Origin of the sequence: Haloterrigena sp. H1 (assembly GCF_005938085.1) — an archaeon.
In the GTDB taxonomy this organism is placed as follows: domain Archaea; phylum Halobacteriota; class Halobacteria; order Halobacteriales; family Natrialbaceae; genus Natrinema.
Window position 1 is genome coordinate 113,301 of record NZ_SMZK01000003.1, and the last position, 55,990, is coordinate 169,290.

Below are 55,990 nucleotides of genomic sequence, written 5' to 3' on the forward strand. Positions count from 1 at the left end.
GGCCGCCGCGAACCTCGTGACCGGAGAGGGAGCCGGCGGGACGCCCGCCGTGGTCGTCCGCGACTGGGCGTTTGGCGACCACGACGGGAGCGACGAACTGTTTCGCGCCGTCGAGGAGGATTTCGTTCGGCAGGCGCTGCGAGAATGGAGCTTTGACGACACATGACAGACACCACTGACTCGAGCGACGACGTACCGACCGCAAACGACGACCCGACGTGGGCCATCGAACTCACGCCCGAACACCCGCCGGATCGGATCGCCGACCTCGCGACGCTGGCCGAAAAAGAGGGGTTCGACATCGCCTTTGCGAGCAGCCACTACTTCAACCGCGACCCGTTCGTGGTGTGCTCGCGGATGGCCGACGCCACCGACGAGCTCCGGCTGGGGCCGGGCGTGGTCAATCCCTACGAGACCCACCCCGTGAAACTCGCAGCGCAGGTGGCGACGATCGACGAGGTCAGCGACGGTCGCGCGGTCTTCGGCGTCGGTGCCGGGGACCGCTCTTCGCTGTCGAACCTGGGGATCGACCGCGACAGGCCGCTCCGGCGCGTCCTCGAGACGTTCGATCTCGCGCGCGACCTCTGGGCCGGCGAGACGGTCACCCACGACGGAACCTTCAGCGCGACCGACGCCTCGCTGAATCTCGAGCCCCCATCCGGGCAGATCCCGACCTACGTCGGCGCACAGGGGCCGCACATGCTCCGGATGAGCGCGAAACACGCTGACGGCGCGCTGGTCAACGCCTCGCATCCGAAAGACCTCGAGTGGGCCGCGGGCCAACTCCAAAAAGGGCTGGCAGAGCGGCCGGACGACTACGGCGACTTCGAGGCGCTCGCGTTCGCGAGCGTCAGCGTCGCCGGCAGCGAGGACGAGGCACGCGAGGTGGCCCGCCCGCCCGTCGCCTTCATCGTCGGTGGGGCCGCAGAACCGGTCCTCGAGCGCCACGACATCGACCGCGAGGCCGCCACTGCCGTGAGCAAGGCACTCGAGCAAGGAGAGCTTACCGAGGCATTCGGTCACGTCACCCCGGCAATGATCGACGCCTTCTGTATCGCGGGGACGACGGAAACGGTCGCCGACCGGTTCGCAGCGGCGCTCGAGCACGTCGACGGCATCGTCGTGGGCTCGCCGCTTGGGCCGGAGCTCGAGGATGCAATCGAACGGGCGAGCGAGGCGCTCGCTCGTGCGACTCAGTGACGGAACAATTGCAAAAACGAAACCACGGGATCAGCCTTAGCTCGCGGTGAAGAGGTTGCCAACGGCACCGAGCGTCAGCAGGCCGAAGACGGCCATCGAGAACGCGACGATGAGCCCGCCGACGAGGACGAGCAGGGGCGCGAGGCCATCGCCCATCGCCACGTCGCTAAAGAGGCTAATCATATCACTGATGTTTTCCACGATAATGTTCATCGGTGTGATGGTGTCCATATTCGGGGGTTGTTATCGATGGTACTTGGCCGTGCCGGTCCCGCGCCGACGGAGCGATTATACCGGCGGCGGACCTACCCCGACGCGTGACCGACGACGCGACGCTCTCCGAGTTTACGTCCATCGACGACGCAGCAGCGGACTCGAGTACCGACGCCGGTGCCCCCGCATCGGAGACGGACCCCGCGACGGAGACGGCCACCCAGTCGACGTACGCCTGGGGCGAGTACACCTGCGCCCAGTGTGAGCAGGCGACCGACCGCGTCTGGCGCGACGACGGCAACCTCGTCTGTCCCAACTGCAAAGCGTGGTAAGGTCGGCTGAGACCGGCAATAGCGTCCATCTCGAGGCGACCTTGCGAGTGTGCTCCCGAAGTTTTATGTCTTCGTCGGGGCTTTGTTCACCTGCAATGGCGAAAGGTACGGTCGCATTCTTCAACGACACTGGCGGCTACGGATTCATCGAGACTGACGACGCGGACGAGGACGTGTTCTTCCACATGGAGGACATCGGCGGTCCTGACTTAGAAGAGGGTCAGGAGCTGGAGTTCGACATCGAGGAGGCCGAGAAGGGGCCACGCGCGACCAACGTCGAGCGGCTCTAGGCAGGTCCGATAGGAGGTATCGTTTTCCGACCGCAACGTACGTAGCGGCAGCGCTTGCGTGAGCACGTTCGTGAAACACTGACGGTTCGAGCGACTGCTATCGGCGGCCGCGTATTCTCCTATAGGTGTCATTCATGCATCACAAAACATATGGGCCGAAGCGATGGATAGCGTCGTAATGGCCGAGTCCCCGCCAAGCCCCTCCAGAGTATGACTGATACGAATTCGACAGGAAATGCAAGTACCGAGCCAGCGGCTGACGGCGACGCCGTTCAGACCGGAACAGTCGAACGGCTCTGTGCTGACATCGAAGCGAACGTCTCTCGCGTCATCGTCGGCCACGAGGACGTCATCGAACACGTCGTCACCGCCCTGCTGGGCCGTGGTCACGTCTTACTCGACGACGTCCCCGGCGTCGGCAAGACCATGCTCGCGCGGTCGATCGCTCGCTCGGTCGACTGTTCGTTCAGCCGCATCCAGTTTACGCCCGATCTCCTCCCGACCGATGTCACCGGCGTGAACGTCTTCAACCAGCAAACCCGCGAGTTCGAGTTCCAGCCCGGTCCCGTCTTCGGCAACATCGTGCTCGGCGACGAGATCAACCGCGCGCCGCCGAAGACCCAGGCAGCGTTGCTCGAGGCGATGGAAGAACAACAGGTCACCACTGACGGCCAGACGCGGACGCTACCGACGCCGTTTACCGTGATCGCGACCCAGAACGCCGTCGAGCCGAACCGGACCTACGACCTGCCCTTCGCCGAGGTCGATCGCTTCATGAAGAAACTCCGACTGGGGTATCCCGAGCCCGACGAGGAGGCCGACCTGCTCGGCCGGACCGTCGGCGACCACCCCATCGAGTCGCTTGAGCCGGTGACCGACCGTGAGACGCTCGTTGCCGCCCGCGAAACCGTCTCGAGAGTGCAGGTCGCACAGCCGGTTCGAGAGTACGTGACGCGACTCGCCGCGTACACCCGCGAGCACGCCCACATCGGCGTCAGCCCCCGCGGAACGATCTCGCTGTTGCGCGCAGCACAAGCGCGTGCCGCCGCAACCGGCCGGGCGTACGTGTTCCCCGACGACGTCCAGACCGAGGCCCCCGTCGTCATGAGCCATCGGATCAAAACGGCCGACCGTGATCGTGACGGGGACGCGATCGTCGCCGACGCGCTCGAGCGCGTCCCCATCGAATGAGACTGACACGCCGTGGCTGGACCGTCGTCGCAACCGCTGGTGGAGCCGTCGCACTGAGCTGGCAGTTCGGCCCCCGGGCGCTGAACGCGGTTGTCGTCCCGCTGGTCGTCGTCTTGCTTGCCGGCCTCGTCACGGTCAGTCGTGCAGAGCGGCCACGCGTCACCCGCCAGCCCATCGCCGAGGGATTCGTCGGCGAGCACCGGACGGTCGCGGTCACGATCGAAACCGATGGCCCGCTCGCCGCAACCGTCAGCGACGCCGTCGGTGAGGGGCTCTCGGCGGCCACGCGACCCGTCGCCGCGATCACGCTCGAGGGCGAGCAGACGATCACGTACGACGTCGAACTCGCGCACCGAGGCCGCCACCGAGTCGGCCCGCTCGAGATCGCCGTCAGCGACGTCGTCGGCCTCGTCGAGCGTCGCTTCGAGTACGCCGACCGAACGTCAGTCCTCACCTATCCGCGGGTCCACGAGCTCGGTCGGGGGGCCGTCGACGACCTGCAGGCGCTGGCCGGCGTCACTGAGCGCCGCGAGCACGAGACGTTCGACCACCTCCGAGAGTACAACCGCGGGGACCCGCTGCGCGATGTTCACTGGAAGAGCGCAGCCAAACACCCCGACGACGGCTTGCTCGTCAGGGAGTACGGCGATGACGAGGGATCTGGTACTGTCACCGTCGCCGCCGAGTGTGTCGCTGGCCATGACGACGAGTTAGCGGCGGCCGCTGCCACCGTCGTGACCGTCCTGCTCGAGCGAGGGCTGTTGGTCGGACTCGTCGTTCCAGACGGGAAAGAGCCGCCGAAAACGGGCGGGGAGCACCATCGGACGCTCCTCGGCCTGCTTGCCGTCGTCGACGCCGGCGAACTCGACGAACGGACACGACGGGCCGCCGACGTGCTGGTTCGAACCGACGCGGACGGAACGACGATCGTCGGCGACGACCGCGAACTGCCTTTCGATGCAGGTGGCGCTGTCGACCACCCGGTGGTGACGACATGAGCACGGACGCGTCCGGACGAGCAGGCGAGCGACCGATCTCGCTCGAGACGGACCGAGTCGCCGACGCTGGGGCTGCCCGCTCGATCGCACTGCTCTGTGTGCTGGTCCTGACAGCGTCGTACGTGAGCGTCCTCTACGGGATCACGCAGGTCGTTGGCGGCAGTCGGGCACTGTTTGCGGTCGTCGTGGTGATGCTCGTCGGGGCGACGGTACTTGCACGACTGATTCGGCCGTGGACCGCAGCCGCTCTCGCGCTGGCGGCGGCTGGGGTCGGCTTCGCCTACTATCTCACGTCGGCCGGTGTCGATCCGAGCGTCGTCATTATGGCGGCCGACACGATCGTCTCGGATACCGTCGCGCTCGCGACCGGACTGCCTATTCTTCAGATGGTACAAGCGGGCATCTGGACGCTGGGGTTTGCACCTGCCCCCGTCTTCCTCTCGTGGTATCTCGCCATGCGAGGCCGGTACGGACTCGGTGTCGTTCCCGGCGGGGCCGCGCTCGGGTTTCTCGTGCTGACCGGCGACGCGGGCACGCTCGTCACCGTGGTCGGCACCCTCGCTGCCATCGGTGCCGTCGCCGCCGGCGAACTCGAGCACCGCGGTGGGTCACTCCGGCAGGCGGACCTGCTCGCGGCGCTGTTCGCGCTCGCCGTCGTCCTCTCGCTTTCGGTCACGGTCGTTCCCGGCCAGCCGGCAGCGCCGACCCACCTCTCCCAGGGCGAGCCCGGCACGCTCGAGGCGACGCTCGATACCGCGCCCCAGCGGTCGGGGATCGCCGGGGAGGTCGATCTCTCGCCGGCGGTCCGGTTTACCGTCGAGTCGGACCAGCGGTCGTACTGGCGGACCGGCGTCTACGATCGGTTCACTGGCGACGGGTGGGTCCGCACCGGTCGGAGCAGCCGGTACGACGGCCACCTCGCGTCGCCGCCGAGCGACGTCGGGACGATCGAACAGACCATCACCCCCGAGACGGAACTGGGCGTCATGCCCGTCGCGCCACAGCCGATCGCCCTCGAGGGCGACGTGACGCGGCGGACGACTGTCTCGCAACACGGCCAGCCGCGACCGGACGCGCCGCTGTCGGCGGGCGAGCGCTACACCGTCGTGAGTAGCGTCGTCGATTCCGACCCGGCAGCGCTTCGGACTGCCGGAACGGACTATCCCGACAGCGTCACCGACCGGTACCTCCAGCTACCCGAAAGCACCTCGAGCGAGTTCCAAGCGCGGACCGCCGAGATCACGGCCGACGCCGAGAATCCGTACGAAACCGCGGTCGCGATCGAACGCCACCTCGAGTCGTCGAAGGAGTACTCGCTGTCGGTCTCCAAGCCCGACGGCAACGTCGCCGAAGAATTCACGACGGAGATGGAGGCGGGCTACTGCGTCTACTTCGCGACGGCGATGACCCAGATGCTCCGCGCAGAAGGGGTCCCGGCCCGCTACGTCACCGGCTACACGAGCGGCGAGCAGGTCGACGACGATACCTACGTCGTCCGCGGGCTCGACGCCCACGCCTGGGTCGAGGTCTACTTCCCCGAGCATGGGTGGGTCCAGTTCGATCCGACGCCAAGCGACAGCCGCGATGCGGTCCACACCGACCGGCTCGAGCAAGCCCGCGACGCCGGCATCGAGAACGTAGACACGGACGAAACCGACGACGAACCGTCCGACCCCACTGGTGACGAGTCAATCGACCACTCGGAACCCGAATCCAACGAAACGCCCGGCCCCGACGACCCGAACGAATCGACACCGGCGGCGCAGGGCAACGAAACGAACGAGACGCCGTCCGACCCCGCCACCGGCACGGGCGGCAGCGACTCGGCGAACGACGGCTCGCTCGTCACGATCACGCGCGAAACGGCGGCGCTCGGACTCGTGGCGCTCGTCGGTCTCGCCGCAGGCGCGCGCCGAACCAACGCGGCGACGCGGCTCCGTCGTGTCCTCGGTATCTACTGGCACGGTCGCCGACGGGACCCCGATCGAGACGCCGAGCACGCCTTCACCCGTCTCGAGCGGCTGCTCGCCCGGCAGTATCGTCCGCGGCGGCGGTCGGAGTCGGCTCGCGCGTACCTGCACGCACTGTCGATAGCAGCCGACGCAGGCGACGCGACGCCGATCGACACGCGAACCGAACGCGTCGTCGACTACTACGAACGAGCGACCTACGGGACCGGCGTCAGTCGGACGGAAGCCGACGAGGCGATCGCGATCGTCGACGACCTCGCTCGAGCCCAGCTTCCGGTGCTCGGTCGGCTTCGATGAGACGGCTGCTACTGACGGACAGACCGACGTGACGCCGGTCGCACAGTAGTACGAGAATCGAGACCGTCGCAGCCAGTGACTGTGAGAGCCCCACCTGACTCAAAAGAGACCCACGCGAGAGCATGCGGGTCCCGATAGTGTTTAATATGCCCGTTTCATAGCAACGAACGTAATGTCGGAAGTCTGCTCGACGTGCGGGCTGCCCGAGGAACTTTGCGTCTGCGAGGACGTAGCCAAGGGACAACAGCAACTCAACATCCGCATTGACGAGCGCAGATACGGGAAAGAGGTAACGATCGTCGAAGGATTCGATCCGAAGGACGTCGATCTGGATAGTCTCTCGTCGGATCTCAAATCGAAGTTCGCCTGTGGCGGCACCGTCGAGGACGACCAGATCGAACTGCAGGGGAACCACACCGGCCGCATCGAGGAGTTCCTTCGGGACCGCGGCTTCAACGTCGCCTAATGCCCGCGATGCTCTGAGACGACTTCCGAGCCCACGACCGCGTCGCAGTTTTCCTATCGTTTTTTACGTCGCTCTCGAACAGTCGCGTCGGCGGCGTTCGAGGCGAAACCCTGCCAGAGAACTGCACGTGGACGATTAGAACGGCGACTCACGCGTTGTCGACTCCGCGTCGTCCCCATCCTCGCGGATAAGGCCGAACTTCATGCCGTACTTATCGAGGCCACCAGCCATACTCTCGACGCGTGCATCGGCAGTCCCCTCGTAAGAGCCGATGAGCTGTGCAGCCTGGACGCTCGATTTGCCGTGCGGACAGACGGTGACGATGTGGTCGGCGTCCTCGAGTTCGTCGACCCGGCTCGTGAGTTCGTAAAACGGGATGTTCTCGCTGCCGGGAATGTGACTGTGCTCGAACGCTTGCTCGTCACGAATGTCGACGATACGAACGTCGGCGTCGTCCTCGAGCAGGTCGTGGACCTCGTCAGTGGAGATTTCGCCGTCCATTATCAGCGTGTTAGACGCGCGGACCTAAGTCAGTAAAGGTTTCAGCAGCCGACCGCGGCAATCCAACGACGAGCGAGAAAACCGATAGCGCCTACAGCAGACCGTCTTCTTTCGCGAGCAACAACCCTTCCAACGTCGCGTCGTTCGCTGGCTGCTCGCGGGCACGCTCAAGAGCCTCGTCGACCGGAACGGTCTTCACCTCCAGAAACTCGTTGTTGTCGAGTTCCCGCTCGCCCGGTTCGAGTCCGTCAGCGTAGACGATCGCACGATCGTGGCGCAAGACGCCGGTCGCGACCGCATACTCTTCGAGGAGCGCGGTACTCGTGGGCCGAAAGCCGGTCTCCTCTTCGAGTTCACGCGTCGCCGCCTGCGTGTAGGACTCGCCGTCCTCGACGATTCCCGCCGGGAGCTCGAGATGGGTTTCGCGGATCGTCGGACGGTACTGTTCGACGAACAGGATGCGATCGACGGTGTCACGTCCATCTCCACCGTCGTCCGTGTCCGCGAGGACTCCACCGTCGATCCGCGCGACGACGACGACTGCAGGCGGCAGGTCCGCCCAGTAGTATCGTTTCTCGCTCCCATCGGGCTGTTCGAGGCGGTCGTACCCGCCGTCGTACCAGCCGGTTTCGTACTCCGTTCGCTCCTCGAGTAACTCCCAGTCGTCCGGTACGGTCATCGGCAAACGATAGGGGCTCGAGCGGATAAGATGTGTGGTCGTGTCATCAACGGCGGTTCCGTCACACTGTTAGACGAGGTCCCGATACAGCCGTCCGAACGCCTGTCGGCGGAGCGTCGCGACCGCTGCTGCTTCCTCGTTCTGGAACGTCGCTGCGACGGCTTCATCGTTCGGCCCCACATGCCAGACGACGTGATTGACGGCCTCGTGACCGACCGTCGTCACTTCGCCGTCGTAGGTTTCGCGCCAGTCCTCGAACTCCGCACGGGTACCGACGTAGACCTCGAGTAAGCTCGCGAAAAGCGCGTCGCGTGCGGTTTCGACGACATCGCCAGTGACGCGCTCGTCGTACTCCTCGCGGTCGAACGCCATCGCCTTCGCGACCTCGCGGACGACCGTCTGAGCTGCGGGACCGACGGCGTCGTACGTCGCTCGCGCGTCCTCGTCCGACTCGAAGGCAAACGTCCCCTCGGTGTGCATATCAGTCCAGTCGGACGAGTGGTAGTTACGCGTTTTCGTTCTCGTCGCCGTTGCTCTCGCGTTCCGTCTGCATCTCGCGGGTCAATTCGGCGGCCTCCTCGAGGACGCCCTGGGTCTCGGCGGTCATCGACCCACGGCCGGGCTGGCGGCTCTGGCGTGCGATTCCCTCCTCGAGCGAGTCGGGGCGGCCGTGATCGTGACCGCTCGCCTCGAACTCGGGCGTGTCGATTTCCTGGGCGTGTGGGCGAACGCGTTCGCCGAGTTCCTCCGGCGTGCAGTCGCTCCAGTCGGGCGCGTGCTCTGCGAGCCACTCGCGGTGGTCCTCGCGACCGAGCGATGCGGTGATCGCGAGGTGGTTCGCGAGGTGTACTGCGTCTGCCTCCTCGGTGTCACAGACCGGACAGGCGTATCCCATACTCACTCGTACGACTCCGGACGCTAAAACGTCCCGCAACCCGCTATCCCAGTTCCCGGATCATCACGGTCGCATCCTCGCCGTTGGCATAATAGCTAGAAACTCGCCGAAGCGGCTCGAAGCCGAACTCCCGGTACAGCCGTTTCGCCCCGTCGTTCGACCGCCGCACCTCGAGTTTGACCGTGTCAGCACCGTGGGCCGCGAGCACGCCGAGCGCTCGGGAGAGCAACGTGGAGGCGACGCCCGTCCGACGGTGGTCAGGGTGGACGGCGATGTCTTTGATATGTCCGAGCGCGCGGCCGATCTGCTGTGTGACGTCGGCGACGACGTATCCGGCGATCCTTCCGTCGATTTCGGCGACGAGAAAGCCAGGCTCGCCGAGGAACCGCTCGAAAGCGTCGTACGGCCAAGCCTGCGAGAAGGAGGCGTTCTCGATGCGAACGATTGCAAGGAGATCCACACGCTCCGCGGGCCTGATCGACACCGCCTCGCCGTCCTCGGGTGCGGGGGTCGTCACACGCGAAGCTAACACACCGAACAGTAAAAGCCGTGCGCGTCGCGGCAGGACCGTTCGCGGGCCTGGATTCTCCGAGGGGTCGGTGAAAACGGTCCCGCCCCTACTCGTCGGCTTGCTACTCGTCGTCGTTCTCGTCGATTTCGATCGCCAGCTCCTCGTCTTGGGTGCCGCCGTACTGGGACTGTTCGTCCTTGGAACCGATGTCGTCAGTTACCGGAATTACTCAGCGGGGATCGCGTCCATCTCGAACGTCTCGGTGAGTTCTTTCAGTTCGTCGAGGGCGTCTTGCTCCTCACGAAGGTTCTGCTCGAGCAGATCGGCCGCCTCGTCCATCCCGAGTTGATCCGCGAGCGGGATCAGGTTCCCGTAGGCAGCGATCTCGTAATGTTCGGTCTTCTCGGCGGCCGCCATGTTGTGATAGTCCATCACCTCCTGGGACGGATCCATCGACGTGAACTCCTCGTGCTCTTCGATAAGTCCCTCGATACCCTCACACTCCTCTTTTTCGGGTGGCTCGCCGAACATCTCGAAGACCTCCTCGAGCCGGTCGATGTGACCGTGGGTCTCCTCGCGGTGCTCTGAAAACGCCTGCGCGATCTCGTCGTGGTCGGTGTGTTCCTCGAGTTCGTCGAGTGCGTCGAGCAACTGATGCTCGGCGTGGTAGATGTCTTCGAGATTGTGCTCGAACAACTCCTGAATCGTCTCCATGCTCATGTGTGACCAGTCGACCGTTCGCCGGCCGGGTGAAAAAGACGAGAGCCTGCGAGGTCAAGCGACTATGACGCCGTTTCGGTCCACCAGTAGCTCCGTTCCAGCCGGGATTCGAGGGTGCTCCGACGATCAGTGCTCAGCACGGAGTCGTGTGGGTCTTAATCAGTGTCGCGCGGCCGCGCGCCAACCCGACGAATCGCCGCATCGGAGTCGTTCGAGCAGTATCCGGTTCGAATTCGGACCCAACTAGCGTCAGAGACGCTTTTCAGCCCCATCGGTCGTGGTATTCAGCCACACGATCCGCCGCAACGAGTGCCCCATCTAGCGGACGATGTTGCCACATCCGGGCTGGTAGCGAGCGCCTGCTTACTCGAAGCAACTGCGTGCCGTGAAGGGTCACACGCCACGAACGGCGACGGTCATCGTCGCGTTCCGACAGCGGTCAGAGAATGTACACACTGAGACGACCGAAACAGCGCGACACGGCTATCTCGAGCGGCGACACAATTCCGGGCAGCATCGCGTTCTGGGCTGTCTACGTGGCTCGAACGACCAGTTGACCGCTAGCCACTCTTTTTCGTCTCAAAAGGAGGCCTCACGGTAGATTCTGGTTCTCGCGTCGGTCTGCTCGCCTGCGAAACCGGATCGATACGCTGGAGGTCGAACGCGTCACTTGTCGGAGATAGCGGCATAATAGACCCATAAGACAGAGCACGGGTATCTCTTGCAGCCGAAACGATACTTATGCTGGCGGGGTTCGAAGCGCCGTTGATGACTGACGTAGCTGAATGCAACCCAGAGCCGGTCGAACAAGAACCGACAGAACGCGATGACGCGCACCTCGCCGACATCGAAGAGGGGGCCGGCTGTACGGAAATCTGGGAGCACCTCGCCGAGAAGCGCGAGGAGTAACATCTCTCTCGTCCAGACAATGAGCTTTTTGATGCGAGCCACCTATCCAGGTTTATGACCGATAATCGACCCGGTGATGATTCGCACCACCGCGGCGACAACGGTCGATCGATTCCGACGGACCGTGAATCACCCGTCGGCGCACCAGTTATCCGGGGCGACGAATCGGTCACCGGAACCCGCGCCCGAGAAGCCGTTCAGTTCGACCCCGACGACCCCGACAGTCTCGCTGACGCAGCCGAAACCGTCCGCCAGTTCGCTGCTGGCAAAACTGCTGACGACCACCTCTATATGCTCCGCGGCGCGGCCGCCTGTGCCGCCCTCGTCCGTGGCGAAGGGTCGTACAAGGTTGCCGCCGAACGTGTCGGTGGTGAGACAACCGTCTCGTTCATCCGCAAGTGGGCTCGCGTCCACGACCTTCCGCGGTCGGTCCGCAAACAGGTCGCGCTCGGCCGGATCGCACCGACCGCTGCCAAACACATCGCTCGTGTCGGCGGCGAAGCACGACTGTTGCTCGCATGGGCGACCCTCGATGGAGAACTCACCGTCCGTGATGTCCGCAGTATCGCCAGTCAGGTCAACGACGGCATACCGATCGAACAGGCGCTCGTCGAACACGACGTCGTACTCGGCGAACTGGAACTCACCCTCTCGCCGACGACCTACCGCGACCTTCGGCGACGTGCGTCTATCGAAGGCGTTGATCCGGGCCAGCTCGTCACGGAGGCACTCGATCACTACTTCGAATGACGGGCTCGGCGCCGACCGAGAAAGAAACGTTTAACCGGTCCTCCCCAAAAGAGAGAACTACAGGGCCGGTAGCTCAGTCTGGCAGAGCGTCTGGCTTTTAACCAGACGGTCGCGTGTTCAAATCGCGCCCGGCCCGCTTTTGCGACGAACACTTTTGTGAGGAGCAAAGCGACCACCATGATTTGAACGCAGGGAGAGCACCGTCTCGCGAACGGAGTAAGCGAGGAAGCGATCAACCGTGTGTTCAAATCGCGCCCGGCCCCTTTCCTATCGCGACCAAACTCGCAAGCACTCGGTAACGAAACCAGTCACACAGCCCCGGTCTCAACGTCAGGCCGTTGTGCAGACTCTTGAGTCGATTGTCGCGCTGCTGTGCTCGAGTACGGACAAATACATCGCATGAAAGGCCATATCAACCGATTCGGTCGGTTCGGGGAACTCATCAGTGCCGTCGTACACGGGACACATTCGGTTGGCGGGGATCTTCTCAAGAGCGATACATAGCGCCTCGAAATTGGAGAGGCATTTCTACGATCTAATAGTCTTGGACTTCCGGATAACGTGTGAGAGCCAAGGGCCGGATTTGAACCGGCGATGGGCGGCTCTGCAGGCCGCTGCGTTCGGCCGGACTCTGCCACCTTGGCGCATCTTATTCTTGTTACTGCGTTCGTTTAAGCGTAGCGGTACGGAACAGCCCGTGTCTGAAATTGTGCCGTGAATATACGCAGAAAACCCCACATAGCCGCTGCTCCAGCAGCGGCTGTGTAGGGTTAAAGTATGAATGGAGGCGGCGAAACGAGTTTCCCAGAGGGTCGCCCACTCCAGTACTCACCGTAACGCAGGCGGGCTTATCTTCCGTGTTCGGGATGGGTACGGGAGGAACCCCGCCGCTGTGGCCGCCGTAACGCCGACCAGCGGAATCGAACCGCCGTCATTCCAATATCGGTGGTGTGTCCAAGACCGTAGTATACGTGTAGTCCAGTTTGCGTCCGGACCCGTTCGCGCGTCACGGATCCAATGCGATTGTAGTATGAGTGTGTGGCTTGGCCGGTTAGTGCTCGCGGACTCAACACCTCGTTGCCTTGGTGCGTACATCCCGAGTCTATCGATCTCGTCTTCTACGAGTGGCCTCGGTGGTATCTCTTTTTCAGGTGGGTTTCGAGCTTAGATGCGTTCAGCTCTTACCCCGTGGTGCGTCGCTGCCCGGCACGTGCCCTTTCGGACAGCCGGTACACGAGTGGCACCCATTCGTAGTTCCTCTCGTACTATACGAACGTTCCCGTCAGATACCGTAACACCCCCAATAGATAGCAGCCGACCTGTCTCACGACGGTCTAAACCCAGCTCACGACCTCCTTTAATAGGCGAACAACCTCACCCTTGCCCGCTTCTGCACGGGCAGGATGGAGGGAACCGACATCGAGGTAGCAAGCCACCCGGTCGATATGTGCTCTTGCGGGTGACGACTCTGTTATCCCTAAGGTAGCTTTTCTGTCAGCAATTGGCCGCATCAAGCAGCCTAATTGGTTCGCTAGACCACGCTTTCGCGTCAGCGTCCGTCGTTGTGCCGGACACTGTCAGACTTCCGTATGCTCTTGCGCTCTTCCCCGCGTCTCTGACACGGGTGAGGAAATCTTGGGGCGCGCCCGATATCTTTTCAGGCGCGTACCGCCCCAGTCAAACTGCCCGGCTACCAGTGTCCTCCGCCAGGAGTGAGAGTCGCAGTCACCATCGGGTAGTATTTCAATGCTGGCTCGGTGGCCCGCTAGCGCGGGTACCTGTGTAACGCCTCCTACCTATGCTGCACAATGGCGACCACGTCTCAGTGACAGCCTGCAGTAAAGCTCTATAGGGTCTTCGCTTCCCCTTGGGGGTCTCCAGACTCCGCACTGGAACGTACAGTTCACCGGGCCCAACGTTGGGACAGTGGCGCTCTCGTTGATCCATTCATGCAAGCCGCTACTGAAGCGGCAAGGTACTACGCTACCTTAAGAGGGTCATAGTTACCCCCGCCGTTAACAGGTCCTTCGTCCCCTTGTACGGGGTGTTCAGATACCTGCACTGGGCAGGATTCAGTGACCGTACGAGTCCTTACGGATTTGCGGTCACCTATGTTGTTACTAGACAGTCGGAGCGCCCGAGTCACTGCGACCTGCCCCATTGCGGGGCAGGCATCCCTTATTGCGAACGTACGGGACTAACTTGCCGAATTCCCTAACGTCGGTTGCTCCCGACAGACCTTGGCTTTCGCCGCCACGAGTACCTGTGTCGGATCTCGGTACGGACAGTGTGCTTGCCTTTTCACGGGCTCTAGGTTGACCTGACTTGCGCTATCCTGCCATTCGGTCGCTTCGTGCCATTACGGCTTCCACGAACTTCGACAGTTCGACTGGGCGAAAGCCCAGCTCAGGCGGCCCCAAAGCGTTGGCTTTGAGTGCACACTGGCATAGGAATATTAACCTATTTCCCTGTTGTCAGCTTCGACTTACGGGCTGACTTAGGACCGGCTAACCCTCAGCTGATCAGCATTGCTGAGGAACCCTTACTCGTTCGGCCGTCGGGGTTCTAACCCGACTAACGCTGCTACTATGACCAGGATTTTCGTTACTGAACGGTCCACACGAAATCTCTTCCGTGCTTCCACCCGAACAGAACGCCAACCTACGGGATCACCTTGTGACAGGTGCCGCTAGGTCTCGGTGGTGGATTTGAGCCCCGATCATTTTGGGCGCCTCAAACCTCGGCCGGTAAGCTGTTACGCTTTTCTTAGAGGGTAGCTGCTTCTAAGCTCACCTCCCGGCTGTCTAGGGCTTGAGACCACCTTCGATCGCACTTAATCCACACTTGGGGACCTTAACCCAGCTCTGGGTTGTCTCCCTCACGGTACACAGGCTTACCCCGTGCACCGGACTCCCTGCGTCAAACGGCGTTCGTAGGTTCGGAGTTGGACAGGGGGGCGCACTCCTCTCGGAGTGCGGTCCCCCAATCCGTCGCTCTACCCCACGAACTACCTCGGCAGAGGTGATGCTTCGACATCTTTCGGTTGGAACCAGCTGTTTCCGGACTCGATGGGCCTTTCACCCCTAGACGTAGATCACGAGAGGGTATTGTAGGACACCAACTCTAACAGGCCTCCACGTGCCTTTCGGCACGCTTCACCTTGTCCACGCCTAGATCGTCCGGTTTCGGGTCGTGCCCGTTTGACTCCCCGCGCTTGAACACGGTGGTCCTGGTGCAAAGCACTGCGACCATATCGGTTTCCCTGCGCCTTCCTCGATAATCGAGTTAGACTCGTCAAACAGGCACACTCCCTGGTTCGTTTTTCAAAACGTACGACAGAACACCGGCTTCCCAAACTGCTTACTACAGGTTCGCACCTGATTCATTATGTCCGGGACCTTGTGTGCCCTGTCGCTCCATCGCCAACTGATTTCACGCCCTATTGCACCTCCCTTCGTGGGGTGCTTTTCAGCGTTCGCTCACGCTACTTGTTCGCTATCGGTCTTGAGGAGTGTTTAGTCTTCGCGGTCGATGCCCGCGATCTTCACGAGGGATATCCAACCCCCGATACTCTGGAGCTGACTCGTTCCGTACTTGTCGACAATACGGGACTGTCACCCTGTTTCGTGCTCTATTCCAAGAGACTTCGTGTCGACGTTCAAGAAGTGATCGTCAGTCCGAACACCACATTGCCTGACGGCTTCGGTTTGGACTGTATCGCGTTCATTCGCCATTACTAACGACATCGCGTTTGCTTTCTTTTCCTGTCGATACTAAGATGTTTCAATTCTCGACGTTCCCCATTGCGCGAAGCAATTGCGGTGGGGATTCCCATTCGGAGATCCTATGTTCTTTGCCTCCGTGCGGCTCCCATAGGCTTATCGCAGCTTGGCACGTCCTTCTTCAGCTCTCAAGCCGAGCGATCCACCAGCTGGCACAGTAGCCACGTTCATCGGATCGGCGTTGCGACAAAGTCGCAACATCGTGACCCGGGAACGGGTCCAGTGGACGCCTGGACTACACGTACACACGGTCTCATCTGCACGCCAGTAGACAGCTGGCCTGCATTAACCCTTCCCAGCCACACTTACGCGGGCTGGTGCATCGGTTCGGTCGTACTCAATCGAAGTTCCGTCTCCCACTTAAGGGCACGGTTTCGTCGATCAAGTACGAAGCATGGACCCACAGGGATTCGAACCCTGGGCATCCTCCTTGCAAAGGAGGCACTCTCCCACTGAGCTATGGGCCCACGTCCACCCACAATCGGGTGGACAGAGATTGTGTTAGCCTTGGTAGTTCTAAGGTGCCCGATCGGCCACTCGGTGGTCGATCGAACGTGCGGAATACCGCTAAGGTGGGCCAGGCGCGACGGCCTGGTCCCGGTCTGTGGAGGTGATCCAGCCGCAGATTCCCCTACGGCTACCTTGTTACGACTTAAGCCCCCTTGCGGAGCCCAGATTCGACCTCGGAATCGAGGCCTCATCCGGACCCCACTCGGGTGCTTTGACGGGCGGTGTGTGCAAGGAGCAGGGACGTATTCACCGCGCCCTTCTGAGGCGCGATTACTACCGAATCCAGCTTCATGAGGGCGAGTTTCAGCCCTCAATCCGAACTACGACCACGTTTCGGAGATTAGCGTCCCCTTTCGGGGTTGCATCCCACTGTCGTGGCCATTGTAGCCCGCGTGTCGCCCAGCACATTCGGGGCATACTGACCTACCGTTGCCCGTTCCTTCCTCCAGTTTGGCACTGGCAGTCCTCCTAATGTACCCAACCACCACAAGGGTGTTGCTGGCAATTAGGAGTGCGGGTCTCGCTCGTTGCCTGACTTAACAGGACGCCTCACGGTACGAGCTGACGGCGGCCATGCACCTCCTCTCAATGGCTCCAGTAAGGTCATCAACCTGACGTTCACTGCACATTGTCGATGCTGGTGAGATGTCCGGCGTTGAGTCCAATTAAACCGCAGGCTCCTCCGGTTGTAGTGCTCCCCCGCCAATTCCTTTAAGTTTCATCCTTGCGGACGTACTTCCCAGGCGGTCTGCTTCACGGCTTCCCTACGGCACACCACAGGCTCGTAGCCTGTGGCACACCTAGCAGACATCGTTTACAGCTCGGACTACCCGGGTATCTAATCCGGTTCGTGACCCGAGCTTTCGTCCCTCACCGTCGGATCCGTCTTTCCAGAGCGCTTTCGCCACCGGTGGTCCGTCCAGGATTACGGGATTTCACTCCTACCCCAGACGTACCCTCTGGATCTTCCGGTCCCAAGCCACACAGTTTCCACCGGACGCCCGCGCGTTGAGCGCGCGGATTTCCCGATAGACTTGCGTGGCCAGCTACGGACGCTTTAGGCCCAATAAGAGCGGTCATCACTCGTGCTGCCGGTATTACCGCGGCGGCTGGCACCGGTCTTGCCCAGCACTTATTCGTGTACCTCCTTACGGTACACAAAAGCGAGGACTATATGCCCTCGCACCTGGAGTCCCCTTATCGCACTTTCGTGCAGTGTAAAGGTTTCGCGCCTGCTGCGCCCCGTAGGGCCCGGTATCTTGTCTCAGATACCGTCTCCGGGCTCTTGCTCTCACAACCCGTACCGATTATGGGCACGGTGGGCCGTTACCCCACCGTCTACCTAATCGGCCGCAGCCACATCCTATGGCGCCGGAGCGTTTCTGACTCTCGCCACTTCCAGGCTGAGAGTCGTATTCCGGATTAGCCTCAGTTTCCCGAGGTTGTCCGGATCCATAGGGTAGTTTGGCCACGTGTTACTGAGCTATCTGCTACGAGTCTCAACTCGTGCAACTAGCATGGCTAAATCGGACTCCAATAGCAATGACCTCCGGCAGGATCAACCGGAATGAAATGCTCTTCCCCAGCGAAGCTGGGGGAGTTGGCGGTGAATGTAAATACACTCACACATGGGTCCACACGTTCGGTGACCGCTGATCGAACGACCGATCGGGCGTCACCGAACTACCAAGGCTAACATCAGATCCCATCTGTACGGCGGACCGCAGGGGTGGAATCCTCATTTCCTTCGGACGTATTCATAGGCCATCAGGGGTACATAACCCCTTCGGACCCGAACCGTCCGAGACGAGATGACGGACCGAGTTGAACGGCCCGTCGCTCACGCGTTCTTCGCGTTTACACCCAAACACCCTTGTACATATAAGGGCGTCGGATCGCATCCACGCCGGAAATCGCAGCCGGCGTGGGTGTGTGCGATCACAACTGAATGCCCAGACATATATAAGGCCTCCGAACCGTCACGATCGGAAACCGATCGTGACAGCCGAGGTCCTGAGGGCGGGTGTAATCCTCCCTCCGTGCCGGGAACCGGCCGGAGGGAACGTGGCGGCGTGCGCCACGTCGTTCGCATTCATATCGAGTGCCGGGTGTATATATAAGGCCGTCGGACGAGATCAGTATCGGAATCCAGTACCATGCCATGTCTGTCCACGAATGTGCCACAGCAGAGAGTTCCAGAAGAGAGCCGAGCCTCAACGACTCGAGTCGGCGAGCAAAACTGTCACGCGGGCGGAGGTCGGCCGGTCATCCCACCCTCGTAGGAACGGTCGGGCCGGATGATACCCGCGTGGTCGTACTCGAGTACGCACGCGCAAGAAGGTGTCGCGTCGAGGGCCGACGAATGGGGGACGCATCGATGCCGATAAACCACACGCGTTGTAAGGGGGAGATGAATGGTCCGGGACCCGTTCGCTTCGGAGTCGACACCGTCCGCAGCGGAGATCTGCGCTGCGCTGGACGATCCCGACTGCCGTGAGATTATTCAAAAGCTCGAGGAACCCATGACGGCGTCAGAGTTAACGAAGCGATGTGAGATCCCACAATCGACGCTGTACCGGAAGCTAGAGCTGTTAACCGAGGCGACGCTGCTCGAGGAGTCGACCGAAATTCGACAGGACGGCCATCACGCGAGCAAGTACTCGATTGCGTTCGACGAAATTTCGCTCGGGTTGGACGATGATCAGTCGCTGTCGGTTCAGATCGAGCGGCCGGCACGGACGGCAGACGAGCGGCTCGCGGACCTGTGGTCGGAGGTGCGAAAAGAAACATGAATCCACTTCCTGCCGGGCCGGTAGAGATGACACTCGCACTCGCGGTCGTCAAGACGCTCCTGCTCATCGTCGGCAGCGTGATCACGTATTTTTCGTTCAAGGCGTACCGACGGACCAGACAGCGAGCGCTCGGCTATCTCACGGCCGGGTTCGGCCTCGTGACGCTCGGGTTCGTCCTTGCCGGGATGTTATACGAGTTGCTCGGCGTGCACCTCGTGACGGGGATTCTGCTCGAAAGCCTGCTCGTGTTGGCCGGGTTCGTGGTGATCGCGTATTCGCTGTACGTCCAGTAACGGCGAGTCAATTGGTTACCGGTTCAGCGTGTGGATCGCGTGTCCGAGCGCGTTTTCGGCTGCTTCCATCACCGACTCCGCGAGCGTCGGATGGGCGTGGACCGTCGCGGCGACGTCCTCAAGGGTCGCACCGAGTTCGACTGCAAGCCCGAGTTCGGCGATCAGTTCCGATGCTTCGGGGCCCACGATCGAGGCACCTAGGACGTAGCCGTCTGCCTCGTCGGCAACGATTTTAACGAATCCCTCGGAGTCGCCGGTCGTCAGCGCGCGGCCGCTGGCCCGGAAAGGGAACTGGCCGGTGACAGTCTCGAAGCCAGCGTCCTCGGCTTGGGTTTCGGTCATGCCAACGGTCGCAATTTCGGGATCAGTAAAGACGACAGCTGGGATCGCCTGGTGATCGAGGGCCGCAGGCTCGCCGGCGATCACTTCGGCAGCGACTTTCCCCTCCGCACTCCCTTTGTGTGCGAGCATCGGCTCGCCGGCGACGTCGCCGACGGCGAAGATCTGATCGACGGTCGTGCGTGCGCGCGAGTCGGTTTCAATGAAGCCGCGATTGTCCGTCTCGACGCCGGCGTCTTCGAGGGCGAGCGTGTCCGAGACTGGCTGACGCCCGACGGCCACCAGCACGTGGTCGGTATCGAGCGTGAGGCGTTCGCCCGCGGCCTGTTCCGAACCACCGTCCGTGGTGGCCTGGTCGGCCGGCTCGGCGATAACGCGGATTCCGTCTCCATCGCGGTCGTGCCACTCCGAAGCGGTGTACCCGAATTCGAAATCGATCCCCAGATCGTTCGCCCGCTGTTTGACTGGGCGTTTGAGATCGTCGTCGTACCCGGGAAGAATCGAATCGAGCATTTCGATGACAGTCACGTCGGTCCCCAGCTTGGCGAAGACGCCGGCCAGTTCCATCCCAATATAGCCGGCCCCGACGACGACCAGCGAGTCGGGGACCGACTCGAGTTCGAGGGCCTGTCTCGAGTTCAAGACCGGCTCGTCCGCGTACTCGAAGTTCGGAATCTGGATCGGTCGCGAGCCGGTCGCGATGATCGCGTGTTCGAACTCGAGCGTTTCCGAGCCTTGACCCTCGCCGCTGTGGGAGACGCGAACGGTTCGATCGTCGACGAAGCGGGCGGTTCCCTCAAGCAGTGTTACCTGATTAGCTTTACAGAGTTTCTCGACGCCGCTCGTGAGTTGGTCGACGACGCCGTCTTTCCACTCGATCATTCCGGCGAGGTCGATCGCGGGATCGGCGTGGATCCCCATTTCCTCGGCGGTGGCGGCCTCGTGAGCGATATCAGTGGCGGTGATCAACGCTTTCGAGGGAATGCACCCGTAGTTCAGACAGGTACCACCGTAGGCGTCTTTCTCGACGAGCGTCACATCGAGATCGAGCTGTCCGGCGCGAATCGCGGCCACGTAGCCGGCAGGGCCTGCGCCGATAACCAGTACATCTGTGCCAGTAGTAACGTCTCCAACGACCATGGTGCGGATGAACGGGCTGGAGGATAGTGTAGATGTCCCTTGTCAACAGGCAAAACGGAGCAGGATCGCACCGCCGGCGCCATACCACGGATTGAAGAAGTAGCATCACGGATCCGAACGGTCGACAAGGACTGTGTCCCCGCCGAGTGTCGTCGCACCGAGTGAGAATTCCCGCATCGTTACACTGCTATTGATTCCCAGAAACGTATCACCGCCAAGCCGGAGTCCAGAGTCGAGTTCGACGACGTCTGCGTCGACGTGGGCTGGCTTCCACGACGCAACGATCGATTCCACTGTGGTTCGATCGTCGTCGGTTTCCAGCGGGGCACAGAACACGACGAACGACTGTGACTCTGCAGGGAGCGGATACTGGCGACGAACTGACTCATTGCTAATACAGTCTAGATCGTCATCAAGAAGAAAGAACAGTTGGAGATCCACTGACGGTCCCGGTATCACCGTCAGCCGTCGCTGGTGACGCTGATACGTGTATTTTTACTTTTTATGTATAATCAAGATAATGTTTGCTGGCAACCGGTGGAGTCGACCGAAAAACGATCTCATAGCACGCCGAACCCGAACTCCGCCATGTCGAAGACGGGACCCCACAGCAGGTCGATCGTGCCGCCGACCGAGGAGTTCTGACCGGTCAACCGTCATGGCCGAAGCGGCCGACCTACCCGAGCACGGCTGTCGTCTCGTTCGGTGACGCGGTTGCGATCACGGTCCCGCCGACGCCGGTGTCCGGCGTCACCCTCGAGACATCGAACCCGGTCTCGATCGTCGTTGACCAGTGGTTTCGTCCCGACTCAACGTCGATCGCGTGGAGGCGAGTCGGGTCGGTTCCGCCGTATATCGATGCGTACAGTGTCCCATCGATCACCCCGCCGTCGCCGTACCGGTCGTCCGTGACCTCGAACCGCCACTGCTCGGTCCCGGTGTCCCGGTCCAGTGCGACCAGCGCCGCCGTTGACTCCGCCCGAACCCAGAGCACGATCAATCCGTCCGCGACCGTGACCGGGGTCCGGTCGTCCCCCTCTTTAAACGTCCACGTAACGGAACCCTCCTCGAGGTTGAAGCCCCGGTATTCGTCCCCTGGAACGAGGCCGAACGTCGGGGTGTACGTGTAGATCATGTTCCCTTCCCACGTCCATACCGTCTCACCGGTTTCCGGATCGAGACCAACCGTTTCGCGCCCGTTAGAGGCGTAACAGACGATCGTCGATTCGGCCGGGTAGAGCCGCTGGTAACTCCCTCCGACGTGCCACCGCTTCTCGCCGTTCCGGGGATCGACTGCGAGGATGCCTCCCGAACCATACGCATAGTAGCTGTTCTCGTCACGCTCGAGGCCAGCGATGGACGTGCCGGAGTGTCGCCAGGAAACGTCGCCGTCGTCGCGTGTGAGCCCGAGGAATTCCCGCTCGGCGGCAATGATCGTTCGCGCTTCGGTACTCTCGATTGCCAGAACGTCGGAGATGTCGTACTCCCACGCGCTCGATGGCGGTGTATGGCGGAATGACGTGACGCAACCGGCGGTCGTCGTAATCGCCCCGGCTGCCATCGCTTCGAGCGCTTCGCGGCGTCGCATGCGCTTCCTATCAGCTGCCAGTACTTAATTCAATTGCGATGAGAAACGATTACACGTTCGCGAGGTGGAGTCGCGTTCAAGCCCCGGGATCGGGATCATAGCACGCCGAACCCGAACTCCGCCATGCCGAAGACGGGTCCCCACAGCAGATCGAGTGCGACGCCGACGACGACGGCGGGCAGGAAGTTGTAGATCGTGGCGACGACGGCGGCTCTGGCATCGACAGCAAGCAACGGAAACAGCGCGTCGCCGTCCTGAGCGATCGCGTTTGCAGTCAACGCCGAAAAGGGTAATCCGCCCTCGGCGTAAACGCTCGCGAGCAGGATCTGCGGGCCACAGCCGGGGATCAAACCCACGGCCGCGCCGCCGATCGGGGCCAGCACGCCCGCCGCTGCGGCGAGAGTGGCGACGTTCACGCCCGTCAGCAGTACGGCGTACTCGTAGACCAGGAAGGCCACGAGCACCCAGACGGTGACGAAGCTGGTTTCCATCGCCGCATGAGTGAGCGTGTCGTAGACCGAGGTAAAGGAGTCTCGAGCCCGCGCGATCTCCCCTTCACCGACGTAGTGGCGGCCGATCAGGTAGAGGTACAGCGACAACACGGCACCGGCGATGCCGACGACCGTGAACAGGCCGTCGAAGCCGACGCCGACCTCGAGTGCGACCTCGGGGCCACCCCGAAGCAGGTAGATCGTCCCGAGGACCAGCCCCGCGATGGCGGCTCCCCACCACGCGACGTGTGCGAGATGCGAGAGTGGGGTGAGAATGCGAGAGCGACGATCCGGCCCTGTCTCGTGGGCGTGAGTTGGAGCGGGTCCGCAGTAGTCGTGGGCCGGATTCGGTGTGACACCGCCGTTGACGGCGGTACCGCCGTCGGGTCGTGCAGCAGGCGAGAGTCGCGCGACGGCGGCGTCGACCCGCGAGACGCCGAGGCCGACGGAGTCGACGAGATACCCCGTCATAACGGAGGCCGCGAAGGCGACGGCGTAGGCGTACAGCGCGGCCTCGGGCGCGAGCGCGAGGATGACGAAAGCCGAGTCGCCGGCGGTCGCGCCCAGCGTCGCGACGACGGTCCCGAAGCTGACCGTCCCGCGGACGTACAGCGGCATGACGACGATCGCACCGCCACAGCCCGGCGTCAGTCCGAGCAGGCCGCCGAACAGCACCTGCAAGCGCTCGTTGTCCTCGATGGCGGCGATGAGCGCACCGTCAGTGCGATACTGGACCAGTCCGAACGCGAGCACCGTCACCGCGACGAACGCGCTCACCTGCACGTAGCCGTCCCGAAGCGACGCGAGGAGGACGTCTAGCAGTTCGTTCATGGCACCTCACTCGTCATTCGATCGATGGTGACCCAAGGTTTAGACATGTCTAAAAGAAGCTTTAGTACCATACGATAAATAGCTGCTGGTGGCGTCTGCCGATGTGACTCGAGGGCGTGATTTCCCCTACAGTCAACTACCGATACCGTCGAATCACGGAAAAGACGACCGTCCGGCCCTACTCGTGATGATCGTTCACGGACTCGTGGCCGTCACGCAGGTGTTCGATCGCGTGGAGTTCGACCACGGGGAAGATCTTGGCGACGGTGAGGAAGAACAGACAGACCATGCCGATCGTCCCGAGGATCGACAAGACCTCGATCAACCCTGGGACGTAGACGCCTGGAACGGCCTCGTAGATGTCGAAGGTGGGGTGTAAGAACCCCTCGACGACGAACAGGACTTTCTCGAGGATCGTTGCGGTGAGGACGGCGAGGCCGGCGACGACGGCCCGCCGCTTGGTGAACAGCGCCGGCCGGATCGACTGGGCGAAAATGTACGACAGCGTCAGGAAGACCAGCGACATCGACGTGAGGTAGATGGGATTGGTAGCTCTGGCGAGGGCTGCGATGGTCAGGTCGATGGGGGCTTTGAAGAGGCCAGTGATGTTCTGCTGGAGTTGCAGCCACAAGAACAGCAGACAAAAGAACCCGAGCCAGAGCAACAGTCCGCGGAAGATGTCGTCAGTGATGATGTGATCCCAATCGTACGCGCGCCGGAACGCGAACGAGAGGAGGATCACGCCGCTGATCGCCGACGTAAGCGCGATCGTGAGGAACTGTGGGCCCTGCACACCGCCGAACCAGGTCGGATAGTTCGGCAACACGGCGAACAGCCACGGGATGACGCCACCGTGGAGCAACAGCGGCGCCATGATAATGATCGCGAGCGCGATCCACCAGACCATGCGCTCGATGATCGCGTCTTCTTTTTTCGTGTAGCCGATCGTCATGACCCGATAGATCGGATCGAGCCGATCGGGCAGCTGATCGCGCAGCCGGGCCACGTCGTATCGAAGCGTGAGCCCGAGATAGGTCGCCGTCAACACGAAGTAGGCCGTGATGACGGTCACGTCCCACACCAGCGGCGAGCCGTGGACCGTGATGTGGTAGTGGCCGATGACGCTGGTGACCATTCGATCGGGCCGACCGAGGTGGACGATAATATAGAAGCCCGCCGCGGAGAGCCCGCTGATCGTCAGCAATTCGGCGAGGCGCGCGACCGGCATGTACCGGTCCATCCCCAGCAGCCGAACGGCGGCCGAGAGGATGATCCCGCCGTGGGCGATCCCGACCCACCAGATGAACGCGCCGATGTAGATCCCCCACGTGGCGCCACCGCCGCTGCCCCAGTCACCGAGGGCAGTGACGACTAACCCCTCCTGAAGCTGGTAGGCCCACCCCACGAGAAAGGCGACGAACGCCAGCCCCGCGATGGCGACCATGACGAAGTACGTTGTCGATGTCGATCCGATCGGTCGCAGGATGTCGGCCTCGCTCGGCGTTTTCGTCCCCATCGTGCTACAGGATTTCACACCGTCGTCCCACTTGCGTCCGTGCGGTGCATTTGCAAGGTCGTGACTTGATACGGTGTTAGCACCGCTACCGTGTGAATTTTACCTGGGTTTGTATATTGTGATCCCAGTTCGTCGAATCGGACCAGCGACCGTTCCCGTTTCAGTCCGTCCGCAGAGCGAGACCACCAGCGAGCGATATCCATCTTCGATCCGACCCTGCTCTCCTCGCGGGGACTCACCATCACAGCAGAGAACAAGTGGACACTGCGGGTAGCCAGTAGTGCCAGCTGAACCGAGTGACACACCGATCGCAGGGTTCGTGGTTCGTGCTCACGTCGTCGCTCCGAACCGCCCTTCCATCGGGCGATCGGGTATGCAGTGACGGTCAGTGGCTACTATGGCCGCTGGTCGAGCCGCCCTGTTTGAACGACAGTCGCAACGTCGGAATCACCGTCCGCTCCTGACGGTATTCGATTTGCCAGGCACCGTTACAGCTCGAGCGTATAGACCACCTCTCGACGCTTTTCGCCGCCGATTTCGACGTCGTCCTCGTCGGTCGGCTCGAAGCCGTGGGTCTCGTAGAACTCTCGGCCGCCCTCGTTCGAGGCGAGGTCGATCGCGCGCATCCGCTCCATGTTGAAGTCCTGTAAGTCTTCGCGCAGCCGCTCGTACAGCGCGGTGCCGATGCCCTCGTTCTGGTGATCCGGATGGACGGACATACGCAGGACATCGCCCTCGTCCTCGGAGACGACGCCGTGGGTAAAGCCGACGATCTCACCGTCCGCTTCTGCAACGAGGAACGCCGTGCCGGGTTTCGTCAGTGCCGTCTCGAGTGCCTCGTCGCTGTACCACTCCTCGATCGTCTCGTCGATCGTCTCGGCTGTGAGTTCGTCGTAGGTGTCGTGCCAGGTCTCGCGGGCGACGGCTCTGATTCGGTCGCGGTCGTCGTGGCTCGCTGGTCGTATCTCCATACTGAGTGGTACGACAGCGAGTAGCAAAGGAGTTACACCATCTCAGTTAGGTGCCAGTAGCATCGGCCAGGCCCCAGTCCGGAACCGATCGCGACTGGAGTGGTCGCGATGACGACGCGCTACGCGATGTCGTGCGTGTAGACGGCTTCAGGGTAGTACTCGCCGTCGATCTCGACCTCACCCTCGTCGGTCTGTTCGAAGCCAAGTCTCTCGTAGAACGCGCGGCTGGCATCGTTAAACGCGAAGTCGAACGATCTGACGCGATCGACGTCGTAGGATTCGATTTCCGCCATCAGCCGCTCGTGGAGAGCCGACCCGATCCTCTCGCCTTGATGATCCGGGTGGACGTACAGCCGAAGAATGTCAGCTTTGTCGCCCTGTGCAACGGCATGGGTAAAGCCGACGAGTTCGTCATCGTCTACCGCGACGAGGACGACCGTGCCGGGTGCCTCGAGCGGCATCGAGTCGTCGGTGTACCAGTTGTCGACGGTCCGGTCAATCATGTCGGCCTCGAGTTCGTCGTAGGTGGCGTGCCAGGTCTCGCGGGCGACGGCTCTGATCGCCTCGAAGTCGTCGGGTGTCGCGGATCGAATGTCCATACCTCATCATTGAATGTCGGGTATAAATAACTCCTTGCCAGAAACGGGGGTATCCCACAAATTGGCACTCGACAGCCACGTCACTACTGCCACCGATTGGGTCTCACTCGCGAACCGTAAATCCCCGATCACGCAGGAGATCGGGAACGCGGTCGCGGTGGTCGCCTTGCAGTTCGATTCGGCCATCGTCGACCGTGCCACCGGTCCCCAGCGCGCTCTTGAGCGCCGACGCGGTCGATTTGAGGTCCGACTGCGGAAGGTCGAACCCCTCGATGATCGTCACCGGCTTGTCGTAGCGTCGTTTTTCGATCCGTAACGAGAGCGCCTGTTCGGCGGTCTCGAGGTCACCCTGCCTGTCCAGTTCCTCGAGCAGGTCGTCGAGATCGTCTTCGTCTGCCATATAGTCACATGGATGTGGGCGGGGATAGTCCTGTCCCTGCTGTCGCAATCGATCGGCCATCGATCGGCCTTGTGACTGTCTCATACGGACTCCTGTCAGTTGGTGCCGGCGCACCCGCGACCCGTGCTGTGGGTGCGCCGGGACATCGGGACAGCAGACCGCATCAGGGCCGTGGCAGTTGTCACAACCGTATGGGACGTCGTTTGTTGGTGTCACTGACGATTCTGATGGCACGACGGCTCTGTGACCAGTGTAGTCGTGCCGATAGCATCCAGCCATGATCGACTGTCGAGAGCGCGTGAGTCTCACCGCTACCGGCAGTAATGTTAATGCTTGTACATGCCAAACGCCTAGACAAGGGGAGGCAGAGATGGGAGTCCTCAAAACACTACGCAGGAAAGCTGACGATACAGGGCTGTACGAGTGCCGAAACTGCGGGGCAAAGCTCGCGCCCGACCTCGAGCGGTGCTCGAACTGTAACTCGCGGGAGATCGCTCATTACGAGTTTTGAGCGATCCAATCCGCCGATCCCGCACAATCGTTCGCGACACACTCATGCACTGTCTACGAGCGGCCGCGCTGATATCCCGTCGTGAGACGGTTCCGGCCGCCTCAGAGTCGCGACTTGATCGTCTCCGCGGTCTTCTCGCCGACCCCCTCGACGCTCTGCAGGTCCTCACGGCTTGCCTCGCGAACGTTCTCGACGCTCCCGAAGCGCCCCAGTAGCCGCTTTCGGGTCTCGGGACCGACCCCCTCGACGTCGTCTAACACCGTCTTCACCTCGTCGCGGACCGTCTGGTGGTACTGCACCGCAAATCGGTGGGCCTCGTCGCGCACGCGCTGCAAGAGATGTAGATGGGGTGCATCGCGCGGCCACGCAAATTCCCGGTCTGACGTGATCACGCGCTCTTCGGCTTTCGCCAGCGCGACCGCCGGCACGTCCCAGCCCACCGCAACGAGCGCGTCGCGGGCGGCCTCGAGCTGTCCCTCCCCACCGTCGATCAACACGAGGTCGGGGTCCGGCCTGTCGTCACGGCCCTCGACGGCACGGCGGGCGCGCCACTCGAGCAAGGCGCGCATGTTGTCGTAGTCGTCGTTCTGGTCGGTGAGCTTCTTCCGTCGGTACTCGCTTTTCTCGGCGCTGCCGTCGACGAAGGTGACGTTACTGCCGACCGCCGCCGTTCCCTGGGCGTGGCTCACGTCGAAGCCCTCGATCCGGCAGGCTGCGTCGAGGTCGAGCGCGTCCGCGAGCATGCCACACTCGTCGCGCCGACCGACGTTTCGCCGGGCGTTTTTCAGCGCGAGGTCGACGAGTTTGGCCTCCCGGCCGGCCCCCGGGACGCGAACTGCGACGCCCTCGGTCTCGAGCCACGACGTGACTTCCGCGTCGCCGTGGCGTTCGGGCAACAGAAGGGCGTCGGGGAGCTCTCGTTCGGCGTAATACTGAACGATAAAGGCTGCCAGAACGGCTGGAACGCTGTCGCCGTCCACCGACGAACCGGGGGCCTCGAGCGTGTGCCGATCCCGGTCGACCAGCTTGCCGTTTTCGGCGCGCAGGCGGGCGACGGTGGCATCGTCGCCCTTGATGGCGACGCCGAGAACGTCGACGGCTCGCTCGTCGCCGACCGACTGGACCGCCTCGCCGCCCTCGCCGTGGAACGCGTCGACAGTCTGGAGTCGATCGCGCAGGTTCGCCGCGCGCTCGAAGTTCTGGCCCTCAGCGGCGGCTTCCATCTCTCGGCGCAGTGGGTCGGCAAGGATTCCGGTCTCACCCTCGAGGAAGCGTTCGACGGCGGTGACGTCCTCGCGGTAGCTCGCGAGATCGATCTCGCGGGTACACGGGGCGGTACACAGCCCCATCTCGTAATCCAGACACGGTCGGTCCCGGCCCGCGTACTTGTGGTCCGAACAGCCCCGAATCCCGTAGGTCTCGCGCAGCGCCTTCACGACGGTCTCGACCTGTCGTTTGCTGGTGTAGGGACCGAAGACGGTCGCCGACTCGTCGGGATCGCGAGTGATCTCGATCCGTGGCGCGTCGTGGGCGGTCACCTGAACCATTGGATACGACTTGTCGTCTTTCAGCCGGACGTTATAGCGGGGCTGGTGGCGCTTGATCAGGTTCGCCTCGAGCAACAGCGCCTGCGTCTCGGTGTCGGTGACGGCGATCTCGACGTCGTCGGCCCGATCGACCATCCGCTCGATTCGCGCGCTGCGCGGGTCAGCGTAGGATCGGACCCGGTCACGGAGGTCGACCGCTTTCCCGACGTACAGCGTCGTCCCATCCTCCCGGAACTGGTAGACGCCGGGCTCTCGCGGCAGCGATCCGGCGCGCTCGCGAACCCCATCGGCGTTCATCGGCGGCCCTACGGAGCGGGGCGGTTTCAGCCTGACTCCTCGAGATCGATCCGTCCGTACTCGCCGGCACGTCCCTCGCGCGCCGCCGTCGAGTCCGATCCCGGCCGAATCGCAGCCTCGAGATCCGCGACCGGCTCGGACTCGAGGTCGGCCCCGGAAACGGGGATCACGAGGTCCTCGCCACCGCTGACGCGCACGACGAGCAATCGTGCGCGCGAGCGGACGTAGTAGCCCACGAAGCCGACGGCGACGACGAACGCAGCGACGCCGACGAGGAGGATGCTCCATTCGAGGGCCACGAGTGCCATCTCGACCGCTGCGAGGACGGTTTCGACGAACCCGACGACGAGACCGGAGCCGGGCAGGGGGGCGATCCCCTCGGGATCGGCGGCCGGAGCGACCGACGAGAAGCCGACGCTGGTCGCCATCTCGACCGCGGCAAGGCCGGCGAACGCGGCGACGATCCCGGCACAGAGGACGGCCAGTCGCTGTGACGTTTCGACGGTTACGGTCCCGACGTTAGGCCGGTCGACGTGACGGAAGTCCGGCCCCGCAGTGTGGGGAACGAACGCCAGCACGCGCTGGGTCGTGACGACGATCGTCGCGCGCTCGAGATCGATGCGGTGTTCGACGCGCTCCCCGTCGTAACACAGTTCGTCGACGCGATCGCGCCACTCGTCGATGCGGTCGATCCGGCGTCCAGCCATCGGTCGTCGTCTCCCGTCCACTGCCGATCACCAAGTACCTCGGGGCTCGTTCAGCCGTGTATGTGTGTCGTTCGCGCGTGTACGGTCGTCGTTCGCACCCGTAGGCTGCCCCTTCGAGGCGGCGCGAACGCGGTACATTCTCGGTGCTCGACCCCAAACCGCGGGCTATGAGCGACTCGACGGTGCAGTGCTGGCTGGTCGAACGGGAACTGGGCGACCGCGATTTCGTCACGCTGGTCTACGCGACGCCGGACGGCTCGCGCTATCAGCAGCGCCAGCGGTCCTCGACGGCGTTGCGGACCGGCCCACAGGTCACCGCAGCGGTCGAGATTCCCGAGGACGAACTCGAGGCGGTGCCCGACGAGGAAACCCGCGAACGCTACGCCACGGAAGTCGACCGAACCGCCGAGCGATACGATCCCGACGATCCGATCTGACCTACGGCGTCCGCTCGGAACCCCGAATCCGACCGTTGACGAACTGAAACAGATGAATTCAGCCGCGGTTCGAGTGGCACAAATCTTATCGGGCACGGCTCCGACCACACAGCCATGCCCGCTATCACAGTCGACGAGCTGACCAAGCGGTTCGGTCAGACCGTCGCACTCGAAACGCTCTCCTTCGAGGTCGAGGACGGCGAGGTGTTCGGCTTCCTCGGGCCGAACGGTGCCGGGAAGTCGACGACGATCAACGTCCTCCTCGATTTCGTCCGTCCGACGTCGGGTTCGGCCAGCGTCCTCGGCATGGACGCCCAGCGACAGAGCCGGGAGATCCGCCAGCGAACAGGCGTGCTCCCCGAAGGTGTCGAGCTGTACGACCGGCTCACCGCCCGCCAGCACCTCGAGTTCGTCATCGACTCGAAAAACGCCGCCGACGACCCCGAAGCGCTGCTCGAGCGCGTCGGGCTGGTCGACGCGCTCGACCGGAAGGCCGGCGGCTACTCGAAAGGGATGGCCCAGCGGCTCATGCTCGCGATGGCGCTGGTCGGCGAGCCGGACCTGCTGATCTTGGACGAGCCCTCCACCGGCCTCGACCCCAACGGAGCCCGCGAAATGCGCGAGATCGTCCGCGAAGAGAACGAACGCGGTGCGACCGTCTTCTTCTCGAGTCACAGCATGGAACAGGTCGAGGCGGTCTGTGACCGGGTCGGCATTCTGCGTGACGGCCAGATGGTCGCCGTCGACTCCGTCGAGGGACTGCGAGACTCCCTCGGGGACGGCACGACGCTGCGGGTCACCGTCGACCGGATCGACGACGACACCATGCAGGCAGTCCGCTCGCTGCCCGACGTGGCCGACGCCACCGTCGACGACCGCGAGCCACCGATGATCGTCGCCACCGTCGACGGCTCGAAGACGGCCGTCCTCTCGGCACTCGAGGACCACGGCGTCGAGGTCCGTGACTTCGAGACGACCGAAGCCTCGCTCGAGGACGTCTTCCAGTCGTACACGACCGGCGCGGAGACGGAGGTGCATGCGCAATGAGTACCGAAACCAAGACGGCAGGCTCGAGTGGGTCGCCCGCGAGTTCGATCAACACAGAGAGCATCCGCGCGGTCGCAAAGAAGGACTTTCAGGATGCGGTTCGTTCGTGGCTGTTCTGGGGGCTGAGCGCCTTCTTCTTCACGCTGATGGCTGCCCTGGCCGGCTTTCTCACGTGGGCGAATCCGGACGAGTTCACGACGATCAGCTTCATCGCGCTCGTCAGTCAGGTGTGTAAGCTGATCATCCCGCTGATCGCGCTGCTCCTCGGCTGGAAAGCCATCGCCGGCGAGCGCGAAACGGGCAGCATCAAGGTCTTGCTCTCCCTGCCCCACTCCCGCAAGGACGTCTTGTTGGGCAAACTCCTCGGCCGAACGGCCGTCCTCTCGCTGTCGCTGGTCATCGGCTTTCTCATCGCGATGGTCGCCGTCGCCTTCGCGGTCTCGGAGTTTTCCTTCCCCGCGTACGTCGCCTTCCTCGCGATGACGATCGTCTACGGGCTCGCGTACATGAGCATCGCGGTCTCGCTGTCGTCGCTGACCCGATCGACGACGATGGCCGGCGCGGCGATGTTCGGCGTCTTCGTCCTCTTTTACATCGTCTGGAACTCGATCCGGACGGCACTCGGCCTCCTGATGCGACGTGGCTACATCGAGGGTGTCTCCTACACGACGACGAACTTCGTCGGCCAACAGATCGAGCCGACCAGGCTCCCCGACTGGGCGCTGTTCATCGATATGATCGATCCGGGCAACGCCTACCAGAACACGATCACGCTGTTCAGTGCCCTTTCCAGTAACCGGATCGGAACCTCGTACAACGAGGCGGCCTTCCCCGACGGGCTTCCGTTCTTCCTCCAGGACTGGTTCTCCCTGCTGATCCTGCTGTTCTGGATCGCCGTTCCGCTCGCCGTCGCGCTCTACCGGTTCGACCGCGTCGACATCTGAGCGCACCGGCCGGCAACGCTCGACTGCTATCGATTCGTGTGACCGATTCCGACTCCGTTCGATTAGCGACCGTGATAGTTGGGGATTCGTTTATATCGGCACCTGTGGTATCCGCGGCCGTGACCGACTGTATCTACTACGGCGGGAAAGGCGGCGTCGGCAAGACGACCTGTGCCGCGGCCACCGGACTCGCGCTTGCCGCCGCGGGGCAGCGAACCCTCGTCGTCTCGACCGATCCGGCTCACTCGCTGTCCGACTCCTTCGAGACCGACATTGGCTCGGAACCGACTGCACTCGAGCCATCCGGGCCGTTCGAGCCCGAGACGAACCACGAAGGCGAGCTGTGGGGCGTCGAGATCGACCCGGCAACACAACGGGAGCGCTACGAGAAACTGGCGCGTGCGCTGGCGGCGGATCTGCGTAGCGCCGGCATCAGCCTCTCGGACACGGAGATCGAGCGGCTCTTTTCCGGCGGGATGCCGGCCGGCAGCGACGAGATCGCGGCGCTCGACTTGCTGGTCGAGTACGTCGACGCCGGCGAGTGGGACGTAATCGTCTTCGACACCGCACCGACGGGCCACACGCTTCGACTGTTCGATATGCCCGGCATCATGGGCAACGCCCTCGAGACGGCCAAATCGCTGCGGGGGCAGGCCCGCCGGATCGGCTCGGCCGCCCGCACGGCGATGCTCGGCCCGCTGTCGATGCTCGGTACCCAGGACGAAGACGAGAGCCTCGAGTCGTTTCAAGCGCGTCTCGAGCGCGCCCGCGAGTTGCTCGTCGATCCGGAGCGGACCGAGTTTCGGGTCGTCCTGATCCCGGAAGCGATGGCGATCGCGGAATCCGAACGGCTCGTCGAACGGCTTCGCGAGGCCGGCGTGCCAGTCGAGCGACTGGTCGTCAACCGGGTGCTCGAGGACCCAGACGAGGGCTGTCCACGCTGTCAGTCACGGCAGGCCCGCCACGAGGACCGGCTCGCGGAGATCCACGAGACGTTCCCTGACCTCGAGGTCGTGACGTTGCCGGATCTCGAGGGCGAGGTCCACGGGCCGGAGTCGCTGTCGATTATCGCCGAGCGAATGCCGACCTGATACGGACTCCTGCCAGTCAGTTCCGGTGGGCTCGCAATCCGTCATGCGGGTGCGTCGGTACACAGTGGTAGCAGACCGTATGACTGGACGTCTAATAGGGGCTGACCAACACTTATTATGTTGGTTCAGTAACATTCAACCATGGCACTCTCGATCGGTCGGACCGCGTCCCCGGTCATCACGGCGATCGGCATTGCCGTCGCGCTCATCGCTATCGTCGGCACGCAGTATTTTGGCTGGGAGTGGGGCTCGGGACAGCTCGTGCCGACGATTCTCGGCGTCGCCGCTGCCGTGATCGCGGTCTTCGTCGTTTTCACCCGCCGCGGCTGAGGCCTCGCGGTTTCGGACCCCTGCACTGGATCCTGATCGTTCGAACCCAGTTAGTATTTATTTCTCTAGATTACCCACGAAGCTTATACACGCTCACTGGCTGTTCGAACTCGTAGCGAGTCCGCTACGAGCACACATGCGTTCCCTAGAGAAGTACCTGAGACAGCTGTTGCGGATGCACGCGACGGAGCGGGTCTACCGGTGTACGAACTGCGGCTGTACGTACGAAACCAATAAGACGACCTGTCGAGAGTGTTGGAACGAGCGACTCGTTCGAATCCGGTAGTCGACCGCTCTGCTTTCGTCGGGCACACGGGCCGGGCTCTCGAGTGACTACTCGAGATCGATCCCCCGATCCGCGAGCAGCGCCCGAAACTCGTCCTCGTCGACGATCGGCACGTCGTTGTCCTGTGCATCCGCTTGCTTCGTCGCGCCGGGATCGTCGCCGGCGACGAGGTAGTCCGTGTTGCCCGAGACGCTGCTCGTCGCGTTCGCGCTGTGCGCTTCGACCGTTTCCTGCGCTTCGCTGCGGGTCACCCCCTCGAGCGAGCCCGTGAAGACGAACGTGAGCCCCTCGAGTTCGTCGCCGCCGACGTCTGTTTCGGCTTCCTGTGGCGAAACGTGTTCGAGAACGTCGTCGACCACGGCCGCGTTGGCCTCGCTCGTGAAGAAGTCGTGGATCGTCTCGGCGACGGTGTCGCCGATCTCGTCGACGCTCTCGAGTCGATCCGGATCGTCTTCGGCGGCCTCGCGGAACGCCTCAAAGGTACCGAACTCGCGGGCCAGTTCGCGGGCCGTCGTCGGGCCAACGTGGGGAATGCCAAGCGCCGAGATGAAATCGGCGAGTGGCGGCTCGCGACTGGCCTCGATTTCTGAGCCCAAGTTCTCGGCGCTCGTCTCACCCCATCCCTCGAGGTCGGTCAGGTCGTCGCGCTCGAGGGCATAGAGGTCCGCGACGGAGTCGAGCAGTCCGGCGTCGACGAGTTGGCGGACGCTCTTTTCGCCGAGGCCCTCGAGGTCGAGCCCGTCGTCGCCGGCGTAGTACTCGATCGACCGGCGGAGCTGGGCATCACAGCCTAAGCCGCCGGTACAAAAGGCAATGGGGCCGTCACGCTCGACGGGGCTGTCACAGACCGGGCAAGTGTCTGGCAGTTCGTAGTGGCCTTCACTGCCTTTCTCAACGACCTCCTCGACGTAGGGGATCACGTCGCCGGCGCGCTGGACGCGGACCGTGTCGCCGACGTTGACGTTCTTCTCTACGATCTCCGCGGGGTTGTGCAAGCTCGCCCGCGAGACGGTGACGCCACCGACGTCGACCGGCTCGAGCAGAGCCACGGGCGTCAGTCGGCCGGTTCGACCGACCTGAACGGCAACGTCTGCGATCGTGGTCACCTCTGTGCGGGCTGGGAACTTGTAAGCGTACGCCCACCGATCGTGACGGGCCGTCCGGCCGAGTTCCTCACGAGCCTCGCGGTCGTCGACCTTGATCACGACGCCGTCGATCTCGTAGTCCAGATCGTCGCGGGCCGCGAGCATCCGATCACGGTAGTCGATCGCGCCCTCGATCGGGTCTCGCGGCTCATCGCCGTCGTCTCGCGGCTTCGCCGCGTGACCGTCCGCGGAACTTCGTTCCGCGCTTTCGCCGACGATCTCGACGCGGTCGTTTACCCGTAAGCCGTACTCGGGGAACGTCTCGAGTTCGGTCTGGTGGCTGTCCGCGAGGTCGCTGGCCTCGAGAACGTCGAAGAAGAAGACCGACAGCGGGCGCTCGGCGACGACCGAGGGGTCGAGCTGGCGGATCGTGCCCGCGGTGGCGTTGCGAGGATTCGCGAAGGGGTCCTCACCGCGTTCGATGCGCTCGCGATTGTGTGCCTGGAACGCGTCTTTTGGCATGTAGACCTCGCCCCGCACCGCGAGGAAGTCGGGATAGTCACCGTGGAGTCGCTGTGGGACCGAGCCGATGGTACGCGCGTTGGCCGTCACGTCGTCACCTTCTCGCCCGTCCCCGCGGGTCACGGCACGCTCGAGCCGGCCGTCCTCGTAGACGAACTCCATCGAGACGCCGTCGAACTTGGGTTCGCAGACGTACTCGACGGTCCCGACCTCGCGTTGCACACGCTCGTCGAACGCTCGAACGTCCTCGGCCTCACCACTCGCGTCGATCGACAGCATCGGGGCGACGTGTTCGACCGTCTCGAACGCCTCGAGCGGCTCGCCGCCGACGCTGCGGGTCGGGCTGTCGGGATGGGCGAGGTCGAACGCCTCCTCGAGGTCTTGCAGGCGAGCAAAAAGCGTGTCGTAGGTTCGATCGGCGATCAGCGGCTCGCTCTCGACGTAATACCGGCGGTCGTGGACGCGGATGGCCTCGCGAAGTTGCTCGACCTGGCGTTCGGCCTCCGTCGCTGAGAGGTCCTCGACCGGCTCGAAATCGGTCGGCGGCTCCCGGAGATAGGGATTGTCCTCGTCGACGTTCTCGTCGGCGACTGGCATCGCTTGAGGATAGCGTCTCGCCCCGGTTAATGCTAACTGACCGGGCGTAGCCGAGCCGCCAGCGATCGTCTCGAGACCGCTCGCCGCGTCACTTCCATGGGTTCTCGACCAGTTCGGTGTGGACGCTCGGGCCGACGGCGAGTCGGCAGTCGGCCCGCGGCTCGGCGACACATAGCAACACGTAGCCGTCCGCCCGGTGTCGGTCCTTCAGTGCTCGCTGGCACCGGCGATACGCGAACGCGTCGTCGACGTCGAGAGTGCGGTCGTCCGACTCGCGTCCGGTGGCCTCGAGCAGCCGACCGACACAGGTCCCACAGGCACCGGTTCGACAGCCATAGGGCAATCCGATCCCGTCGCGTCCGGCCGCCTCGAGAACCGTCTCGTCTTCGCGGACCGTCACCGTCTTCTTCCGGCCAGTGGGCCACTCGAGCCGAATCTTGTGACAGTCCATCGGTCCGGTCACTGCCAGACGTCGCTCGTGCAGTCGCCGTCGGGCCAGCGGATCTCGTGGGCGCGGGCCGGGCCCGCCGGGCAGTCGCCCCAGTCGACGAGGAAGTCCTCGTCGAGCTCGAGGGTGCCCTTTCGGGGATCGACATCGGCTTTCAACATTACCGAGCCGCGTTCGGCCTCCTCGGGGTAGAACTGGTCGTCCCACGAGGAGAACAGCGACGTGGTCCAGTAGAGTCGCTCGCCGTCCAGCGAGAGTTGCAGCATCTGCGGGCCAGCGACGATTTCCCGCCCCTGGACTTCCCGGACGTCGCCGAAGGTGCCGCCGACCGACAGCGAGTCGGCCCGTCGTGGGTTCGACGGGTCCGAGATGTCGTACATCCAGACCTCGCCGTGGAGCCAGTTCGAGCCGAACAGGTAGCGATCGTCCATCGAAATCAGGATGTCCGTCGTCAGGCCGGGAACGGGCATATCCCAGTCGGGATGCTCGCGGGCCTCGAAGTCGATCGCTTTCTCGGCACGGTACTCGCCAGCCTCCTCGTCGCGCCAGAAGTGGAAGATGTTCGACGAGAGCGCGGCCCCGACGAACCCGTGGGTCGATTCTGGCGTGTGGAGGAATCGCACCTCGAGTGGAATCTGGCCTTCCTCGCCGAGGTCGATCGTCTGTTCGACAGTGCCATCCTCCCAGTCCCAGAAGTGGATTTTCTGGCCGTACTTACCCTCCTCGACGTCCTCTAAGTCGAAGCCCGGATAGTAGGTCTTCGGCGCGGCCCACTCAGTCGAGACCATCACGTTCTGGCGTGGCTGGTACCAGTAGTCGTAGTTCATCTCGATTTCGCCCGGCGGCTCCCACCGGCCCTCGATCTCGAAGTCCTCGTTCAATTCGAGGAAGCCACCGGGGAGGTCGCCGTCAGCGTCGCCGAGCATACTGATCAGGATCTGTCCGTCCGGGATACAGTGGACCGTATGCGGAGCCGAGAGGTCGTACTCGAAGACTTCCTCGGGTTCGATCACCTCGACCAGTTCGGGATTGCGCCGGTCCGCCGCGTCGATCACGTGGAGCCGCGAGGAGCGCTGGCCGGGGACGATCAGGTGTTGGCGCTCGAGTCCCTCGACGTGACACGACGACGAGCAGGCGTTCCATCCGAAGTGGTGGAGTTCGTCGCCGCGATTTGGCATCTCGATGCGGTCGACGATTTCACAGTACGTGTCCGACTCGGGATCGAGGTCGACGACCGCGACGAAGTCCGACGCGTCGACGTCAGTGCCGACGTAGAGGCTCATCACGTAGGCTAACTTTTCCCGACCGCCCTCCTCGATGGCGGCCTGTGGCGTCGCGTAGCCGGGTCCCTCGTGGTCGTGGCCCGGTTCGGCGTCGCTGGGAGTGCTAGCATCACTCATGAGATGGGGCACCACGAGCAGGGAAATAAGTCTAGCCGGGACCCGTGACGGCAGCGAGCGGGAGGCTACGACCAGGGGCTGTCGCCGACTTCGGCACGTACCCTCGGGCCGACCTCGATGCGGCAGTCGGTTCGCGGGGACGCGATACACAGCAGGACGTAGCCGTCCACCCGCTCGCGGTCGGTCAGCGCCGCCGGGGGACGCCGATAGGTGAACGCGTCGGTGTCGCGCGGCTGCTCCGCTCCGCCCGCGTCGGATTCGGACGCTCCGTCCTCGATCGCGAGCAGCCGGCCGACGCAGGTGATGCAGGTCCCCTTCCGGCAGTCGTACGGCAGCCGGACGCCCGCCCGCTGGGTCGCCTCGAGGACCGTCTCGTCGTCGCCAACCTCGATCGTTCGGTTCGGGCCGTCGAGCCGCTCGAGGGTTACGTCGTAGCTCGTCATCGCTCGATTCCCGCAGGGCGGCGTTCGGTCGAGTTACTCACAATCGATGCTACCACTGACGTCGCAAAAAGTATGCCTGGAGGGGCCACCTGAGACAGCTGTCACGAGTGACCGGCGCGACCGCAGGACGGATGGCGAGTGCGCCGGCACTGACTGGCAGTATTCCGGATGACTGTCGTCGACGCCAGCGGGGTCTTCGAACGAGTCCCAGTATTTACCCACGCTCGACCCGTAGAGCCGAATAGATGGGACAGGGAACGGAATTCGGACTGGTCGATCTCGAGGAGGTCGACACCCCGGGCGATGAGTGGGAGGAGATCGACGTCTCGGATACCGAAGCGGATCGGATCGCCCGCAAGCGCGACCGGGAGTTCGAACAGTTCGAGGAGCGAATCAAAGACGCCGACCAGTTCAAAGTCGAGCAATCTGTGTTCGACGATGCGACGTTCGCGGCGCTGTACAAACTGGTCCAGGACGGCTACGTCGAGGCCTTCGGCGGGCCGCTCTCGACGGGCAAGGAGGCGAACGTCTATCACGCGCTGGGCGACGACCGCGAAGTCGCCGTCAAGATCTACCGGATCAACGCCTCGAACTTCCGGCAGATGCGTGACTATCTCGAGGGCGATCCCCGCTTCGAAGGACTGGGCGGCCAGAAGAAAGACGTCGTCCTCGCATGGACGAAAAAGGAACTGGCGAACCTCCGGCGAGCGAAGGCGGCCGGGGTCCGCGTACCCGAGCCGATCGCGACCGAGCGCAACGTCTTAGTCATGGAGTACATCGGCACCGAGGACGGTCGCGCGAAACGCCTCGGCGAGGTCCACATCGAGAACCCCCAGACCGCCTACGAGGTCATGCGCGAGTACATGCGCCGACTCTACTCGGCCGGGTTGATCCACGGCGACTTGAGCGAGTACAACGTCGTCTTCGACGAGGCCGAGGGCCAACTCGTGCTCATCGACCTCGGGCAGGCCGTCACCGTCCACCACCCCAACAGTCGTGACTTCTTAGAGCGTGACTGTCGGAACGTCGCCTCGTTTTTCTCCCGGCAGGGACTGGACGTGACCGAAGACGACCTCCTCGAGTTCGTCACGAGCCCGGAGCCGGACCCGTCTCGAAACTGAGCGTTGCAACCGAGAGGACACCGCCCGAACGTTTTGGTCCCTCGTCATCGCGGACCCGAGTCGCACCGCACCGGCCCCGTCCGAGATAGCCGTGTGCGTGGCTGCAACACCCTCATTCAGTGCTCGCGGACCAAGGTCTTAACCTCACCCAGCCAGTAACGGACTGTATGCAGCACGTGAAGATTCCGCAGGACCGCATCGGCGTTCTTATTGGCGAAGGAGGCGAGACGATGCGCGAGATCGAGGCGGAAGCGGAAGTACGACTCGACATCGACTCGGAAAACGGCTCCGTCGCTGTCGAAACCGTCGGCGATCCCGTGCTCGGCCTCAAAGGCCCCGATATCGTTCGTGCGATCGGCCGCGGCTTCGCACCCGAAGACGCCCTGCGGCTGCTCGAGGACGACATGATGTTGTTCGACGTCGTCGACATCGACGCCGCCGCGCGCAACAAAAACGACATGAAACGCAAGAAGGGCCGGCTCATCGGCGAAGGTGGCCGAACCCGCGAACTGATGGAAGAGTTGACCGGTGCCGACGTCGTCATCTACGGCTCGACGCTCGGGATCATCGGTGCTCCACAGGAGGTCGACGCCGTTCGCAGCGCCGCCGAAATGCTGCTGGATGGGGCGCCCCACGGCGCGGTCTACTCCTTCCTTGAGGAGAAGCATAACGAGATGAAACACAAAGGAATGGAGTACCACCGGTACCCCGGTGGCCAGTCCTGATTCATACTGCCGGACAGAACGACGTATTGACTGCTGTCCAGTAGTATCAGTCACCTGCGTTTCGTTTTGGATCGTTCCGTGACCGCCTCACGACTGTCGCTGGTTGACTGACTGGTCGGCCGCGCCATCGCTGCAGGCACACCTCGCTCGAATCGCTTGTGAGCCATCAGTTGCCCGGTCATTCTCGCGAATTAGCGGTATAAATACCCGACAACCAGTAATTCGAAAACGACAGACGAAGGGGTGATCGCGGGTTCCCATTTAACAAGTAGCAAAAAGCTTATATAGAATCACAATCAATCCTTCGGGTGACTATGGCTCAACAGCAGATGGGCAACCAGCCCCTTATCGTACTCTCGGAGGACAGCCAGCGGACCTCCGGAGAGGACGCACAGTCCATGAACGTACAGGCCGGGAAAGCGGTCGCCGAATCGGTTCGGACGACGCTCGGCCCGAAGGGGATGGACAAGATGCTCGTCGACTCCTCGGGGAACGTCATCGTCACGAACGACGGTGTCACCCTGCTCTCGGAGATGGAGATCGACCACCCCGCAGCCGACATGATCGTCGAAGTCGCCGAGACCCAGGAAGAGGAAGTCGGCGACGGCACGACAAGCGCCGTCGTCATCGCTGGCGAACTCCTCAGCCAGGCCGAGGACCTCCTCGATCAGGACATTCACGCGACCACCCTCGCGCAGGGGTATCGAGAAGCCGCCGAAGAAGCGATCAACGCCCTCGAGGAGATCGCCATCGACGTCGACGAAGACGACACCGAGGTCCTCGAACAGATCGCCGCGACGGCGATGACCGGCAAGGGCGCCGAAAGCGCCAAAGACTTGCTCTCGGAACTCGTCGTTGAGGCCGTTCGCGCGGTCGCTGACGACGACGGCGTCGACACGGACAACATCAAAGTCGAGAAAGTCGTCGGCGGCTCGATCGAGAACTCCGAGCTCGTCGAAGGCGTCATCGTCGACAAGGAGCGCGTCTCCGAGAACATGCCCTACTTCGCCGAGGACGCCAACGTCGCGATCGTCGACGGCGATTTGGAGATCAAAGAGACCGAGATCGACGCCGAGGTCAACGTCACCGACCCCGACCAGCTCGAGCAGTTCCTCGAACAGGAAGAGGCCCAGCTGCGCGAGATGGCCGAGCAGGTCGCCGACGCCGGTGCTGACGTCGTCTTCGTCGACGGCGGCATCGACGACATGGCCCAGCACTACCTCGCACAGGAGGACATCATCGCGGTTCGTCGCGTCAAATCCAGCGACCAGAGCCAGCTCGCCCGCGCGACCGGCGCGACGCCCGTCTCGAGCGTCGACGACCTGACCGCCGAGGACCTCGGCGTCGCCGGCAGCGTCGCCCAGAAGGAGATCGCCGGCGACCAGCGCATCTTCGTCGAGGACGTCGACGACGCCCAGGCCGTCACCCTCATCCTCCGCGGTGGCACCGAACACGTCATCGACGAGATCGACCGCGCCATCGAGGACTCCCTCGGTGTGGTGCGCACGACCATCGAGGACGGCAAAGTCCTCGCCGGCGGCGGCGCACCCGAGATCGACCTCTCGCTCGCCCTGCGTGACTACGCCGACTCCGTCGGCGGCCGCGAGCAGCTCGCCGTCGAAGCCTTCGCGGACGCGCTCGAGGTCATCCCACGCACGCTGGCCGAGAACGCCGGGCTGGACCCCATCGACTCGCTGGTCGAACTCCGGAGCGCCCACGACGGTGGCGACACCGGTGCCGGCCTCGACGCCTACACCGGCGACACCATCGACATGGACGCCGAGGGCGTCTACGAGCCGCTGCGCGTGAAGACCCAGGCCATCGAATCCGCCACCGAAGCGGCCGTCATGCTGCTTCGCATCGACGACGTCATCGCCGCTGGCGACCTCGCCGTCTCCCACGACGACGACGAGGGCGACGAGATGCCGCCGGGCGGCGGTGGCATGGGCGGCATGGGCGGTATGGGCGGTGGCATGGGCGGCATGATGTGAAACCAGCTTTTACGCTGCGCTCACTCGCTCACACCGCTCACTCGTTCGCTCGGTAAAAGCTGGATCAAAAGCGCTCCTCCCTCCGTTTCGAGCGCTTCGCGCTCTTCACATCGGTCGTCGGCCCGAACGCGACGCGCTCACGGGCTTCGCTCGGTGAACGGCGTCGCTCGGGTTCTTCGAACCGCTCGCTCGCCGACAGTGGATCCAAGGCTGATCGGCCACGGTGGGACTACTACCGCTTGTAACACCGCCTCCTATTTCGAGTCGGCCCATCTTTCGTTGCCGGTTCGTCGTCATTTCTGCATTCAATTCTCTCGTCCAATTCCACAGGACCTCGAGCAACCGACCGTTCGTCAACACCCCACACGAAACAGTCATGTATTTTTCACTACAAGTGGTGGGAGTGACGAATAATACCGGCAGAAAACGCGACGTCGCGGCGTCCTTCAGCGACGCGACGGACGGCTATCTGGAAGGGAACGTCCTCAAGCAAGGCGCAGACCTCGAGCAACTCGTCAACTGGTGCAGCGACGCGACGTGTGCGCTGGATGTGGCAACCGGTGCGGGCCACGTCGCTGGATCGCTCGCTGATGCCGGCGTTTCGAGAGTCGTCGCGTCGGACCTCTCGCCGGCAATGGTCCGGACGGCGACGGACGAGTACCGTGGACTCGAGGGCGTGGCGGTCGACGCCGAACGACTTCCGTTTTCCGCGGACCAGTTCGACGCGGTCACCTGTCGGTTCGCTGCCCACCACTTTCCCGATCCCGAGGCGTTCCTTGCCGAAGTCGAACGCGTCCTCGAACCGGGCGGTATGTTCGCGTTCGAGGATCTCTGCGTGCCGGCTGATCCCGAGCTGGCGGCCTACGTCAACCGGATCGAACGGCTCCGCGATTCGGGACACGTCGAGACCTACTCCCGAGGGCAGTGGCTCGACTGGCTTGACGCGACGGGGCTGACGGTCGAGACGGTCCACGAGACGAGCCGAGAACTCGAGGTTGACGCCTGGCTCAACCGCATGGCCGTCCCCGAGGAGGACCGCCAGCGGATTCGATCGTTGTTGTCGGACGCGCCGGCCGACCTCGAGACGGCGTTCGAGTTTCAGTACGAGGCCGACGGCGACCGGCTCGCATCGTACCAAACCGGCGTCGTGTTGCTTCACGTGACTGCCTGACGATACGTCGTGGTGCGTGCTGTCGGTAGCTACTGACGAAATATAAGTAGTCACCCACAATAGTCACGCGTATGAACACGCTCCTTCTGGACAGTGACGACGTCGACGAGTACGCCCGTCTCGCTGACGTCATCGACGCCGTCGAGGGTGCCTTCGGGGCCTTCGAACGTGGCGATACGCAGATGCCCGCGAAATCCTATATCGACCTCCCGCAGTACAACGGCGACTTCCGGTCCATGCCCGCCTACCTCGACACCGGCGAGTGGGACGCTGCGGGACTCAAATGGGTCAACGTCCACCCCGACAACCCCGAGGACCACGACCTGCCGACCGTCCTGGGGACGATGATCTACTCCGACCCCGAGACCGCGTTCCCGTTGGCGATCATGGACGGGACGACACTCACCATGAAACGCACCGGCGCAGCGGCGGCGGTCGCCACTGACTACCTCGCCGTCGAGGACGCCTCGAGCCTCGGACTCGTCGGAGCCGGCGTCCAGTCCTATATGCAACTCGAGGCGATCAGCCAGATCCGACCGATCGAGGAGGTTGTCGTCTCGGATCCCGACGAGGGCCGCGTCGAGCACTTCGTCGAGACGTACGAAGAGCGGTTCGACGTTCGCGGGGGCTCGATTGCGGAGGCCGGGGACTGTGACGTGCTCTCGACGGTAACGCCGGTCGAGGACCCGATCGTGGGTCTCGAGGATGTCGGCGAACACACCCACATCAACGCGATCGGCGCCGACGCCGAGGGGAAACACGAACTGGCCGACGAGTTGCTCGAGGCGGCAACCATCGTCATCGACGACCACGAGCAGTGTACCCACTCGGGTGAGATCAACGTCCCCTACAGCGAGGGTGTCCTGACCGACGCGGATATCCACGGTGAGATCGGTGAACTCGTCGTCGGAACAACGGAGAGTCGTACCGCCGAGACCGGCGTCACGGTCTTCGACTCGACCGGGCTCGCCATTCAGGACGTCGCGGCTGCACACGTCGTCTACGAGCGGGCGTCAGCGGACGGTTCGGGCTACGAGTTCGATATTGTCGGCGTCGACGGATAAAAAAGAGCCATCACCGACCGCGCAGCAGCCGCGGAATCGACCCGGTCATCGACACGTTATCGGCGTAGTGGACGATCGGCGGGCTGGTCGGCGACGGCAGGCCATCGGCTTCGAACATCGTGTTCTCGTGGACCGTCACCGTGGCAGGCTGGAGCGGCCACGGGTCGTGTGCGACCTCGCCGGTCACGATGCCGCGTGCGGTCGGCGCGTAGAACCGTCGGCGGGCAGTGAGCCAGTACTCGAGCGTGTCCGGCGGAGCAGGGGAGACCGCTCCGGTCGGGCGATAGGTCGCGGCGAAGCGGGCAGGTGTATCGCTCCCGGTCTTCCGTCGCCGGCTCCGAAAGGCCACGCGGTTTTGGTCGGTCGCACCGACCCGCATGGTTGCGCCGTAGACCGGCAACCCGATCGTTCGACTGACGGTCGTCGCGATCAGCGACCGCCCGATGTCGATGCTAAAGAAAAACAGGCCAGGAGTGCCACGATACTTGACGTAGGTCCGGACGTTGAGTTCGCCGAAAGCGAGTCGCGCGATCGAGGGCGTTCCCCGGAGACCGGCGTTCGTGACGACGAACGGGAGCACGCTTACCCAGGCGCGGCCGTCCCGCGTCTCGAGTGCCAACTGGCTGGGAACGTGCGGTCGAAGGTCGTCCGGATCGACCGGCCAGTGGGCGAACAACCCATTGCGAAGGGTCATCGCGGTAACGTGTGGTGCGTTCAGTGACGACCCGCCTGTGAACGGCCATCGAAACGGCGCCGTGCGTTGTTCGGTCATCCTCAGGACCAACCGGTGCTGTCACGCCTCTACAGCGGGCCGGCGTATAAACTAGATAGTCTGTTGTCAGATCCGGTGGTGGTTCGGGTGTCGTCGCTGTCGGTGTGGCCGGGTATCGGACTGCGGTACGTCACTGCCGGCGCGGCCGCGAGCTGTCCGCGATCCGAGAACCCGGGACAGCAGACCGTCTCAGTCCTCGATCTCGATCGCCGGCCGGCCGGGCTCGGCGTTTCTGAGGACGCTGTCGTCTGCCTCGTCAGCGCGGACGACGTCGACCGGGGCCTCGAACTCGCGTTCGATCAGCCACGCGGCTGCCTCAAGCGCGTCGTACTCTGCGCCGGGTGCGAGACTCATCGTCAGTGCCTCGCGTTCGGCCTGCAGGTCCTGGCCGTAGTCGGCCGCGGCGTCGCCCTGCTCGCGGATGTGTGACTCGCCCATTAGTTCGCCGATCAGATTGTCCGCGTCGCTCTCGATGGCGATCTCTAAGGCGTCGTACTTCCAGTCGGGGGCGATGACGACATCGATCGCCTGCGGATCTTCGATGCCCGCGACCTCCACGATGTCGCGAATGTCCTCGCGGGTGTTTTCGACCAGCCGACGACGCTTGGCGACGCGATCGCGGTCTATCTTCGCGGTCGGCCAGTCGGCCTCGGCGACGAATCCGTCACCGCCGAGGTCGTCGTAGAGCGCTTCAGCGAGGTGGGGTGCGACCGGCGCGAGCAGTCGGACGACGGCCGACAGCCCGCGCTCGTAGGTCTCGGCGTGGGGCTCGGTGTAGTCGGCGTACTGGCGCAGCGTCCGCGTCAGATCCTGCGTTTCCCGCAGCGCCTTGTTGAACGTCAGGTCGTCGTACTCGTCGCTGGCGATGGCGATCGTCGCGTCGATCTCCGCGTCGACGTAGCTGGCGATCGCGTCGTCGTCGCCGTCGGGCTGGTCCGCGACGTAGTCCTCGACCATCCCCTGTAGCCGGGTGAGGAACGCATAGGTCGACTGCACACCTTCCTCGCTCCAGTCGAAGTCACGCTCGGGCTGGGCGGCCTGCATCATGAACAGCCGCGCCGTGTCCGCACCGTAGTCCTCGACGATCCGCTGGGGCGAGACGACGTTGCCCTTCGATTTCGACATCTTCTCGCCCTCGAGTTGCACCATTCCCTGTGCCAGCAGATTCGTAAAGGGCTCGCGGTGCTCGAGGCCTTCGTGGTCGGCCAGCACCTTCGTGAAAAAGCGCGAGTACAGCAGGTGCATCACGGCGTGTTCGATGCCGCCGACGTACTGGTCGACGGGCATCCAGTCGTTGGCACGCTCCAAGTCGAAGGGGGCGTCCTCGGAGCCGGGCGAGACATATCGCAGGAAGTACCACGAGGAGTCGACGAAGGTGTCCATCGTGTCGGTCTCGCGGGTCGCCGGACTGCCACAGTCCGGACACGTCGTCTGTTTCCACTCTTCGGCGGCGTCGAGGGGGTTCCCGGTGGTGTTGATGAACTCGGGGAGTTCGACCGGCAGGTCTTCCTCGGGGACCATGACCGGGCCACAGTCGTCACAGTGGATGACCGGGATCGGCGTGCCCCAGTAGCGCTGGCGGGAGATGCCCCAGTCACGCAGCTGGTACTGGGTTGCCTCCTCGGCGCTCTCGATGTCTTCGGTCAGGCGCTCGCGGGCCGTCTCGCTGTCGAGCCCGCTGTACTCGCCGGAATTGATCAGCACGCCGTCATCGGTGAACGCGTCCTCGCTGACGTCTGGTGCGTCGGGAACCGTCTCGCCGTCCCAGTCGTCGGGTTCGGGAGCGATGACCGGCTTGATCTCGATCCCCATCTTCTCGGCGAAGGCGTGGTCGCGCTCGTCGTGGCCTGGAACAGCCATCAGCGCGCCCGTCCCCACGTCCGAGAGGACGAAGTCAGCGACGTAGACGGGGATCTCGTCGCCGGTGACAGGGTTGGTCGCCGTCAATCCCGTCTCGACGCCGTTTGGCTCGTCGCCCTCGGGATCGGCTTCGTGCTCGATGAAGTGTCGAACGTCGTCGTCCTCCTTGGCCAGTTCCTCGCTGATCGGATGGTCGGGTGCGAGCGCAAAAAACGTCGCTCCGTAGATCGTGTCGACGCGGGTGGTGAAGGCCTCGACGGGGCCGTATCCCTCGATATTGAAGTCCAGTTCCGCCCCATACTGGCGACCGATCCAGTTGCGCTGCATCTGACGCACCGAGTTGGGCCAGCCTTCGAGGTCGTCGATGGCCTCGAGCAGTTCGTCGGCGTACTCGGTGATCTTCAGGAACCACTGCTCGAGTTCGCGTTGTTCGACGGGCGTATCACAGCGCCAGCAGAGTTCGGCCTCGCCCTCGACCTGTTCGTCGGCCAGGACGGTCTCACACTCGGGACACCAGTTGACTTCGGCGTCGCGGCGTTCGACCAGTCCTTCTTCGTGGAAGCGGGCGAAGAGCCACTGGTTCCACTGGTAGTACTCCGGCGTGCAGGTGGTGATTTCGCGCTCCCAGTCGTAGCCAAAGCCCATCGACTCCATCTGGTCGGTCATCGTCTCGATGCAGTCGAACGTCCAGTCACGCGGGTTCGTGTCGCGTTCCTTGGCCGCGTTCTCCGCGGGGAGGCCGAAGGCGTCCCAGCCCATCGGATGAAGCACATCGTCGCCTTGCATCCGGCGATACCGGGCGTAGGCGTCCGTAATCGTGTAGTTGCGGACGTGGCCCATGTGGAGTTTGCCCGACGGATACGGGTACATCCCCAGAACGTACGTCGGATCGTCGACGTCGTCGGGCGTCCGGTAGACGTCCGCGTCGTCCCACGCCTCCTGCCAGCGCCGTTCGACCGTCGCGTGGTCGTATCCCTCGTCGCTCATTTGCTTATATACGTCTCTGTGAGACATCTCCCTATACCTTTCCATACACTAGCCCGTCAAGCCACTGTACGGCACCGCGTACCGCCCTCGAAAACGAGTTTACGATGGCCGGCTTTCATACGGACTCCTGTCAGTCAGTGCCGGTGCCGGTGGGACCGCGACCGCCCTGCGGTTCCACCGGACATCGTGACAGCAGACCGTATCAACTCGAGGATTACTCGATGTCGATCTGCTTCGAATCCTCGTCACCCGACTCCTTCGGCAGCCGAACCGTCAGCACACCGTTTTCGAAGCCGGCAGCCACCGCTTCTTCGTCGACCGGTTCGGGGAGCCGAATTCGTCGATTCACCGAGGTCTCCGTCCGTTCGCGGCGAATGTAATGCCCCTCGGCGAACTCGCCCTCGTCGATCCGATCGGCCTCGAGGCGCAGCGTCCCGTCCGAGAGCGTCAACTCGATGTCCTCGGTCTCGTAGCCGGGAAGGTCAGCCGTGACGACGTACTCCTCGTTGCGGTCGGCGACGTCGACCGGGACCGTTCCCGGAACCTGCAGCCCGCCGGCAGCCATCCCCTCTTCGACCTGTTGGCTCACGCGGTCGAGCAGTTCCTCTACTTCGTCGAACGGATTGCGTCGCATACGCATCTGTAGGTCCCCAACCGGGATAAATTCTGCCCGCAGAACGACGACAGAACGCTCACTCGGGAAGGGTCACGAAGCCGTCCTCGAGGGCGTCACGCAGGACTTCGCGTGCGTGGCCATCAGGATCGACGCCCTCGTAGACCGCCTTCACTTCGCCGTCGGCCAGCAGGAACGTCGTCCGCGCGGGTTTGCCGTTCCGAACTTCGACATCGAAGGCCGCGGCGAGTTCGGCGTCAGGATCTGCGAGTAGGTCGAACTCGAGGCCTTCCGACTCGCAAAAGGATCGGTGGGAGTCGACGTCGTCAGTCGAGACGCCGTAGACATCGACGCCGGCGTCCGCGTAGGTCTCACGCTCGCGCTGGAACTGGTTTGCCTCGACGGTACAGCCGGGCGTGTCGTCTTTCGGGTAGAAATAGAGGACTGTCGGCTCCGCGGGCGCGAGACTAACGGTCTCGCCATCCTGATTCGGTGCGGTCACGGTCGGCGCGTCGTCGCCTGGGGCGAGTGGCATACCCGTGCTAGCGTGGGGTGTGAAAAACAGTTTGTGGTCGGTGACCGCGAACGGACAGAACGGCGCTGCCCCGATTCGATAACGGCCAATTCTGCCCATGTCGGTCGAATTATCCACGGCAGTTCGCCTAGAACAGCCGATGATCGACACCGTTCTCCACACCGGCTCGGAGCATCCAGATCTCCTGTGGATCCTCGTCCCAGCGTTCCTGTCGTTCCTCGCAGGACTGGGCGTGATGACCTATGGCGACCGCATCCGAGAATGGATTCGCCCAGATAGCAATACGACCGCCGAGTAACCGTTTCATCGACGCTCGAGCCGCCGCGCTGCTCGTTTCACGCGAGACCGCCCCCGTCCTTACTCGACGACGTGCTCAGTGTCGTACGAGCCGAGCCGCCGGACCCAGCCGTTTTCGGCGAGGTCCTCGAGCTCCGCGATCGCCTCCTGGGTACGCGACTCATAGAGGCCGGCCTCGAAGTCGACGTGGAAGACGTAATCGCCCAGCCGCTGCCCGCTCGGCCGCGACTCGACGCGGGTCAGATTGATATCGCGGTCCGCGAAGGGCTCGAGCAACTCGAGCAACAGCCCGGGGTAGTTCGCGTTCGGATAGACGACCAGCGAGGTCTTACCGCCGCCTGTCGAGCGCTCGTCGGCGGGCGCGAGCGCGAAAAACCGCGTCGCGTTCGAGTCCTGATCCTGAATGTCTTCGGCCAGTACCTCGAGGTCGACGCCGTCCTCGGCGTTCGCCGGGTGGCCGATGCCCGCGACCGACGGGTCATCGCGAGCAAACTCGACGCCCTGGGCCGTGCTCGCGACGGCCTCGAGGGTAGCGTTGGGGTACTCGCGCTCGAGGTAGGACCGACACTGGGCCAGCGCCTGGGAGTGGCTGGCGATGGTGTCGAACTCCGGTCCCTGTGCGAGCAAGGCGTGGCGGATCGGGGTGACAATCTCGCGGACGACGGCGACGTCGTAGTCCGCGATCGCGTCGAGGCTTTCGGTCACCGAGCCTTCGATGCTGTTTTCGATCGGGATGACGCCACGGTCGTACTCGCCGGCGGCGACGGCGTCGACGATCGCCGTCACCGACTGTCGGAAGTCGATTTCGCCATTGTCGGCGATCGCACTCGTCGCCCGATGCGAATAGGTTCCTTCGGGTCCCAGCGTCACTGCGTTCATTACAGACTCGTAGTCGGGTATGGGTCAAAAGACCGTCGGGTTTTACAATATCCTCCCAGCCGTCGGCATCCGAGACGGGCGCGTGTCGACTGTAGCAAGTGGTGCGAACTACTGCATGCACCGCACGATGGCACCGCTGTCGGTCGATCACGCGAGAGAAAACGACCGATCGAACTGCCTACTCGTCTAAGTGTTCGATTCCCTTCTTCGAGACGTTCGCTTCCGTGATTTCGTCGGGCATCCAGTCCGGTTTGTCGCTTGGCGCCGTCTCCTCCCACGCCCAGCCGTCATAGATGTGGACCTTGTCCGTCCCCTTCTCCCGCAACTTGAGTTCGACGCGTTCGGCCTCCTCCTCGCTCGAGCCTGGCTCGAGCCGTCGAGCCGCCTTGAGCGCGGCCTGACGGGGCGTGTTGCCCGAAAAGACGCTCGATTCGTCACCGCCCGATTCGCGCAGCGCAAAGTTTCGTTTACCGTCTTCGCGTACCATGATTTTCGCCTCCGTGTCAAACGAGCACACGACCCGACATAAAGATATCCCCGAAAACCGACCGACTGCGTCGGTATCTTTAAGTATAGCGCCGACGCCATCCTCTCGCAGTATCGCCGGCCAGGGATGGTATCGTGTCGTCATTCCCGTCTCAGCACGCGATAGACTGTCGGTCGCCTGGGCGTCGAAAACACTTAAGTATATCCTACGGCGAAGTTCGGAATAGAATCCCGCGATGGTACGGAAAAAGAAGCTGAGTCCAAGCGGTGCGAAAGACGAAGACGGTAACTACCACAACGTCCACCTCAATCTCCACGAGGATGAACTCGCAGTCGCGGGCATGGATATCGGCGACGAGGTCTTCGTCCGAGTCCGGGACGGCAAAATCATCATCCAGAAAGCTGACGAAGACGACGTCGAACACGAATTCTAGAACCCACCTTTTTACGCCTCGGGATTCGCTCGCTCCGCGAGCGAACCTCTCGGCGCAAAAATCTGGATCAAAAAGAGCCCCTCGCTCACTTCGTTCGCTCGCGGTACAATAGACTGAACCGCTCCCGCAGCAACAGCGCTGAACTCGAGAAAACCGCCGGCTCCTCAGCGCAGCGCCTCGAGATCGAACTCGAAGGCAGAGACCGGCACCTCGAGATCGTGTTCGACCAGCACCTTCGGATGGACCTCGCCGATCACGCCGACTTCTTCGCCGTCGATGACGACAGCAGCGGTGCGACCGGAAATGAACGTCGGGTGGTCGGTCGGCGGCGTCTCGAGATCGACATCGAAGTCGCGCGCGAGCGCCTGCAGGCGGGCCTTGGCGTCCTCGTAGCCGGCGTCGTGGCTGGCGAGGACGGCCCCGACGCGACGACCCTCCGTGACGCCGGTGTTTTCACCCTCGTCGATCTCGGCCGCGAAGCCGATCTCGGCGAGGTCCTGCGGGTACGCGCGGTGGGTGTTGCGCTCTAAGACCATCAACAGCGACGGCATGACCCACGTCCGGAGCATGGTGAAGTCCTCGCTGTAGGGCTCTTTGATCGTCGCGGATTCGCCGGCGCCGTAGACGTCCACGCCCGGCTCGATATCGAGGCGGTCGTAGTTTTCGCCCTCGCTGATCATGTGGAAGTTCAGGAGGTCCTCGAAGCCCAGCCCGACGAGGCCCTCGCGGACCGCGCGCTCGAGGCGGGAGCGTTCGTGGCGACCGCCGACGGTTCCCACGTCGGGGTACCGTGGCTCGAGATCGTTGAAGCCGTAGGCGCGCCCGAGGTCGTCGATGATGTCGAGCGGGTGAAGCACGTCGACGCGGTAGGGCGGGATCGTCACCTCGTAGACGAGGTCGCCGTCCTCATTTTGTTCTTTCTCTGCCTCGAGTCCCGACCGTTCGGCGAGGTCGATCACCTCGTCGGGGTCGAACCCGATCCCGAGGATCGTCTCGATGCGGTCGTGGGCGACCGTCTTCGTCTTGGTCGAGAGATCGGGGCGGACGAGTTCGTGGTCGGGGTATTCGACGGTGACTTCCTCGAGCGTGGCTCCGCGTGCCGCGAGCGCGTAGCAGACGATGTTGAGCATCTTGTCGATCGTCCACTGGTCGGTGCCGGTCATCTCGACGAACAGATCACGCGAGTCCGTCGAGACCTCGGTCCGACGGCCGTTGATGACCGGCGGGAACGAGAACAGCCCGATGTCGTCGTAGATCGCGGGGTAGCGCTCGTACTCGCTGACGAGATCGGCGTAGGTCTGACCCGTCTGGTGGGTCTCGAGTACCTCCGCAGGTGTCATCTCCGCGTCGGAATCGAGGGGCACGAACCGATCGCCGTCGGGTTCGACGCCGACGTACTCGATCGTGGGGTTGCCCTCCGTCGCGGCGCTGCCCTTGAGCATCGTCAGGTCGTGAATCCCGATCGCGCCTTTCGCACGCTTGCGGCCCATCGTCGCGTGGAGTTTCTCCTGCAGTTGGATGAGCGACTCGAGGGCCTCCTCGTCGAGATCCACGTCGCGGATCACCGCGCCCGTGACGTAGGGGCGCTCGTCGGGGACCGACTCGTCCACTTCAATTGTCCAGTCCGCCGAGTTCGGCGAGGGAACGTGGATCCCTCGCGCGTCGCCGTACTGGTAGCGCATCGAGCGGGCGACGCCCTCGACCGACAGCCGGTCGAGTCGGTCGGGCGCGAACTCGAGTTCGAACGCCCCCTCCTCGGTGCGGCCCTCGAACTCGAGGCCGAGGCCGAACAGGTCCTCCTTCAGCTCCTCGTCGTCTTTCTCCTCGTGGCCGGTCAGGTCGCGCAGTTCGTCGGGGTCGATATCGACCGTGGGCATCAGTAGGTCACCTCCGTCTCGCGCAGCAGTTCCAGGTCACACAGCGTCCCGTGGATGTCCCGGATGTCCTCGAAGCCGTACATCAGCATGAGCAGTCGCTCGAGCGCGAGTCCCCAGGCCATCACGTCACACTCCACACCGAGAGGTTCTAACATCTCCTCGCGGAAGATGCCCGAGTTGCCGATCTCGACGAGTTCGCCGGTCGTCGGATGGGTGCCGAACAGCTCGAAACTCGGCTCCGTGTAGGGGTTGTAGTGGGGCTTGAACTGGATGTCCGTGATGCCGAACTGGGAGTAGAACTCTTCGAAGGTGCCCATCAGATCGCGCACCGAGAGGTCTTCGGCCATCACCCAGCCCTCGATCTGGAAGAACTCGAGGAGGTGGGTCGGATCGAGCGTGTCGTTGCGATACACTTTCTCGACGCTGAAATAGCGCTGTGGTGGTTCGAGCTCGCCGATCTCCTCGCCGGAGAGGTACCGTGTCGATAGCGAGGTGGTGTGGCCGCGCAGGGCCAGCGCCCGCGCGAAGTCCTCGTCCCACGGCGAGTGGTAGCCTTCGCCGTCCGGGCCGACGCCTTCCTTGTGCGCGCGCTCGACGCGGTCGACGAGGTCTTCGGGAAGATCATCGATGTGGGTCGGCTGCTCCAAGGCGAACCGGTCCCAGTGGGTCCGCGCCGGGTGGTCTTGAGGCATGAACAGACAGTCGTTGATCCAGAAGTCCGCGTCGACGTGGGGGCCTTCCATCTCCTGGAAGCCCATCCCCACGAGGACGTCCTTGACGCGCTCGGCGGTCTGGCGCAGGATGTGGACCTTGCCGCCGTCGAACCGCTCGGCGTCTGCCTCGACGTTGTACTCGGCGAACTCGACGTCCTCCCACTCGCCGCTGGTCAGGAGTTCGGGGGTGACCTGACCGACCGTCTCGGCGGTCTCGATCCCTGCCATCAGCTCCGTGACGGCGAGTTCGGTCAGCGTTACCTCACGGACCGTCGACTCGTGGCGTTCGAGCAGGCCACGTCGCTCGAGGTGATCCAACGTGTCCGCGTCGATATCGACGCTGTCGACCGGCGCATCGTCGACGTCGGCGAGTTCCGCAAGCGCGTTCGCCTCTGTGTCGGCCGCCGGATCGGCGTCGGCGTCGGCCGTGATCTCGCCGCTATCGATGACGCCGTAGCCCTTGCGCGCGTAGTTCGAGAGTGCGATATCGACCGCACCGCCCTCGAGCCCCGACGCGCCGATAACCTGCCCCATCGAGACGGGCTCGTCGTCGGCACCGGCCTCGAGGGCGGCCTCGTAGAGCCGGACCTCGGGGAGTGTCTCGTCTGCGTACTCGCGTCCCTCGTCGGTGAGCGCGACCGTTTCGTCGACGCGTTCGCTGACGGCGACTAATCCTTCGTCCTCGAGTTCGAAGACGGCCCCGGTGACGGTTTCGGGGGGGAGATCGGTCGCCGCGGCGAGGGCGTCGACGGACGTTGCCTCGTCCGCACTCGCGGCCTCGAGGACCGCGACCTGTTGTGCTGGAAGTTGCATTCGCTTGTTTGGATGGCTGCGTGTCGGTCAGTTAGCGGTTCCGATACTGCCCCGGGGTGATCCCGGCAGCGGCGTCGAACGGTCGGTTTCGCCGCGTGCGTCCGGTGTGGACGCACGCAGATCCACCGGCCCGGCTCACCGGGCGAAAACGAAGTCGAATCCCGTGTGCGGTCGCTGTGGCTGGCTGCTGACACCGGCACGCTCGTGGGATTCGAGTGCCATATCCGGGATGATTCGCGAGCGGGCTAAAAGCGTTGTGATACGCGTCATCACAGCACGGTGTGCGTTACCCGTTGGAGACGCGCGTCGTCTCGAGCGAGCCAGTATCGACCCACTCGAAGCCCTCCTCCTCGGCAGTTGCCGTCGCGTCGGGGATCGCCGCAGGATCGAACTCCTCGGTAAACTCGATGCGGACCTCCTCGGATTCGGTAGCCGGCAATTCAGGCAAGAAATCGTCGTCCTCGAGTAGCCCCCGAACCGAGACGGTCCCGCCGGCGTCGAGTGCGGCCCCGAGCGCACGATAGCGGTCGTCGTCGGACCCGCAGTCGACAGCCGTCCCGAACGAGTCGTTCGTGACACGTGTCGTCTGGCTGGATCCCGAGAGCGTGCCGAAATCGTCGGTAGCCGTCGATCGACTGTTCCGACTCGAGTCCGTAGACCACGTCGGTGTGGAGTCATCCGCTGAGTTGTCGTCAACGTTATTTCGGTTTCGCGAGCGTGCGGGCGTCCCTCGCAGTTCGAAGCCGTCGATCTCGCTCGCGCCGCTAGACGCTGACGCCGCGTCCG

The 55,990-nt window shown here is 63.4% G+C and carries 55 protein-coding genes, 3 tRNA genes and 3 rRNA genes (2 of these 61 only partly in view); 25 read left to right on the forward strand and 36 right to left on the reverse strand.

Going from position 1 to position 55,990, the window contains the following annotated elements:
• Both E2L06_RS18815 and E2L06_RS18820 read left to right on the forward strand, forming a co-directional pair.
• Window positions 1-166, forward strand: partial view of a coenzyme F420-0:L-glutamate ligase gene (locus E2L06_RS18815; RefSeq protein WP_138782452.1) — the end only. 608 nt of this gene lie to the left of the window's left edge; 166 of the gene's 774 nt are visible here — the last part of the coding sequence; its start codon lies beyond the left edge, outside the window; its stop codon occupies window positions 164-166.
• Window positions 163-1,200, forward strand: coding sequence for a 5,10-methylenetetrahydromethanopterin reductase (locus E2L06_RS18820; RefSeq protein WP_138782453.1), 1,038 nt, complete (start codon window positions 163-165; stop codon window positions 1,198-1,200). Before E2L06_RS18815 ends, E2L06_RS18820 begins: the two co-directional genes overlap by 4 nt.
• 36 nt (window positions 1,201-1,236) lie before the next feature.
• Here the strand turns inward: E2L06_RS18820 and E2L06_RS18825 are convergent, their stop codons facing one another.
• Complete coding sequence (locus E2L06_RS18825) at window positions 1,237-1,431, reverse strand: hypothetical protein (protein WP_138782454.1); 195 nt, start codon at window positions 1,429-1,431, stop codon at window positions 1,237-1,239.
• A gap of 86 nt (window positions 1,432-1,517) precedes the next feature.
• Between E2L06_RS18825 and E2L06_RS18830 the strand changes: the two genes are divergently transcribed.
• From E2L06_RS18830 to yciH, 6 genes are all read left to right on the forward strand, one after another.
• Complete coding sequence (locus E2L06_RS18830) at window positions 1,518-1,745, forward strand: hypothetical protein (protein WP_138782455.1); 228 nt, start codon at window positions 1,518-1,520, stop codon at window positions 1,743-1,745.
• Between the two features lie 95 nt (window positions 1,746-1,840).
• Entirely contained in the window at window positions 1,841-2,035 is a 195-nt protein-coding gene (locus E2L06_RS18835; protein WP_008010533.1) for a cold-shock protein, read from the forward strand.
• 210 nt (window positions 2,036-2,245) lie between these two features.
• Window positions 2,246-3,226 (forward strand): MoxR family ATPase, encoded by a 981-nt coding sequence (locus E2L06_RS18840; RefSeq protein WP_138782456.1) that lies wholly within the window; start codon window positions 2,246-2,248, stop codon window positions 3,224-3,226.
• On the forward strand, window positions 3,223-4,224 hold the full coding sequence (locus E2L06_RS18845; RefSeq protein WP_138782457.1) for a DUF58 domain-containing protein: 1,002 nt from the start codon (window positions 3,223-3,225) through the stop codon (window positions 4,222-4,224). Before E2L06_RS18840 ends, E2L06_RS18845 begins: the two co-directional genes overlap by 4 nt.
• On the forward strand, window positions 4,221-6,491 hold the full coding sequence (locus E2L06_RS18850; protein WP_138783105.1) for a DUF3488 and transglutaminase-like domain-containing protein: 2,271 nt from the start codon (window positions 4,221-4,223) through the stop codon (window positions 6,489-6,491). The genes E2L06_RS18845 and E2L06_RS18850 overlap by 4 nt, the downstream gene beginning before the upstream one ends.
• A gap of 172 nt (window positions 6,492-6,663) precedes the next feature.
• A complete protein-coding gene (gene yciH, locus E2L06_RS18855) occupies window positions 6,664-6,957 on the forward strand; it encodes a stress response translation initiation inhibitor YciH (protein ID WP_006180453.1) in 294 nt (97 codons plus the stop codon).
• A gap of 135 nt (window positions 6,958-7,092) precedes the next feature.
• Here the strand turns inward: yciH and E2L06_RS18860 are convergent, their stop codons facing one another.
• From E2L06_RS18860 to E2L06_RS18885, 6 genes are all read right to left on the reverse strand, one after another.
• On the reverse strand, window positions 7,093-7,458 hold the full coding sequence (locus tag E2L06_RS18860) for a rhodanese-like domain-containing protein (RefSeq protein ID WP_138783106.1): 366 nt from the start codon (window positions 7,456-7,458) through the stop codon (window positions 7,093-7,095).
• A 91-nt stretch (window positions 7,459-7,549) separates the two neighbouring features.
• Window positions 7,550-8,137 carry an NUDIX hydrolase gene (locus tag E2L06_RS18865; protein ID WP_138783107.1) on the reverse strand — a complete coding sequence of 196 codons (588 nt, stop codon included), beginning with the start codon at window positions 8,135-8,137 and terminating at the stop codon, window positions 7,550-7,552.
• Window positions 8,138-8,206: 69 nt separating this feature from the next.
• The gene (locus E2L06_RS18870) at window positions 8,207-8,617 is read right to left on the reverse strand and encodes a DUF5809 family protein (protein WP_138783108.1); all 411 of its coding nucleotides are present in this window, start codon (window positions 8,615-8,617) and stop codon (window positions 8,207-8,209) included.
• 25 nt (window positions 8,618-8,642) lie between these two features.
• Complete coding sequence (locus E2L06_RS18875; RefSeq protein ID WP_138783109.1) at window positions 8,643-9,032, reverse strand: DUF5810 domain-containing protein; 390 nt, start codon at window positions 9,030-9,032, stop codon at window positions 8,643-8,645.
• Between the two features lie 43 nt (window positions 9,033-9,075).
• Window positions 9,076-9,549 carry a ribosomal protein S18-alanine N-acetyltransferase gene (rimI, locus tag E2L06_RS18880; RefSeq protein WP_138783110.1) on the reverse strand — a complete coding sequence of 158 codons (474 nt, stop codon included), beginning with the start codon at window positions 9,547-9,549 and terminating at the stop codon, window positions 9,076-9,078.
• Between the two features lie 219 nt (window positions 9,550-9,768).
• Entirely contained in the window at window positions 9,769-10,263 is a 495-nt protein-coding gene (locus E2L06_RS18885) for a ferritin-like domain-containing protein (protein WP_138783111.1), read from the reverse strand.
• 768 nt (window positions 10,264-11,031) lie between these two features.
• Here E2L06_RS18885 and E2L06_RS22105 point away from each other — a divergent pair.
• From E2L06_RS22105 to E2L06_RS18895, 3 genes are all read left to right on the forward strand, one after another.
• Window positions 11,032-11,172, forward strand: coding sequence for a hypothetical protein (locus E2L06_RS22105; protein WP_171052436.1), 141 nt, complete (start codon window positions 11,032-11,034; stop codon window positions 11,170-11,172).
• 54 nt (window positions 11,173-11,226) lie between these two features.
• Entirely contained in the window at window positions 11,227-11,922 is a 696-nt protein-coding gene (locus tag E2L06_RS18890) for a hypothetical protein (RefSeq protein ID WP_138783112.1), read from the forward strand.
• Window positions 11,923-11,984: 62 nt separating this feature from the next.
• Window positions 11,985-12,058, forward strand: a tRNA-Lys gene (locus E2L06_RS18895).
• Between the two features lie 432 nt (window positions 12,059-12,490).
• Here the strand turns inward: E2L06_RS18895 and E2L06_RS18900 are convergent.
• From E2L06_RS18900 to E2L06_RS18920, 5 genes are all read right to left on the reverse strand, one after another.
• Window positions 12,491-12,566: transfer RNA gene (locus E2L06_RS18900), tRNA-Cys, on the reverse strand.
• Window positions 12,567-12,704: 138 nt separating this feature from the next.
• A 5S ribosomal RNA gene (gene rrf, locus E2L06_RS18905) occupies window positions 12,705-12,826 on the reverse strand.
• A gap of 129 nt (window positions 12,827-12,955) precedes the next feature.
• Window positions 12,956-15,874, reverse strand: a 23S ribosomal RNA gene (locus tag E2L06_RS18910).
• Window positions 15,875-16,099: 225 nt separating this feature from the next.
• Window positions 16,100-16,171: transfer RNA gene (locus E2L06_RS18915), tRNA-Ala, on the reverse strand.
• A 138-nt stretch (window positions 16,172-16,309) separates the two neighbouring features.
• Window positions 16,310-17,783, reverse strand: a 16S ribosomal RNA gene (locus E2L06_RS18920).
• The 16S, 23S and 5S rRNA genes sit together here with 2 tRNA genes alongside, the layout of an rRNA operon.
• Window positions 17,784-18,628: 845 nt before the next feature.
• Here E2L06_RS18920 and E2L06_RS18925 point away from each other — a divergent pair.
• A complete protein-coding gene (locus tag E2L06_RS18925; protein ID WP_138783113.1) occupies window positions 18,629-19,006 on the forward strand; it encodes a helix-turn-helix domain-containing protein in 378 nt (125 codons plus the stop codon).
• Window positions 19,003-19,299, forward strand: a complete 297-nt coding sequence (locus E2L06_RS18930; RefSeq protein ID WP_138783114.1) for a hypothetical protein — start codon at window positions 19,003-19,005, stop codon at window positions 19,297-19,299. The genes E2L06_RS18925 and E2L06_RS18930 overlap by 4 nt, the downstream gene beginning before the upstream one ends.
• 15 nt (window positions 19,300-19,314) lie before the next feature.
• On the opposite strand, the gene lpdA is transcribed toward E2L06_RS18930, so the two are convergent.
• The 10 genes from lpdA to E2L06_RS18980 all read right to left on the reverse strand — a co-directional run bounded on the left by lpdA (window position 19,315) and on the right by E2L06_RS18980 (window position 30,236).
• Window positions 19,315-20,778 carry a dihydrolipoyl dehydrogenase gene (lpdA, locus tag E2L06_RS18935; protein WP_138783115.1) on the reverse strand — a complete coding sequence of 488 codons (1,464 nt, stop codon included), beginning with the start codon at window positions 20,776-20,778 and terminating at the stop codon, window positions 19,315-19,317.
• A 105-nt stretch (window positions 20,779-20,883) separates the two neighbouring features.
• Window positions 20,884-21,219, reverse strand: coding sequence for a hypothetical protein (locus E2L06_RS18940; RefSeq protein WP_138783116.1), 336 nt, complete (start codon window positions 21,217-21,219; stop codon window positions 20,884-20,886).
• A gap of 235 nt (window positions 21,220-21,454) precedes the next feature.
• Window positions 21,455-22,366, reverse strand: a complete 912-nt coding sequence (locus tag E2L06_RS18945; RefSeq protein ID WP_138783117.1) for a PQQ-binding-like beta-propeller repeat protein — start codon at window positions 22,364-22,366, stop codon at window positions 21,455-21,457.
• Between the two features lie 95 nt (window positions 22,367-22,461).
• Window positions 22,462-23,688: a putative manganese transporter gene (locus tag E2L06_RS18950; protein ID WP_138783118.1), complete on the reverse strand. Its 1,227-nt coding sequence runs from the start codon at window positions 23,686-23,688 to the stop codon at window positions 22,462-22,464.
• A 178-nt stretch (window positions 23,689-23,866) separates the two neighbouring features.
• Window positions 23,867-25,204, reverse strand: coding sequence for an NrfD/PsrC family molybdoenzyme membrane anchor subunit (nrfD, locus tag E2L06_RS18955; protein WP_138783234.1), 1,338 nt, complete (start codon window positions 25,202-25,204; stop codon window positions 23,867-23,869).
• Between the two features lie 488 nt (window positions 25,205-25,692).
• Entirely contained in the window at window positions 25,693-26,175 is a 483-nt protein-coding gene (locus E2L06_RS18960; RefSeq protein WP_138783119.1) for a GNAT family N-acetyltransferase, read from the reverse strand.
• Window positions 26,176-26,294: 119 nt separating this feature from the next.
• The gene (locus E2L06_RS18965) at window positions 26,295-26,774 is read right to left on the reverse strand and encodes a GNAT family N-acetyltransferase (RefSeq protein WP_138783120.1); all 480 of its coding nucleotides are present in this window, start codon (window positions 26,772-26,774) and stop codon (window positions 26,295-26,297) included.
• Between the two features lie 103 nt (window positions 26,775-26,877).
• Window positions 26,878-27,174 (reverse strand): translation initiation factor, encoded by a 297-nt coding sequence (locus E2L06_RS18970; protein WP_138783121.1) that lies wholly within the window; start codon window positions 27,172-27,174, stop codon window positions 26,878-26,880.
• A 612-nt stretch (window positions 27,175-27,786) separates the two neighbouring features.
• Window positions 27,787-29,529, reverse strand: a complete 1,743-nt coding sequence (locus tag E2L06_RS18975; RefSeq protein WP_138783122.1) for an excinuclease ABC subunit C — start codon at window positions 29,527-29,529, stop codon at window positions 27,787-27,789.
• A 26-nt stretch (window positions 29,530-29,555) separates the two neighbouring features.
• Window positions 29,556-30,236, reverse strand: coding sequence for a hypothetical protein (locus tag E2L06_RS18980; RefSeq protein ID WP_138783123.1), 681 nt, complete (start codon window positions 30,234-30,236; stop codon window positions 29,556-29,558).
• Window positions 30,237-30,403: 167 nt separating this feature from the next.
• Between E2L06_RS18980 and E2L06_RS18985 the strand changes: the two genes are divergently transcribed.
• The 5 genes from E2L06_RS18985 (at window position 30,404) to E2L06_RS19005 (ending at window position 34,085) form a co-directional block, all read left to right on the forward strand.
• Window positions 30,404-30,673, forward strand: a complete 270-nt coding sequence (locus E2L06_RS18985) for a hypothetical protein (RefSeq protein ID WP_138783124.1) — start codon at window positions 30,404-30,406, stop codon at window positions 30,671-30,673.
• Window positions 30,674-30,787: 114 nt separating this feature from the next.
• Complete coding sequence (locus tag E2L06_RS18990) at window positions 30,788-31,720, forward strand: ABC transporter ATP-binding protein (RefSeq protein ID WP_138783125.1); 933 nt, start codon at window positions 30,788-30,790, stop codon at window positions 31,718-31,720.
• Window positions 31,717-32,664 (forward strand): ABC transporter permease, encoded by a 948-nt coding sequence (locus E2L06_RS18995; protein WP_138783126.1) that lies wholly within the window; start codon window positions 31,717-31,719, stop codon window positions 32,662-32,664. The genes E2L06_RS18990 and E2L06_RS18995 overlap by 4 nt, the downstream gene beginning before the upstream one ends.
• A 119-nt stretch (window positions 32,665-32,783) precedes the next feature.
• Window positions 32,784-33,755 carry a TRC40/GET3/ArsA family transport-energizing ATPase gene (locus E2L06_RS19000; RefSeq protein ID WP_138783127.1) on the forward strand — a complete coding sequence of 324 codons (972 nt, stop codon included), beginning with the start codon at window positions 32,784-32,786 and terminating at the stop codon, window positions 33,753-33,755.
• Window positions 33,756-33,896: 141 nt separating this feature from the next.
• Window positions 33,897-34,085, forward strand: a complete 189-nt coding sequence (locus E2L06_RS19005) for a multidrug transporter (protein ID WP_138783128.1) — start codon at window positions 33,897-33,899, stop codon at window positions 34,083-34,085.
• A gap of 333 nt (window positions 34,086-34,418) precedes the next feature.
• On the opposite strand, the gene ligA is transcribed toward E2L06_RS19005, so the two are convergent.
• From ligA to E2L06_RS19025, 4 genes are all read right to left on the reverse strand, one after another.
• Window positions 34,419-36,575: an NAD-dependent DNA ligase LigA gene (gene ligA / locus E2L06_RS19010; protein ID WP_138783129.1), complete on the reverse strand. Its 2,157-nt coding sequence runs from the start codon at window positions 36,573-36,575 to the stop codon at window positions 34,419-34,421.
• Window positions 36,576-36,663: 88 nt separating this feature from the next.
• The gene (locus E2L06_RS19015; RefSeq protein WP_138783235.1) at window positions 36,664-37,026 is read right to left on the reverse strand and encodes a 2Fe-2S iron-sulfur cluster-binding protein; all 363 of its coding nucleotides are present in this window, start codon (window positions 37,024-37,026) and stop codon (window positions 36,664-36,666) included.
• A gap of 8 nt (window positions 37,027-37,034) precedes the next feature.
• Window positions 37,035-38,423: a selenium-binding protein SBP56-related protein gene (locus E2L06_RS19020; protein ID WP_138783130.1), complete on the reverse strand. Its 1,389-nt coding sequence runs from the start codon at window positions 38,421-38,423 to the stop codon at window positions 37,035-37,037.
• A gap of 65 nt (window positions 38,424-38,488) precedes the next feature.
• Window positions 38,489-38,866 carry a 2Fe-2S iron-sulfur cluster-binding protein gene (locus E2L06_RS19025; RefSeq protein WP_138783131.1) on the reverse strand — a complete coding sequence of 126 codons (378 nt, stop codon included), beginning with the start codon at window positions 38,864-38,866 and terminating at the stop codon, window positions 38,489-38,491.
• 245 nt (window positions 38,867-39,111) lie between these two features.
• On the opposite strand from E2L06_RS19025, the gene rio1 reads away from it, so the two are divergent.
• The 3 genes from rio1 (at window position 39,112) to thsA (ending at window position 42,703) form a co-directional block, all read left to right on the forward strand.
• Complete coding sequence (gene rio1 / locus E2L06_RS19030) at window positions 39,112-39,987, forward strand: serine/threonine-protein kinase Rio1 (protein WP_138783132.1); 876 nt, start codon at window positions 39,112-39,114, stop codon at window positions 39,985-39,987.
• Between the two features lie 167 nt (window positions 39,988-40,154).
• On the forward strand, window positions 40,155-40,712 hold the full coding sequence (locus tag E2L06_RS19035) for a pre-rRNA-processing protein PNO1 (protein WP_138783133.1): 558 nt from the start codon (window positions 40,155-40,157) through the stop codon (window positions 40,710-40,712).
• Between the two features lie 329 nt (window positions 40,713-41,041).
• Complete coding sequence (gene thsA / locus E2L06_RS19040) at window positions 41,042-42,703, forward strand: thermosome subunit alpha (RefSeq protein WP_138783236.1); 1,662 nt, start codon at window positions 41,042-41,044, stop codon at window positions 42,701-42,703.
• 64 nt (window positions 42,704-42,767) lie between these two features.
• Here thsA and E2L06_RS22110 read toward each other — a convergent pair whose 3' ends face one another.
• A complete protein-coding gene (locus E2L06_RS22110) occupies window positions 42,768-42,911 on the reverse strand; it encodes a hypothetical protein (protein ID WP_171052437.1) in 144 nt (47 codons plus the stop codon).
• A gap of 195 nt (window positions 42,912-43,106) precedes the next feature.
• Here E2L06_RS22110 and E2L06_RS19045 point away from each other — a divergent pair, with 195 nt between their 5' ends.
• Window positions 43,107-43,874, forward strand: coding sequence for a class I SAM-dependent methyltransferase (locus tag E2L06_RS19045; RefSeq protein WP_138783134.1), 768 nt, complete (start codon window positions 43,107-43,109; stop codon window positions 43,872-43,874).
• 71 nt (window positions 43,875-43,945) lie between these two features.
• Window positions 43,946-44,938 (forward strand): ornithine cyclodeaminase family protein, encoded by a 993-nt coding sequence (locus tag E2L06_RS19050; RefSeq protein ID WP_138783135.1) that lies wholly within the window; start codon window positions 43,946-43,948, stop codon window positions 44,936-44,938.
• A gap of 10 nt (window positions 44,939-44,948) precedes the next feature.
• Here E2L06_RS19050 and E2L06_RS19055 read toward each other — a convergent pair whose 3' ends face one another.
• The 4 genes from E2L06_RS19055 to E2L06_RS19070 form a co-directional block, all read right to left on the reverse strand.
• Window positions 44,949-45,710, reverse strand: coding sequence for a YqjF family protein (locus E2L06_RS19055; RefSeq protein WP_138783136.1), 762 nt, complete (start codon window positions 45,708-45,710; stop codon window positions 44,949-44,951).
• A 189-nt stretch (window positions 45,711-45,899) separates the two neighbouring features.
• Window positions 45,900-48,557: a leucine--tRNA ligase gene (leuS, locus tag E2L06_RS19060; RefSeq protein WP_138783137.1), complete on the reverse strand. Its 2,658-nt coding sequence runs from the start codon at window positions 48,555-48,557 to the stop codon at window positions 45,900-45,902.
• Window positions 48,558-48,771: 214 nt separating this feature from the next.
• Window positions 48,772-49,191, reverse strand: a complete 420-nt coding sequence (locus tag E2L06_RS19065) for an Hsp20/alpha crystallin family protein (RefSeq protein WP_138783138.1) — start codon at window positions 49,189-49,191, stop codon at window positions 48,772-48,774.
• A gap of 58 nt (window positions 49,192-49,249) precedes the next feature.
• Window positions 49,250-49,705, reverse strand: coding sequence for a peroxiredoxin (locus tag E2L06_RS19070; RefSeq protein ID WP_138783139.1), 456 nt, complete (start codon window positions 49,703-49,705; stop codon window positions 49,250-49,252).
• 139 nt (window positions 49,706-49,844) lie between these two features.
• Here E2L06_RS19070 and E2L06_RS22115 point away from each other — a divergent pair, with 139 nt between their 5' ends.
• The gene (locus tag E2L06_RS22115) at window positions 49,845-50,003 is read left to right on the forward strand and encodes a hypothetical protein (RefSeq protein WP_171052438.1); all 159 of its coding nucleotides are present in this window, start codon (window positions 49,845-49,847) and stop codon (window positions 50,001-50,003) included.
• A gap of 59 nt (window positions 50,004-50,062) precedes the next feature.
• Here E2L06_RS22115 and pheA read toward each other — a convergent pair whose 3' ends face one another.
• Together pheA and E2L06_RS19080 are read right to left on the reverse strand one after the other, a co-directional pair.
• Window positions 50,063-50,881: a prephenate dehydratase gene (pheA, locus tag E2L06_RS19075; RefSeq protein ID WP_138783140.1), complete on the reverse strand. Its 819-nt coding sequence runs from the start codon at window positions 50,879-50,881 to the stop codon at window positions 50,063-50,065.
• A gap of 178 nt (window positions 50,882-51,059) precedes the next feature.
• Complete coding sequence (locus E2L06_RS19080; RefSeq protein ID WP_138783141.1) at window positions 51,060-51,368, reverse strand: non-histone chromosomal MC1 family protein; 309 nt, start codon at window positions 51,366-51,368, stop codon at window positions 51,060-51,062.
• 235 nt (window positions 51,369-51,603) lie between these two features.
• On the opposite strand from E2L06_RS19080, the gene E2L06_RS19085 reads away from it, so the two are divergent.
• Window positions 51,604-51,801: a hypothetical protein gene (locus E2L06_RS19085; protein WP_004215684.1), complete on the forward strand. Its 198-nt coding sequence runs from the start codon at window positions 51,604-51,606 to the stop codon at window positions 51,799-51,801.
• A 164-nt stretch (window positions 51,802-51,965) separates the two neighbouring features.
• Here the strand turns inward: E2L06_RS19085 and pheT are convergent, their stop codons facing one another.
• From pheT to E2L06_RS19100, 3 genes are all read right to left on the reverse strand, one after another.
• Window positions 51,966-53,678 (reverse strand): phenylalanine--tRNA ligase subunit beta, encoded by a 1,713-nt coding sequence (gene pheT / locus E2L06_RS19090; RefSeq protein WP_138783142.1) that lies wholly within the window; start codon window positions 53,676-53,678, stop codon window positions 51,966-51,968.
• Window positions 53,678-55,204: a phenylalanine--tRNA ligase subunit alpha gene (locus tag E2L06_RS19095; protein ID WP_138783143.1), complete on the reverse strand. Its 1,527-nt coding sequence runs from the start codon at window positions 55,202-55,204 to the stop codon at window positions 53,678-53,680. Before E2L06_RS19095 ends, pheT begins: the two co-directional genes overlap by 1 nt.
• 286 nt (window positions 55,205-55,490) lie before the next feature.
• Window positions 55,491-55,990, reverse strand: partial view of a hypothetical protein gene (locus E2L06_RS19100; protein ID WP_138783144.1) — the final stretch only. The gene runs 745 nt beyond the window's last position; only the last 500 of its 1,245 coding nucleotides appear in the window; its start codon lies beyond the right edge, outside the window; the stop codon is at window positions 55,491-55,493.

Bases quoted from the DNA above. Each gene is read 5' to 3' on its own strand.
- E2L06_RS18820 (WP_138782453.1), top strand. From the start codon at position 163: ATGACAGACACCACTGACTCGAGCGACGACGTACCGACCGCAAACGAC.
- E2L06_RS18825 (WP_138782454.1), bottom strand. From the start codon at position 1,431: ATGGACACCATCACACCGATGAACATTATCGTGGAAAACATCAGTGAT.
- E2L06_RS18835 (WP_008010533.1), top strand. From the start codon at position 1,841: ATGGCGAAAGGTACGGTCGCATTCTTCAACGACACTGGCGGCTACGGA.
- E2L06_RS18840 (WP_138782456.1), top strand. From the start codon at position 2,246: ATGACTGATACGAATTCGACAGGAAATGCAAGTACCGAGCCAGCGGCT.
- E2L06_RS18845 (WP_138782457.1), top strand. From the start codon at position 3,223: ATGAGACTGACACGCCGTGGCTGGACCGTCGTCGCAACCGCTGGTGGA.
- E2L06_RS18850 (WP_138783105.1), top strand. From the start codon at position 4,221: ATGAGCACGGACGCGTCCGGACGAGCAGGCGAGCGACCGATCTCGCTC.
- yciH (WP_006180453.1), top strand. From the start codon at position 6,664: ATGTCGGAAGTCTGCTCGACGTGCGGGCTGCCCGAGGAACTTTGCGTC.
- E2L06_RS18860 (WP_138783106.1), bottom strand. From the start codon at position 7,458: ATGGACGGCGAAATCTCCACTGACGAGGTCCACGACCTGCTCGAGGAC.
- E2L06_RS18865 (WP_138783107.1), bottom strand. From the start codon at position 8,137: ATGACCGTACCGGACGACTGGGAGTTACTCGAGGAGCGAACGGAGTAC.
- E2L06_RS18870 (WP_138783108.1), bottom strand. From the start codon at position 8,617: ATGCACACCGAGGGGACGTTTGCCTTCGAGTCGGACGAGGACGCGCGA.
- E2L06_RS18875 (WP_138783109.1), bottom strand. From the start codon at position 9,032: ATGGGATACGCCTGTCCGGTCTGTGACACCGAGGAGGCAGACGCAGTA.
- E2L06_RS18885 (WP_138783111.1), bottom strand. From the start codon at position 10,263: ATGAGCATGGAGACGATTCAGGAGTTGTTCGAGCACAATCTCGAAGAC.
- E2L06_RS22105 (WP_171052436.1), top strand. From the start codon at position 11,032: ATGACTGACGTAGCTGAATGCAACCCAGAGCCGGTCGAACAAGAACCG.
- E2L06_RS18890 (WP_138783112.1), top strand. From the start codon at position 11,227: ATGACCGATAATCGACCCGGTGATGATTCGCACCACCGCGGCGACAAC.
- E2L06_RS18925 (WP_138783113.1), top strand. From the start codon at position 18,629: ATGGTCCGGGACCCGTTCGCTTCGGAGTCGACACCGTCCGCAGCGGAG.
- E2L06_RS18930 (WP_138783114.1), top strand. From the start codon at position 19,003: ATGAATCCACTTCCTGCCGGGCCGGTAGAGATGACACTCGCACTCGCG.
- lpdA (WP_138783115.1), bottom strand. From the start codon at position 20,778: ATGGTCGTTGGAGACGTTACTACTGGCACAGATGTACTGGTTATCGGC.
- E2L06_RS18945 (WP_138783117.1), bottom strand. From the start codon at position 22,366: ATGCGACGCCGCGAAGCGCTCGAAGCGATGGCAGCCGGGGCGATTACG.
- E2L06_RS18950 (WP_138783118.1), bottom strand. From the start codon at position 23,688: ATGAACGAACTGCTAGACGTCCTCCTCGCGTCGCTTCGGGACGGCTAC.
- nrfD (WP_138783234.1), bottom strand. From the start codon at position 25,204: ATGGGGACGAAAACGCCGAGCGAGGCCGACATCCTGCGACCGATCGGA.
- E2L06_RS18960 (WP_138783119.1), bottom strand. From the start codon at position 26,175: ATGGAGATACGACCAGCGAGCCACGACGACCGCGACCGAATCAGAGCC.
- E2L06_RS18965 (WP_138783120.1), bottom strand. From the start codon at position 26,774: ATGGACATTCGATCCGCGACACCCGACGACTTCGAGGCGATCAGAGCC.
- E2L06_RS18970 (WP_138783121.1), bottom strand. From the start codon at position 27,174: ATGGCAGACGAAGACGATCTCGACGACCTGCTCGAGGAACTGGACAGG.
- E2L06_RS18975 (WP_138783122.1), bottom strand. From the start codon at position 29,529: ATGAACGCCGATGGGGTTCGCGAGCGCGCCGGATCGCTGCCGCGAGAG.
- E2L06_RS18980 (WP_138783123.1), bottom strand. From the start codon at position 30,236: ATGGCTGGACGCCGGATCGACCGCATCGACGAGTGGCGCGATCGCGTC.
- E2L06_RS18985 (WP_138783124.1), top strand. From the start codon at position 30,404: ATGAGCGACTCGACGGTGCAGTGCTGGCTGGTCGAACGGGAACTGGGC.
- E2L06_RS18990 (WP_138783125.1), top strand. From the start codon at position 30,788: ATGCCCGCTATCACAGTCGACGAGCTGACCAAGCGGTTCGGTCAGACC.
- E2L06_RS18995 (WP_138783126.1), top strand. From the start codon at position 31,717: ATGAGTACCGAAACCAAGACGGCAGGCTCGAGTGGGTCGCCCGCGAGT.
- E2L06_RS19005 (WP_138783128.1), top strand. From the start codon at position 33,897: ATGGCACTCTCGATCGGTCGGACCGCGTCCCCGGTCATCACGGCGATC.
- ligA (WP_138783129.1), bottom strand. From the start codon at position 36,575: ATGCCAGTCGCCGACGAGAACGTCGACGAGGACAATCCCTATCTCCGG.
- E2L06_RS19015 (WP_138783235.1), bottom strand. From the start codon at position 37,026: ATGGACTGTCACAAGATTCGGCTCGAGTGGCCCACTGGCCGGAAGAAG.
- E2L06_RS19020 (WP_138783130.1), bottom strand. From the start codon at position 38,423: ATGAGTGATGCTAGCACTCCCAGCGACGCCGAACCGGGCCACGACCAC.
- E2L06_RS19025 (WP_138783131.1), bottom strand. From the start codon at position 38,866: ATGACGAGCTACGACGTAACCCTCGAGCGGCTCGACGGCCCGAACCGA.
- rio1 (WP_138783132.1), top strand. From the start codon at position 39,112: ATGGGACAGGGAACGGAATTCGGACTGGTCGATCTCGAGGAGGTCGAC.
- E2L06_RS19035 (WP_138783133.1), top strand. From the start codon at position 40,155: ATGCAGCACGTGAAGATTCCGCAGGACCGCATCGGCGTTCTTATTGGC.
- thsA (WP_138783236.1), top strand. From the start codon at position 41,042: ATGGGCAACCAGCCCCTTATCGTACTCTCGGAGGACAGCCAGCGGACC.
- E2L06_RS19050 (WP_138783135.1), top strand. From the start codon at position 43,946: ATGAACACGCTCCTTCTGGACAGTGACGACGTCGACGAGTACGCCCGT.
- E2L06_RS19055 (WP_138783136.1), bottom strand. From the start codon at position 45,710: ATGACCGAACAACGCACGGCGCCGTTTCGATGGCCGTTCACAGGCGGG.
- leuS (WP_138783137.1), bottom strand. From the start codon at position 48,557: ATGAGCGACGAGGGATACGACCACGCGACGGTCGAACGGCGCTGGCAG.
- E2L06_RS19065 (WP_138783138.1), bottom strand. From the start codon at position 49,191: ATGCGACGCAATCCGTTCGACGAAGTAGAGGAACTGCTCGACCGCGTG.
- E2L06_RS19070 (WP_138783139.1), bottom strand. From the start codon at position 49,705: ATGCCACTCGCCCCAGGCGACGACGCGCCGACCGTGACCGCACCGAAT.
- E2L06_RS22115 (WP_171052438.1), top strand. From the start codon at position 49,845: ATGATCGACACCGTTCTCCACACCGGCTCGGAGCATCCAGATCTCCTG.
- pheA (WP_138783140.1), bottom strand. From the start codon at position 50,881: ATGAACGCAGTGACGCTGGGACCCGAAGGAACCTATTCGCATCGGGCG.
- E2L06_RS19080 (WP_138783141.1), bottom strand. From the start codon at position 51,368: ATGGTACGCGAAGACGGTAAACGAAACTTTGCGCTGCGCGAATCGGGC.
- E2L06_RS19085 (WP_004215684.1), top strand. From the start codon at position 51,604: ATGGTACGGAAAAAGAAGCTGAGTCCAAGCGGTGCGAAAGACGAAGAC.
- pheT (WP_138783142.1), bottom strand. From the start codon at position 53,678: ATGCCCACGGTCGATATCGACCCCGACGAACTGCGCGACCTGACCGGC.
- E2L06_RS19095 (WP_138783143.1), bottom strand. From the start codon at position 55,204: ATGCAACTTCCAGCACAACAGGTCGCGGTCCTCGAGGCCGCGAGTGCG.